The organism is Desertimonas flava (assembly GCF_003426815.1).
GTDB lineage: Bacteria > Actinomycetota > Acidimicrobiia > Acidimicrobiales > Ilumatobacteraceae > Desertimonas > Desertimonas flava.
Genome location: NZ_QKYK01000014.1, coordinates 56,593 through 114,263, shown reverse-complemented (window position 1 = coordinate 114,263; position 57,671 = coordinate 56,593). Strand labels below are relative to the sequence as shown.

The 57,671-nt window shown below is 70.5% G+C and carries 50 protein-coding genes (1 of these 50 running past the window's edge); 14 read left to right on the top strand and 36 right to left on the bottom strand.

Annotated elements, in window-relative coordinates; translation table 11 throughout:
* Nucleotides 1-325: 325 nt before the first annotated feature.
* The 8 genes from DN771_RS16850 to DN771_RS16815 form a co-directional block, all read right to left on the bottom strand.
* Entirely contained in the window at nt 326-1,969 is a 1,644-nt protein-coding gene (locus DN771_RS16850; protein ID WP_116998703.1) for a dipeptide ABC transporter ATP-binding protein, read from the bottom strand.
* The gene (locus DN771_RS16845; protein ID WP_116998702.1) at nt 1,962-3,074 is read right to left on the bottom strand and encodes a serine hydrolase domain-containing protein; all 1,113 of its coding nucleotides are present in this window, start codon (nt 3,072-3,074) and stop codon (nt 1,962-1,964) included. The genes DN771_RS16850 and DN771_RS16845 overlap by 8 nt, the downstream gene beginning before the upstream one ends.
* Entirely contained in the window at nt 3,071-3,607 is a 537-nt protein-coding gene (locus DN771_RS16840) for a GNAT family N-acetyltransferase (RefSeq protein ID WP_116998701.1), read from the bottom strand. The genes DN771_RS16845 and DN771_RS16840 overlap by 4 nt, the downstream gene beginning before the upstream one ends.
* Nucleotides 3,608-3,614: 7 nt before the next feature.
* On the bottom strand, nt 3,615-4,835 hold the full coding sequence (locus DN771_RS16835) for an anhydro-N-acetylmuramic acid kinase (RefSeq protein WP_205528632.1): 1,221 nt from the start codon (nt 4,833-4,835) through the stop codon (nt 3,615-3,617).
* A complete protein-coding gene (gene murQ / locus DN771_RS16830; RefSeq protein WP_227462385.1) occupies nt 4,832-5,803 on the bottom strand; it encodes an N-acetylmuramic acid 6-phosphate etherase in 972 nt (323 codons plus the stop codon). The genes DN771_RS16835 and murQ overlap by 4 nt, the downstream gene beginning before the upstream one ends.
* Nucleotides 5,800-6,708, bottom strand: coding sequence for an ABC transporter permease (locus tag DN771_RS16825; RefSeq protein WP_205528631.1), 909 nt, complete (start codon nt 6,706-6,708; stop codon nt 5,800-5,802). The genes murQ and DN771_RS16825 overlap by 4 nt, the downstream gene beginning before the upstream one ends.
* A 42-nt stretch (nt 6,709-6,750) precedes the next feature.
* Nucleotides 6,751-7,719, bottom strand: coding sequence for an ABC transporter permease (locus DN771_RS16820; RefSeq protein WP_116998700.1), 969 nt, complete (start codon nt 7,717-7,719; stop codon nt 6,751-6,753).
* A gap of 74 nt (nt 7,720-7,793) precedes the next feature.
* Nucleotides 7,794-9,326, bottom strand: coding sequence for an ABC transporter substrate-binding protein (locus tag DN771_RS16815; protein ID WP_205528630.1), 1,533 nt, complete (start codon nt 9,324-9,326; stop codon nt 7,794-7,796).
* 119 nt (nt 9,327-9,445) lie between these two features.
* Between DN771_RS16815 and DN771_RS16810 the strand changes: the two genes are divergently transcribed.
* Together DN771_RS16810 and DN771_RS16805 are read left to right on the top strand one after the other, a co-directional pair.
* On the top strand, nt 9,446-10,342 hold the full coding sequence (locus DN771_RS16810; protein ID WP_205528629.1) for a MurR/RpiR family transcriptional regulator: 897 nt from the start codon (nt 9,446-9,448) through the stop codon (nt 10,340-10,342).
* 125 nt (nt 10,343-10,467) lie between these two features.
* Nucleotides 10,468-11,421 (top strand): DUF559 domain-containing protein, encoded by a 954-nt coding sequence (locus tag DN771_RS16805; protein ID WP_116998697.1) that lies wholly within the window; start codon nt 10,468-10,470, stop codon nt 11,419-11,421.
* 49 nt (nt 11,422-11,470) lie between these two features.
* On the opposite strand, the gene DN771_RS16800 is transcribed toward DN771_RS16805, so the two are convergent.
* A complete protein-coding gene (locus DN771_RS16800) occupies nt 11,471-12,823 on the bottom strand; it encodes a 6-phospho-beta-glucosidase (protein ID WP_116998696.1) in 1,353 nt (450 codons plus the stop codon).
* A 13-nt stretch (nt 12,824-12,836) separates the two neighbouring features.
* Nucleotides 12,837-13,598 carry a DeoR/GlpR family DNA-binding transcription regulator gene (locus tag DN771_RS16795; protein WP_116998695.1) on the bottom strand — a complete coding sequence of 254 codons (762 nt, stop codon included), beginning with the start codon at nt 13,596-13,598 and terminating at the stop codon, nt 12,837-12,839.
* Nucleotides 13,599-13,936: 338 nt separating this feature from the next.
* Between DN771_RS16795 and DN771_RS16790 the strand changes: the two genes are divergently transcribed.
* Nucleotides 13,937-15,034, top strand: coding sequence for a carbohydrate kinase family protein (locus DN771_RS16790; protein ID WP_116998694.1), 1,098 nt, complete (start codon nt 13,937-13,939; stop codon nt 15,032-15,034).
* A 238-nt stretch (nt 15,035-15,272) separates the two neighbouring features.
* Here DN771_RS16790 and DN771_RS16785 read toward each other — a convergent pair whose 3' ends face one another.
* Genes DN771_RS16785 through DN771_RS16775 form a run of 3 tightly spaced genes read right to left on the bottom strand, consistent with a single transcriptional unit; the run spans nt 15,273 to nt 18,519 of the window.
* Nucleotides 15,273-16,118, bottom strand: coding sequence for a carbohydrate ABC transporter permease (locus DN771_RS16785; protein ID WP_116998693.1), 846 nt, complete (start codon nt 16,116-16,118; stop codon nt 15,273-15,275).
* Nucleotides 16,119-16,120: 2 nt separating this feature from the next.
* Nucleotides 16,121-17,095, bottom strand: a complete 975-nt coding sequence (locus DN771_RS16780; protein WP_116998732.1) for a carbohydrate ABC transporter permease — start codon at nt 17,093-17,095, stop codon at nt 16,121-16,123.
* Nucleotides 17,096-17,136: 41 nt separating this feature from the next.
* Nucleotides 17,137-18,519 carry an ABC transporter substrate-binding protein gene (locus DN771_RS16775; RefSeq protein WP_193615378.1) on the bottom strand — a complete coding sequence of 461 codons (1,383 nt, stop codon included), beginning with the start codon at nt 18,517-18,519 and terminating at the stop codon, nt 17,137-17,139.
* A 161-nt stretch (nt 18,520-18,680) separates the two neighbouring features.
* On the opposite strand from DN771_RS16775, the gene cds1 reads away from it, so the two are divergent.
* On the top strand, nt 18,681-19,775 hold the full coding sequence (cds1, locus tag DN771_RS16770; RefSeq protein WP_116998730.1) for an L-cysteine desulfhydrase Cds1: 1,095 nt from the start codon (nt 18,681-18,683) through the stop codon (nt 19,773-19,775).
* A 100-nt stretch (nt 19,776-19,875) separates the two neighbouring features.
* Here the strand turns inward: cds1 and DN771_RS16765 are convergent, their stop codons facing one another.
* Both DN771_RS16765 and DN771_RS16760 read right to left on the bottom strand, forming a co-directional pair.
* Nucleotides 19,876-20,922, bottom strand: a complete 1,047-nt coding sequence (locus DN771_RS16765) for an ABC transporter substrate-binding protein (RefSeq protein WP_116998692.1) — start codon at nt 20,920-20,922, stop codon at nt 19,876-19,878.
* A 77-nt stretch (nt 20,923-20,999) separates the two neighbouring features.
* Entirely contained in the window at nt 21,000-22,427 is a 1,428-nt protein-coding gene (locus DN771_RS16760; RefSeq protein ID WP_162942043.1) for an AAA family ATPase, read from the bottom strand.
* A gap of 72 nt (nt 22,428-22,499) precedes the next feature.
* Between DN771_RS16760 and DN771_RS16755 the strand changes: the two genes are divergently transcribed.
* Nucleotides 22,500-23,348, top strand: a complete 849-nt coding sequence (locus tag DN771_RS16755; protein ID WP_116998690.1) for a DUF72 domain-containing protein — start codon at nt 22,500-22,502, stop codon at nt 23,346-23,348.
* Between the two features lie 66 nt (nt 23,349-23,414).
* Nucleotides 23,415-24,314 (top strand): AAA family ATPase, encoded by a 900-nt coding sequence (locus tag DN771_RS16750; protein ID WP_116998689.1) that lies wholly within the window; start codon nt 23,415-23,417, stop codon nt 24,312-24,314.
* A gap of 24 nt (nt 24,315-24,338) precedes the next feature.
* Here the strand turns inward: DN771_RS16750 and DN771_RS16745 are convergent, their stop codons facing one another.
* Together DN771_RS16745 and DN771_RS16740 are read right to left on the bottom strand one after the other, a co-directional pair.
* Nucleotides 24,339-25,196, bottom strand: a complete 858-nt coding sequence (locus DN771_RS16745; protein ID WP_116998688.1) for an Ig-like domain-containing protein — start codon at nt 25,194-25,196, stop codon at nt 24,339-24,341.
* A gap of 120 nt (nt 25,197-25,316) precedes the next feature.
* On the bottom strand, nt 25,317-25,658 hold the full coding sequence (locus DN771_RS16740; protein ID WP_116998687.1) for a MerR family transcriptional regulator: 342 nt from the start codon (nt 25,656-25,658) through the stop codon (nt 25,317-25,319).
* Between the two features lie 70 nt (nt 25,659-25,728).
* Between DN771_RS16740 and DN771_RS16735 the strand changes: the two genes are divergently transcribed.
* The 5 genes from DN771_RS16735 (at nt 25,729) to DN771_RS16715 (ending at nt 31,121) form a co-directional block, all read left to right on the top strand.
* On the top strand, nt 25,729-26,841 hold the full coding sequence (locus DN771_RS16735; RefSeq protein WP_116998686.1) for an oxidoreductase: 1,113 nt from the start codon (nt 25,729-25,731) through the stop codon (nt 26,839-26,841).
* 20 nt (nt 26,842-26,861) lie between these two features.
* Nucleotides 26,862-27,236 carry a VOC family protein gene (locus tag DN771_RS16730; protein ID WP_162942042.1) on the top strand — a complete coding sequence of 125 codons (375 nt, stop codon included), beginning with the start codon at nt 26,862-26,864 and terminating at the stop codon, nt 27,234-27,236.
* Between the two features lie 252 nt (nt 27,237-27,488).
* On the top strand, nt 27,489-28,439 hold the full coding sequence (locus DN771_RS16725; RefSeq protein ID WP_116998684.1) for a hypothetical protein: 951 nt from the start codon (nt 27,489-27,491) through the stop codon (nt 28,437-28,439).
* A gap of 82 nt (nt 28,440-28,521) precedes the next feature.
* Nucleotides 28,522-30,531 carry an LPXTG cell wall anchor domain-containing protein gene (locus DN771_RS16720; protein ID WP_116998683.1) on the top strand — a complete coding sequence of 670 codons (2,010 nt, stop codon included), beginning with the start codon at nt 28,522-28,524 and terminating at the stop codon, nt 30,529-30,531.
* The gene (locus DN771_RS16715) at nt 30,528-31,121 is read left to right on the top strand and encodes a hypothetical protein (protein ID WP_116998682.1); all 594 of its coding nucleotides are present in this window, start codon (nt 30,528-30,530) and stop codon (nt 31,119-31,121) included. The genes DN771_RS16720 and DN771_RS16715 overlap by 4 nt, the downstream gene beginning before the upstream one ends.
* 58 nt (nt 31,122-31,179) lie before the next feature.
* Here DN771_RS16715 and DN771_RS16710 read toward each other — a convergent pair whose 3' ends face one another.
* The gene (locus DN771_RS16710) at nt 31,180-32,283 is read right to left on the bottom strand and encodes an erythromycin esterase family protein (protein ID WP_162942041.1); all 1,104 of its coding nucleotides are present in this window, start codon (nt 32,281-32,283) and stop codon (nt 31,180-31,182) included.
* A 1-nt stretch (nt 32,284) separates the two neighbouring features.
* Here DN771_RS16710 and DN771_RS16705 point away from each other — a divergent pair, with 1 nt between their 5' ends.
* A complete protein-coding gene (locus tag DN771_RS16705; RefSeq protein WP_227462384.1) occupies nt 32,285-33,757 on the top strand; it encodes a vWA domain-containing protein in 1,473 nt (490 codons plus the stop codon).
* Nucleotides 33,758-33,814: 57 nt separating this feature from the next.
* On the opposite strand, the gene hpnH is transcribed toward DN771_RS16705, so the two are convergent.
* The 16 genes from hpnH to DN771_RS16630 form a co-directional block, all read right to left on the bottom strand.
* Complete coding sequence (gene hpnH / locus DN771_RS16700) at nt 33,815-34,819, bottom strand: adenosyl-hopene transferase HpnH (RefSeq protein WP_116998679.1); 1,005 nt, start codon at nt 34,817-34,819, stop codon at nt 33,815-33,817.
* A gap of 51 nt (nt 34,820-34,870) precedes the next feature.
* Complete coding sequence (ispH, locus tag DN771_RS16695) at nt 34,871-36,397, bottom strand: 4-hydroxy-3-methylbut-2-enyl diphosphate reductase (RefSeq protein WP_116998678.1); 1,527 nt, start codon at nt 36,395-36,397, stop codon at nt 34,871-34,873.
* A complete protein-coding gene (gene shc, locus DN771_RS16690; RefSeq protein ID WP_116998677.1) occupies nt 36,390-38,474 on the bottom strand; it encodes a squalene--hopene cyclase in 2,085 nt (694 codons plus the stop codon). The genes ispH and shc overlap by 8 nt, the downstream gene beginning before the upstream one ends.
* A 10-nt stretch (nt 38,475-38,484) precedes the next feature.
* Nucleotides 38,485-39,507, bottom strand: a complete 1,023-nt coding sequence (locus DN771_RS16685; RefSeq protein WP_162942040.1) for a polyprenyl synthetase family protein — start codon at nt 39,505-39,507, stop codon at nt 38,485-38,487.
* Nucleotides 39,504-40,859, bottom strand: coding sequence for a hydroxysqualene dehydroxylase HpnE (gene hpnE, locus DN771_RS16680; protein ID WP_116998675.1), 1,356 nt, complete (start codon nt 40,857-40,859; stop codon nt 39,504-39,506). The genes DN771_RS16685 and hpnE overlap by 4 nt, the downstream gene beginning before the upstream one ends.
* A gap of 166 nt (nt 40,860-41,025) precedes the next feature.
* Entirely contained in the window at nt 41,026-41,892 is an 867-nt protein-coding gene (locus tag DN771_RS16675; protein WP_116998729.1) for a phytoene/squalene synthase family protein, read from the bottom strand.
* Nucleotides 41,889-42,758, bottom strand: coding sequence for a squalene synthase HpnC (gene hpnC / locus DN771_RS16670; protein WP_162942039.1), 870 nt, complete (start codon nt 42,756-42,758; stop codon nt 41,889-41,891). Before hpnC ends, DN771_RS16675 begins: the two co-directional genes overlap by 4 nt.
* A gap of 151 nt (nt 42,759-42,909) precedes the next feature.
* The gene (locus tag DN771_RS16665) at nt 42,910-43,779 is read right to left on the bottom strand and encodes a MerR family transcriptional regulator (protein WP_162942038.1); all 870 of its coding nucleotides are present in this window, start codon (nt 43,777-43,779) and stop codon (nt 42,910-42,912) included.
* Nucleotides 43,772-44,611: an SDR family NAD(P)-dependent oxidoreductase gene (locus DN771_RS16660; RefSeq protein ID WP_116998672.1), complete on the bottom strand. Its 840-nt coding sequence runs from the start codon at nt 44,609-44,611 to the stop codon at nt 43,772-43,774. The genes DN771_RS16665 and DN771_RS16660 overlap by 8 nt, the downstream gene beginning before the upstream one ends.
* A 64-nt stretch (nt 44,612-44,675) precedes the next feature.
* Entirely contained in the window at nt 44,676-46,478 is a 1,803-nt protein-coding gene (locus DN771_RS16655) for a vWA domain-containing protein (protein WP_116998671.1), read from the bottom strand.
* A gap of 135 nt (nt 46,479-46,613) precedes the next feature.
* Nucleotides 46,614-48,116: an IMP dehydrogenase gene (guaB, locus tag DN771_RS16650; RefSeq protein ID WP_116998670.1), complete on the bottom strand. Its 1,503-nt coding sequence runs from the start codon at nt 48,114-48,116 to the stop codon at nt 46,614-46,616.
* On the bottom strand, nt 48,113-48,745 hold the full coding sequence (purN, locus tag DN771_RS16645; RefSeq protein WP_116998669.1) for a phosphoribosylglycinamide formyltransferase: 633 nt from the start codon (nt 48,743-48,745) through the stop codon (nt 48,113-48,115). Before purN ends, guaB begins: the two co-directional genes overlap by 4 nt.
* Nucleotides 48,746-49,307: 562 nt before the next feature.
* Entirely contained in the window at nt 49,308-50,069 is a 762-nt protein-coding gene (locus DN771_RS16640; protein ID WP_116998668.1) for an ABC transporter permease, read from the bottom strand.
* Nucleotides 50,066-51,031 carry an ABC transporter ATP-binding protein gene (locus DN771_RS29605; RefSeq protein ID WP_162942037.1) on the bottom strand — a complete coding sequence of 322 codons (966 nt, stop codon included), beginning with the start codon at nt 51,029-51,031 and terminating at the stop codon, nt 50,066-50,068. The genes DN771_RS16640 and DN771_RS29605 overlap by 4 nt, the downstream gene beginning before the upstream one ends.
* Complete coding sequence (locus tag DN771_RS29600; protein WP_162942036.1) at nt 51,028-51,930, bottom strand: ABC transporter permease; 903 nt, start codon at nt 51,928-51,930, stop codon at nt 51,028-51,030. Before DN771_RS29600 ends, DN771_RS29605 begins: the two co-directional genes overlap by 4 nt.
* A complete protein-coding gene (locus tag DN771_RS16630) occupies nt 51,927-52,868 on the bottom strand; it encodes an ABC transporter ATP-binding protein (protein ID WP_205528628.1) in 942 nt (313 codons plus the stop codon). The genes DN771_RS29600 and DN771_RS16630 overlap by 4 nt, the downstream gene beginning before the upstream one ends.
* Before the next feature lie 213 nt (nt 52,869-53,081).
* Between DN771_RS16630 and DN771_RS16625 the strand changes: the two genes are divergently transcribed.
* The gene (locus tag DN771_RS16625; protein WP_116998667.1) at nt 53,082-53,831 is read left to right on the top strand and encodes a hypothetical protein; all 750 of its coding nucleotides are present in this window, start codon (nt 53,082-53,084) and stop codon (nt 53,829-53,831) included.
* A 76-nt stretch (nt 53,832-53,907) separates the two neighbouring features.
* Nucleotides 53,908-54,693, top strand: a complete 786-nt coding sequence (locus DN771_RS16620; RefSeq protein ID WP_116998666.1) for a hypothetical protein — start codon at nt 53,908-53,910, stop codon at nt 54,691-54,693.
* Between the two features lie 8 nt (nt 54,694-54,701).
* Here the strand turns inward: DN771_RS16620 and DN771_RS16615 are convergent, their stop codons facing one another.
* Nucleotides 54,702-56,171, bottom strand: a complete 1,470-nt coding sequence (locus DN771_RS16615; protein WP_116998665.1) for an alkaline phosphatase PhoX — start codon at nt 56,169-56,171, stop codon at nt 54,702-54,704.
* A gap of 103 nt (nt 56,172-56,274) precedes the next feature.
* A protein-coding gene (locus tag DN771_RS16610) for a hypothetical protein (RefSeq protein ID WP_116998664.1) crosses the window boundary here: on the bottom strand, nt 56,275-57,671 show its 3' portion. Its footprint extends 250 nt past the window's final position; 1,397 of the gene's 1,647 nt are visible here — the last part of the coding sequence; the start codon falls outside the window, past its right edge — the gene reads right to left on this strand; its stop codon occupies nt 56,275-56,277.

Here is a 57,671-nt window from a genome sequence, read left to right as displayed (position 1 = left end):
GCGGGCTGGATCGTGACGGTTTTCGTCACGATCCAGCCCCAGGTCACCGAATGGCACGATCGAGCCCCAGATTCTCGACGTTGTCCAGCTTCCACCCGGCCACCGACGTCGATCACCTCACCTTCGGAGCAGCAGCCGTCACCGGCGAACCTGCCCAACCTCCGGCCAGCAGAAGACGAGAGAGGCCCGACGGCCCTGCCGAAGTGCCGACCCAGCGCGCTCCCCGAGGCCCACCCCGTACGCACTTCCACCGTTCAGAACCCACCAGAGCGACTCGAGCGCCCGAAACGCGACGAACGACGCCTGAGAATCTGGGCCCCGGGGTTCAGCGGTGGGCGGGGGTGGGGATGGCGGCGAGCAGTTCGCGGGTGTAGTCGTGCTGAGGATCGTCGAAGATGGCCGCCGGCGTGCCGTGCTCGACGATGCGTCCGCGCTGCATCACGTACACGTGGTGCGAGATCATCCGCACGACGGCCAGGTCGTGGCTGATGAACAGATAGCTGAGCCGGCGCTCCTGCTGCAGCTCCGTGAGCAGGGCGAGGATCTGCGCCTGGACGAGGACGTCGAGCGCCGACACGGCCTCGTCGAGGACGATGAGCTCGGGCTCGAGGGCGAGCGCCCGGGCGATGGCGACCCGCTGGCGCTGCCCGCCCGACAGCTCGTGGGGGAACCGCCCGGCGAGGCCGGCCGGCAGGGCGACCTGCTCGAGCAGATCGGCCACGGCGGCGCGCCGGCCCGTCTTGGTCCCGATCTTGTGCACGCGCAACGGCTCGGCGATGCACCGCTCCACCGTGTAGCGGGGGTCGAGCGAGGCGAAGGGGTTCTGGAACACGGGCTGCACCCGCCGCCGCAGGGCGAACAGGCCCCGGCGGTCCATCGCCGTGACGTCGGCGCCGTCGAACGTGATCGACCCGGCGGTCGCGTGGTCGAGGGCGAGGACGAGGTTGGCCATCGTCGATTTGCCCGAGCCCGACTCACCGACGATCGACACGGTCGACCCACGTGGGATCGTGATCGCCACGTCGTCCACGGCCGTGAAGTCGGTGGGGGCGTCGAGGCCCCGGCCTCGGATGGGGAACGTCTTGACGAGACCGTCGACGGTGACCAGCGGCGCCTCATCATCCGGTGATCGGCCGTCGGGCGCCTCGCCGGGCGACGGATCCGGCAGCATCGAGGCCGACGACAGGCTCGGTGCGGCGGCGAGGAGGCGGCGGGTGTACTCGTGCTGGGGATCGCCGAGGATCGCTGCGGCCTCGCCGGCCTCGACGACGGCGCCCTCGTTCATCACCACCACGTGGTCGGCTCGTTCGGCCGCCAGCCCGAGGTCGTGGGTGATCAGGAACAGGGCGGTCCCCATCTTTTCGGTGAGCTCGGCCAGCTGGTCGAGGATCCGCCGCTGCACGGTCACGTCGAGCGCCGAGGTCGGTTCGTCGGCGATGAGGAGTTGGGGCCGGCACGCGAGGCCGATGGCGATGAGCACTCGCTGGCGCATGCCACCGGAGAACTCGTGGGGGTACTGGTTGGCTCGCTGGGCGGCGTCGGGGATGCCGACGAGATCGAGCAGCTCGACGACCCGGGCGTGGGCTGCCGTGCCGGCGGCGATGCCGTGCACCTCGAGGGCTTCGGCCACCTGGTTGCCGACCCGCATCATCGGGTTGAGATTCGACATCGGATCCTGCGGCACGAGACCGATCTGCGCGCCGCGGATGCGCTGCATCTGGCGGGCCGGCACGGTGGCCAGATCGGTGCCGTTGAACCACACCGACCCCGAGGTGATGCGGGCGTTCGGTGGCAGGAGCCGGTTGACGGCCGCCGCGGTCGTGGACTTTCCGGAGCCGGACGCCCCGACGACGGCGACGGTCTGGCTCGCAGCGATGTCGATCGACACGTCGCGCACGGCGTCGATCGGCCCCGACGGGGTGCTGAACGTGACCGACAGGTTGCGGATGCTGAGCACGGGGTCAGCCATCGCCGTCTCCGTGCAGCGTCTGGTTCAGTACGGCGTGCCACAGGTCGACCGAGGAGACCGGGGTGCCGGACGTGACCAACCGGTTGCTCGCCAGCACCGCCGCGATGCCCGCGTCGGGCACGAACCCGATGCCCGTGCCGACGAAGCCGGTGTGGCCGAGGACATCGGTGTCGACGTCGGGAACGGAGTACCGACGGAAGCCGAGCGACTGGCCGGTGTCCGGGCCGGGCCGGTAGAACTCGGCAACCACGGGCGGCGCCCAGAGGTCGTCGTGCTCGCCGGCTGCGGCGAGGGCGGCGCCCAGCGTGGCAAGGTCGTCGACGGTGGCGAAGAGACCGGCGTGTCCCGACACGCCGCCGAGGGCATGGAAGGCGTTGCCGTCGTTGACGGAGCCCGTCACCGGCGCGGTGCGCCAGCCGGCGAAGTCGGAGCTGCGGAACGGCACCGCGTACGGCTCGCCGGTGTCGAGCATCGTCATCTCGACACGATCGTCGAGGGCGCTGGTCGCCACGTCGTCGGCGTCGTCCGGGCTGCCGTACCGCAACGACCGGAGACCGAGCGGGAAGGCGATCAGCTCGGCGACGGCGTCGGGCAGCGACGAGCCGGCCGCCGCGGCGACGATGCGGCCGAGCTGGATGAACCCGAGGTCCGAGTAGTGGCGGGCCTGGCCGCGCGGGTACCGGCCCGGCAGGGCATCGACGAAGGCATGGACCGCATCGACGTCCGTCGGGTCGTCGACGGCCGCGTACAACGGGTACCACTCCCACAGCCCGCCCCGATGGAGCAGGAGGTCGCGAACGGTGATGCCGCTGTGGGCGGCGGGCAGGAAGTGCTGCACCTCGTCGTCGAGATCGACGGCGCGGGCAGAGACCAGTGTCATCAGGCACGCCGTGGTGACCACCTTGGTCACCGACGCCAGATCGTGACGGGTGGTGTCGGTGAGCGGCAGGGAAGCGTCGGCGTCCCGCCAGCCGATCGTCGCCATGCGCAAGGGGCCGCCGTCTCTCGTGGCCACGCCGACAGCGACTCCGGCGGGCGGCGTCGATCCCGGCGGGGATGCGGCGACCACCTCGTCGACGAGCGCGGCAAGCGACTCGGCGTTCATCGCCCGGTCAACTCCTTGGCCATCCCGATCTCCGGCTCGCCGAACTCGGCCTCGACGCGCGTGGTGCCGTCGGCCGACCAACCGCGCGCCTCGTAGAACCGGCGCGAGGGCGCGTTGGCGGCGAACACCCACAGGCGGGCCGCGGAGGCGCCGGCGCCTGCGATGGCCTGCTCGGCGGCGCCAAGCAAGAGGCGCCCGACGCCGAGGCCCTGCGACGCCGGATCGACATACAACGAGTGCACCCAGCCCGGCGCCGCCGTGCCGGGCACCGCCCAGCGGGTGACCCCGACGATCGCCCGGTCTCGGACGGCGACGACGATCTCGCCCGGCGCCGCCTCGCGGAGCGCCCGGAACCACAGCGATCGTGCGCGTTCGGGCGTCATCGCGGCGACCAGTGCCGGGGGCATGACCGGCGCGTACGACGTCGACCAGCAGGACCGGAACACGGTGACCACGGCGTCGAGGTCGTCATGGCCGGCCGGCCGGAGACGGATCGTCTCGATCGCATCGGCACGCTCGGACGGGCTCGTCATCGAGACGTCAACCCCTGACCGTCAGCCGCAGCGCAGGCAGCGGTGTCTCGTGGGGCGGGGGAAGGACGAGCGGAGTGCGGCCCGGCGTGATCGTTCCGAGCACGCGCCGCTCGGCGGCACCGGTCGCGGTCGGCTCGTTGGCGGGGACGCCGTGGAGCGTGCACCATCCGATCATGGCGAAGGCGATCGCCTCCTTGGTGTCGGTCGGGGCGCCGAGCTCATCGGAGCGCACGAGCTCGACACCGTCCAGGGCGGAAGCGAGTCGTCTCATCAGGAAGCCGTTGGCGCAGCCTCCTCCGGACACCACGAGGGTGCCGATCCCGGCGGCCTTCACGTCGTGAGCGACCGTGACGGCCGTCAGCTCGGTGAGCGTGGCCAGGAGGTCGGGCAGCGCCGGCTCCCGGCCGGACCGAGCGAGCGCAGCCTGGACGTACTCGAGGTGGAACAATTCCTTGCCCGTGGTCTTCGGGACCGGCAGGGCGTAGTACGGCTCCTCGAGCAGGACGCTCAGCAGCGCGTCGTCCACCGCGCCACTCGCCGCGATCCGCCCGTCCTCGTCATACCCGGGGGAGTCGGACGTTCCGTTCCGGAGTGGGCGGTCGGCGATGACGGCGTCGAGCAGGGCGTTGGCCGGCCCGATGTCGTAGGCGTACGGATCGCGTCCGGGCAGCAGCACCGTCATGTTGGAGATGCCGCCGAGGTTGAGCGCGGCGATGCCGGCGCCGCTGGCACGGCCGCGCAGCAGCAGGGTGTCGAGGAAGGCCACCAGCGGAGCCCCCTGGCCGCCGACGGTCATGTCCCGGATGCGCACATCGGACACCACGGGCACCCCCGTGCGCTCGGCGATCCACGCCGGCTGACCGATCTGCAGGGTGCCGAGCGGGGTGGTGCCGTCGACCCAGTGGAACACGGTCTGGCCGTGCGATGCGATCGCGTCGAGCGGCCGCCCGGCGGCCCGTGTGGCCCGCTCGGCACCCGCGGCGACCTCGGCGAAGGCCTGGCCGATGAGCGTGTCGAGCTGGCAGATCTCCGAGAGCGTGGTGGGCGTGGGCGGCAGGGCGCTACGCAGGCGGGAACGTAGGCCCGGGTCGTAGGGGGTGACGCTGCGGTGTCCGACGATTCCCTCGAGGACCCCGTCATCGGCGAACGAGAAGTCGACGACCGCGGCGTCGATGCCGTCGTGCGACGTGCCTGAGATCATCCCCAGCACCGTCATGGTCGTGCTCATCGCCGTTCCTCCATCGCGCGGCGCAGATGGCCGCCGTTCCTGTCCAGCCGGGTTGTGGCGTCCTGGGGCGACAGGCCGAGCGCCGCCACCAGCACCGCGGCCTTGATGTCGAAGGCCGTCGCGTCGAGCGCTGCTCGTGACTCGGAGGCAGAGACCTCGGCGATCTCGCCGACGATCCTGATCGCTCGCCGGCGCAGCTTCTCGTTCGTCGGGACGAGGTCCACCATCAAGTTGCCGTAGGTCTTGCCGAGGCGCACCATCACGATCGTCGAGATCATGTTGAGGACGAGCTTCTGTGCCGTCCCCGCCTTGAGCCGCGTCGAGCCGGCCACGATCTCCGGACCGACCGGCACCTCGATGGACATCTCGGCTGCTGCACCGAGCGGGGCGCCGGCGTTGCACGACAGGCCGACGGTGAGGGCGCCCAGCTCGGCGGCCCGCCGGATGGCGCCGATCACGTACGGCGTCCGACCGCTCGAGGCGATGCCGACGACGGCGTCGGCGGCGGTGACCACGGCGTCGTCGATGGCTGCGGCGCCGGCGACCGGGTCGTCCTCGGCGCCCTCGACGGGCGTGATGATCGCCGGCGGGCCTCCGGCGATGATCCCGCGCACGAGGGACGGCGCGGTGCCGAACGTCGGCGGGCACTCCGAGGCGTCGAGCACCCCCAGGCGGCCGGAGGTTCCGGCGCCGACATAGAGCAGCCCTCCGCCCCCCTTCATGCGTGCGGCGATCGCGTCGATCGCGGGAACGATCGACGGCAGGGCCCGCCGCACGGCGGCGGGCACGGTGGCGTCGGCATCGTTCATCAGGTCGGCGAGCGCCGCGGTCGGCAGCTCGTCGATGTGGGCGTAGCGGGGATCGCCGGCCTCGGTGGTGAGCGACGTCATGAGCCCAGCTCCGGTGTCGGTGTCGCTGTCATCGTTGGGGGCGTGGTCCGCAACGTCGGTGCGGTCGATGCGATTCATGCAGTTCCGTTCCGGGTGGTCGCACGGGGATCGAGCGTGTCGCGCAGGCCGTCGCCGAGCAGATTGAGACTCACGACGATGAGCACCACGACGACGCCCGGGAAGACCATCGTCGCCGGCGAGCGATACATGAGGGTGCGGGCCTCGTAGATCATCGAGCCGAGCGATGCCGACGGCAACGGGATGCCGAGGCCGAGGAAGCTGAGCGCCGCCTCGGTGAGCACGGCCCACGACAGCGACAGGGTGATCTGCACGACGAGGATCGGCGTGACGTTGGGCAGGACGTGCCGCAGCATCACCGACAGGCGGCTCTGGCCGGTCGCCGTCGCCGCCCTCACGAACTCGACCTCGCGCAGGCTCAGCACCGGGCCGCGCACGACACGGGTGAAGATCGGCACGTACACGATGGCGATCGACAACGCCACCGTGACGCGGTTGCGGTCGACGACCGACGCCACGCAGAGGGCGAGCAGGAGCGGCGGGAAGGCGAAGATCACGTTGGACACGGCGCCGATCACGCTGTCGGCCGCCCCGCGGTAGAACCCGGCGACGAGGCCGGCGAGCGTGCCGACGACCGCGGCGACGGCGACGGCGAGGAACGCCACGAGCAGCGAGTTGGCGACGCCGCCGGCCACGCGGGCGAGCAGGTCGCGACCGAACTGGTCGGTGCCGAAGAGATGGTCGCCCGACGGACCCTGCAGGCGGTCGGGCGCGTTCTGCTCGGTCGGGGTGTAGGGGAGCACGCCGAGCCGGTCGATGACGGCCAGGATGAGCGGGATCGCCAGCAGCGCCAGGCCGATCACGCCGCTCGGATTGCGCAGCAGGGCCCGGACGCGGCCGTGACGGGCCCCACCGGCGACGACCGCAGTGGCGTCCGCCGGCACAGCGGTCTGCAGCTCAGTCACTGCGCCTCCCGGGGCGGCGCGGGCGGCAGTCGCTCGCTTCGCTCACGACGCACGCACCCGGGGGTCGATCACCCGGTAGAGCACATCGGTCGCCATGTTGACGAGCACGAAGGCGACGGCGATCACCAGCACGGTGCTCTGCACGACGGCGTACTCCTTCTGCTGGATGCCGAGCAACACCTGGCGCCCGATGCCGGGAACGGAGAAGATCTGCTCCACGACGACGGCGCCACCGAGCAGGTAGCCGAACTGCAGGCCCGCCATCGTGACGATGGGAACGAGGGCGTTGCGCAGCACGTGTCGCACCTGGAGCCGGCGGGGCGGCACGCCCTTGGCCACGGCGGTGCGGATGAAGTCCTGCGATCGCACCTCGAGCACCGCCGTGCGGGTGGTGCGCATGATCGGCGCGGCGATCCCGAACCCCAACACCAGTGCCGGCAACAGCATCTGCTGCAGGTTGAGCCAGGGGTCGTCGACGAGCGTGGCGAACGCCTTGCCGTTGGGGTTGAAGTGGTAGGTCGAGGCGAGCACGGTGAGCAGCACGGTCGCCAGCAGGAACGAGGGGATCGACAGCCCGGCGAGGCCGACGACCTGACCGGCCGCGTCACGCACCGAGTTGGGCTTCGACGCCGACAGCAACCCGAGCGGGATGCCGATCAGCAGCGAGAGGACGATGGCGAGGATCGCCAGCTCGAGCGTGACGGGGAGGGCATCGAGGGTGAGATCGACGACGCTCGTCTGCGCACGAGAGGAGTAGCCGAGGTTGCCGGTGAAGACGTTGCCGAGCCACGAGAAGAACTGCACCGGGAGCGGCCGATCGAGTCCGTAGTAGTCGGTCAGGGCGGCCCGCTGCGCCGGGGTCAGGGCGGCGGCCTCGGTGCCGAGGCCGGCGGTGATCTGGTCACCGGGGATGGCGCGCAGCATCACGAACACGGCGACGGCGACGCCGAACAGTGTGGCGACGACGTCCCGGAGGCGGCGCGCGAGGGGGTGACGGAGGAAGTGAAGCATCGGGGCGCGTCGAGCGGCGGCGCGACCGGTTGTCGGGACGGGCGGGTGCGGCCGCCCGTCCCGAACCGGGGGGATCAGCCGACGGTGGTCGTCCGCAGGTACTGGAGCGAGCCGTTGGTCATCGGCACGAACCCGCTCACGTCGGGCGTCGTCGCCGTGTAGGTGTAGCTGGTGAACAGCCAGATCCACGCCGCGTTGTTCTCCAGCTCGGCCGAGATCTGGTTGTAGATCTCCACGCGGGCGGCCTCGTCGGTCTCGGCCTTGCCGGCGGCGAACAGCTCGTCGAGCGTGTCCGAGCTGTAGCCGGCCACCTGGTTGAGGTTGCCGGTGCTCGTGAAGTAGCGCCCGTACATGCTGTCGGGGTCGGGCCGACCGCCGTTGAGGGCGACGGCGGCCTCGAAGTCGGCGGCGACCCAGCGATCGACGTACGCGCCCGACTCGAGCGTCTCGATGTCCATCGTGATGTTGGCGTCGGCGAGCTGGGCCTGGATGCTCTGGGCCTCGGCCACCGACGTGGCGTACTCGCCCTGCGACACGATGGCCGTGAACGTCACGCCGTCGGGCAGGCCGGCGGCCTCGAGGTACTCGGCGGCCTTGTCGAGGTCACGCTCGGGGCAGGGGCGGGCGGCGGGATCGGAGCGGAAGGCCGGCGACGTGATCGGGCCGGTGATCTCACCCTCGCCGAAGGCCGCCGTGTCGAGCACCTCCTGGCGGTCGATGGCGCACTGGATGGCCAGGCGGACGTTGACGTCGGCGAGGTCGCCACGGGTGGCGTTGAGCTGCAGCACGTGGTAGCTCAGCTGCGGCGTGGCCTCGACCGTGACGTCGCCGCCGAGCGTCTCGGCCACGAGCGGATCGTCGAAGACGGCGAACTGCACGTTGCCCGACTGCATCGCCGAGGCGATCGAGGTCTCGTCGGGGATGACCCGGAACTCGATCGAGCCCAGCGTCGGGGCATCGCCCCAGAACTCGTCGTTGGCGACGAGCGTGAGCGACTGCGACGGGACGCGGGAGTCGAAGGAGTAGGGCCCTGTGCCGTTGGGCTCGGTGTTGAGCGCCTCCTCCGTGTCATCCGACGAGAGCATCGCCATGTTGACCGTGGCGAGGCCCGCCGGCAGGGCGGCGTCGGGGGCGCTCAGCGTGAGCACGACCGTCTGGGCGTCGGGCGCCTCGATGGCGCTGACCGACGCGAGTGTGGTGCGGGCGACGGCGGCGTTCTCCTCGAGCTGGATGCCCTCGAGCGACGCGACCACGTCGGCCGAGTCGAACTCGCTGCCGTCGGCGAACGTGACGCCTTCTCGGAGGTGGAAGGTCACCGTGAGGCCGTCTTCGGACACCTCCCACGACTCGGCGAGGCCGGGGACGACGTTGAGGTCCTGATCGAACTCGGTGAGTGTGCCGTAGATGTTCTGCAGCACGTTGACGGCCTGGAACTGCGTTGCCTTCCAGGGGAACAGCGTGTCGGGGTCGGAGGTCACGCCGATGACCAGATCGCCGCCACCCTCGCTGGCGGTGCTGGCCGATGCGGTGGTGACGAGTCCGCCCACGGCGAGCGCGGCGAGCGAGGCGACCCCCGCGCCCTTGCGGACGGTGGTTGATCGAGACAAGTGGGACACGGTGGCCCTCCCCGGATCGTGCGCCGGTCGGTGCCCGGCGTCGTTGGATGAACAGTACAGCAGATGCAGCATCTGTGTATCAAAAGTCCGGACTGCTAAGAATGGCGGCGATGAGCGACGCGCGATCGGTCGATCCCCGCACGGTGATGGTCCGCATCCGAGCGGCGATGCCGGGGCTGCGGCCGTCCGAGCGCCGCATCGCCGCGTTCCTGCTCGCCCAGCCGCAGGAGGTGGCCAACCTGTCGGTGGCCGAGCTCGCCGAGAAGGTGGGCACGTCGACCACGTCGGTGCTGCGCTGCACGCAGCAGATCGGCTACTCCAGGTTCCGCGACCTGCGGGTCGATCTCGCTCGCGCGGCGACGCGGGAGGATCTCGCCACCGCCGACCGGTTCACGGTGTCGGGCGACATCGACCGTGACGACTCGCTCGCCGACATCGTCGCCAAGGTGGCGATGACCGAGACGCTGTCGATCGCCGACACGGCCGCCGCCCTCGACACCGGCGCCCTCGCGCGGGCGGTGGCCGCCGTCGGCGCCGCCCATCGCGTCGACACGTTCGGCGTCGGGGCCAGTGCGATCGTGAGCGTCGACCTCCAGCACAAGCTGGCCCGCATCGGGCGGATGGCGGTGAACTGGCCCGATCCGCACTCGGCGTGGACGTCGGCCGCCACGCTCGGCGCCGGCTGTGTCGCCGTCGGCGTGTCCTACAGCGGCGGCACGGCGGACTCCGTCGAGTTCCTGCGCATCGCCCGGTCGGTCGGCGCGGTCACCGTGGGCATCACGAACCACGCAGCATCACCGCTCGGGGAGCAGTCCGACGTCGTGCTCACCACCGCCGGTCGTGAGACCCAGTTCCGCTCCGGTGCCCTGGGCAGCCGCATCGCTCAGCTGATGGTGGTCGACTGCCTGTTCATCGGCGTCGCCACCGCCTCCTTCGACGCATCTATGCACGCCCTCCGCGCCACCTACGACGTCACCCACTCCCGCTCCGTCCCCCCCAAAACCTGATTCTCAGCCGTCTCCGGTTGCATGTCTGCAACTAGAGAAGTACACGAGTTCTCGCGCTGGGGATTCTGGGACCGCGGCGAAGATTCCTCTTCCGATTCGGGCTTCGGGCGACGCACCGGAGAGGTGTGAAGACGAGTCCCGAGATCCACGCCCTCTTCCTCGCCCAACATGGCGTTGCGGCCGTCCGTCAACTCGGCGACGTCGGCTGCCACCGAGTGACGGTGTGGCGGTGGATGCAGCGGGGTGACGTGGACGAGATACTGCCCGGGGTCGTGCGTCTCGCGAGCGTTCCGGAGACTCCGCTCACCAGAGCGATGGCGGTGCAACTTCACGGTGCACCCGACACGTTCCTGTCGGCGTTCACGGCGATGTGGCTGCACGGCGTCACCGAGGTCGCCGGCCGGCGCATCCACGCGATGGTGCCGAGGCGCAACCTCGGCTTCCGCTCGCACAGCCACCAGCAATCGCGATTGCCGTCGTGGGTTCGGCGCAGCCAGTCGAACTGGCACGACGAGCCTGACGTGGTGGTGGTCGACGGTTTTCGGCTCGAGCGGCCCGAGCCCATGCTGTTCACCATTGCGTCGCTCACCGACGACCGGCGGTTCGAGCACCTCGCGGAGAAGGCCTGGAACCGAAAGTTGATCACGCCGGACGGCATGCGTGAATACGTCGAGACGTATCGCCGCAGCGGCCGTTCCGGGGTGGCCCGGACGCTGTGGTGGCTCGGCAAGGTCGGCGTACGTGCCCGGCCCATGCAGAGCGACTTCGAGGTCGATGTCGTCCAGGCCGCACGACTCGTCGGATTGCCGGAGCCGCAGAAACAGTTCCGCGTGATGCTCTCGTACGGACCCGTGCACATCGACGTTGCGTGGCCGGACGTCAAGCTGGCCGTCGAACCGGGCCACAGCGAGTACCACGAAGGCCATGCCCACTCAGCAGCCCGCGACGCGGCGCGGGACAAGGAGCTCGCCGAGCTCGGCTGGACGACGCTGCGGTTCAACGAGGAGGACCGCAAGGATCTCGCGGCTGTTGGCCGCGCGATCGCCCGTAAGTTTCGGGTTCTCGAGCAGGCGTCCTGAATTCGTGTGCTTCTCACGTTGCATTTCTGCAACCGGAGACGGCTGAGAATCAGGTTTTGGGCGATGCGGAGAAGATGGTGGCGAGGGAGGGGATGCGCTGGCGGTAGCCGGCGAGGAGTTGGCGGGCCACGGTGACCGAATCGACGAGCGGGTGCAGCGCGAGCGCCTCCACCGCCATGCGTTCGGACCCCTCGAGGGCGGCGGCAATCGTGAGGCGTTCGACGGCCTTCACCTGCTGCACGAGACCGAGACCGTGCATCGGGAGCGGGCTCACCGAACGCGGTCGGGGACCATGCGAATCGACGGCGCAGGGCACCTCGATCACGGCGTCGGCAGGCAACCCCGGGAGCGTCTCGCCGTTCGGGACGTTGAGAATGAGCTCGGCCGGCTCGTCGCGTGCGATCGCCGCCATCAGCGCCACGGCCACCCGCTCGTAGCCGCCGTCTTCGATGTCGGCGTCGTCGCGGGCGTGCTCGGCACCCCGGGTCTCCTGCATGTAGGTGGCGTTGCGCTCGACGCGCACCCGATTCCACGTGGCCAGGGCCGAGCCGGGGAGCTCGGCGACGGCGCGATAGAAGTCGGCCTGCTGGCGCAGGAGGAACTCGCCGCGGGTCTCGGCGGTGCCGACGATCGCCGCCAGCGCATCACGGGTGAAGTAGTAGTAGTACAGGTACTCGTTGGGCACGGCGCCGAGCGACGCGATCCAGTCGGCGCCGAACAGCTGACCCTCCTCGGTGCCGGCCAAGGCATCGGCGTCGGCCACGAGATCGGGCAGGCGGTCGGCGCCGTTCACTGTGAGCCCCTGCAGCCAGCCGAGATGGTTCAGCCCGGCGTAGTCGATGCCGGCGTCGACACCGTCGAGGTGCAGCGCCCGCTGCGCCCGCTGCGCCAACCCCATCGGCGAGTCGCAGATGCCGATCACCCGGTCGCCGAGGACGGCTCGCATCGCCTCGGTGATCATCCCCGCCGGGTTGGTGAAGTTGATCACCCAGGCGTCCGGGGCGAGCCGGGTGACGCGCCGGGCGATGTCGACGGCGACCGGGATCGTGCGCAGTCCGAACGCCACGCCACCGGGCCCGGTGGTCTCCTGGCCGAGCACACCGAGGTCGAGGGCGACACGCTCGTCGGCGACGCGGCCGTCCAAGCCGCCGACACGGACCGCCGAGAACACGAAATCGGCGCCCTCGAGCGCGGCGTCGAGATCGGTGGTGGTCTCGACGGCGGGGGCCGTGGGTGACCCTGCGGCGAGCTGGTCGAGCACGTGACCGATGGCGGCGAGCCGGCCGGCGTCGATGTCGTACAGCGTGACGCGGTCGATGCGACGGTCGGCGACATCGTCCAGCAGGGCCCGGTACACGAGTGGCGTGCGGAACCCGCCACCGCCGAGCATGGTGAGCTTCACCGCGCCCGCCTCGTCACGCCGTCCACACCTCGACCCCGGCGTCCCGAGCAGTGTCGAGTGTGGCGCGATCGGCGCCGGCGTTGGTGACCACACCGCCGAGATCGCCGATGCCGCACACCCGCAGCACGCCGGCTCCGGGGAACTTGTGCCGGTCGGCCAGCAGCACGGCCCGGTCGGCGGACCGCAGCAGGGAACGCTTGACCGGCACCTCGACCGCGGTCGTGTCGAGCACGGTCCCGTCGGGCCGGACGCCGCTGGCGCCGAGGAAGGCGATGTTCGCCCGCACGTCGCGAAGCGCGCCTTCGGTCAGCGCACCGACGAGGGAGTGGTAGGTCCTGCGGACGTGACCGCCGAGGATGATGAGGTCGACAGTCGGGTCGTCGCGCAGGACGTCGAGGACGGCGAGGCTGGCCGTGATCACGGTGATCGGGCGACCGCACAGTTGCCGGGCGAGCATCATCGTGGTGGTGCCGATGTCGAGCAGCACGACGTCGCCGTCGTCGACGAGGGACGCGGCGCGCCGGGCGACGGCGGCCTTGTCGTCGGCGTCGGCGGTGACCACCTGGGCGAAGGGTCGGGCCGTGTCGGCGTCGACAGCGCGGCGGATCACGGCACCGCCTCGCACCCGGTCGATGAGACCTTCGGAGGCGAGCGCATCGAGGTCGCGGCGCATCGTCGCCGGGCTCACGGCGGCGGCCGCACACAGTTGCTCGACCGACAGCGCCCCTTCGGCCTCGAGCCGGCGAATCACCTCCCGGTGTCGCACGTATCGCACGTCGGAACCCTAGTCAATCAACTCTGATCCGATCCAAGCAACGGCGCTCACGAACGAGCAGCCGGGCGAGCCGGATTGGGGAGGCGCGTTGGGATGCCGCTCGTGTTCAGGACGAGCCGCGCCGCGTCCGACCTGCGCAGCCTGCCGAGCACGTTCCGCCAGGCCTGGCGCGTCTCACCGAGGAGCCCGGGCCGTTCCAGGACGACCCCGACCGTCGTTTCGCCGTCCAGATGGCGCTCGCCATCCTCCGGCTCGACGCCGACGGGCTCGGCTGAGAGCCGGCCCGACGGACGTTGATTGCGGGTGGCCCGACCCGGCGAGGCATACTCGTCGTGCCCATGTCGTTCGATCCGCTCGCCCGCGCCCGCACGCCCTCATCGCCGGAGTTCGACGTCTTCCTGTGGGGGACGGTCTTCCTCGACATCATCTTCGCCGGGTTGCCGACGGCCCCGGCGCCCGGCACCGAGGTGTGGGCCGAGGGCATGGCGTCGTGCCCTGGTGGGATCGCCAACCTCGCCATCGCGTCGAGCCGGCTCGGTCTGCGCACGTCGCTGGCCGCCGCGTTCAGCGACGACGACTACGGCGACTTCTGCTGGCGGACGCTGAGTGAGCAGGAGCATGTCGACCTCAGTCGCTCGCGGCGGTTCTCCGACTGGCACAGCCCGGTCACGGTGTCGATCTCGTTCGACCGCGACCGCAGCATGATCAGCCACGGCCACCCACCGCCGGTCTCCGCCACCGAGATGATCGGGACGCCGCCCTCGACGCGAGCGGTGATGGTCGACCTCGGCGGTGTCGAGCCGGCCGACTCGACGTGGGTTCGTGCCGCCGCCGGCGCCGGCGCGTTGGTGTTCGCCGACATCGGCTGGGATCCCGACGAGGAATGGCCCGAGTCGATGCTCGAGCAGTTGGCACATTGTCACGCGTTCATGCCCAACGCCGTGGAGGCGATGTCGTACACGCGCACCGACTCGCCGCTCGCCGCGCTCTACGCGCTGGCCGACCGCGTGCCGCTCGCCGTCGTCACCAACGGTGCCGACGGTGCAATCGCCATCGACGCCACGACCGGCGAGGAGGCCCAGGTGCCGGCGTTGCAGGTGGACGCGCTCGACCCCACCGGGGCCGGCGACGTGTTCGGTGCGGCGATGGTGACGGGCACGTTGGCCGGCTGGCCGCTCGCCGACCGGCTCGCCTTCGCCGCCCTGTGCTCGGCGCTGTCCGTGCAGCAGTACGGCGGCTCGCTCGCCGCGCCCGGCTGGGGAGACGTCGTCGACTGGTGGCACGCCCTGCAGGCCAACTCGAGCTCGGGGAGCTATCACCAGTCCCTCGTGCGACGCTACGCCTTCCTCGGCGAGCTCGCACCGCACGTCCCTCCCCACGCCAACCGCCGCGCCTCCGCCACCATCGCCCGCCACGCGGATGTGAACGACGTGTGAGTTTCGTCCTCGGCGGCGTCGGTCGCTGCGCTCCCTCGCCGCCTGCGGCGAGTTCGATCGAGCTCGCTTCGCTCGCACGAAGGAGTTGAAAGAGGCGGCGGCGCAGCAAGCTGCGCTTTCCGCCGCATCGAAGGGGGAATCCCCCTTCGAGCATCCCCCGTCGGCGCCGGATCGTTGGTCGCCTCTCGACCGGTCTTCATCGTCGCGCGGGCCGACTTGGTCCGCGCGACAGCAGGAATCACCCGTTTATTCCAGTTCGTTCGACGCCTTCGACGATGTAGCGCTGGAGGAGGACGAAGGCGATCAGGAGGGGGAGGATGGCGATCGCCGACGCGGCGAAGAGCTGCGACATCCTCGGCGTCTGGGAGTTGAGAAACGACGACAGGGCAACCTGCACGGTGGGGCGGTTGCGGCCGACGACGAACGGCCACAGGAAGGCGTTCCAGCTGGCGATGAACGTGATCGATCCGACGGCGGCGAAGATCGACTTCGAGTTGGGCACGACGATGCGCCAGTAGGTGCCCCACGTCGACAGACCGTCGATGCGAGCCGCCTCCTCCAGCTCGATCGGGAAGCCGATGAAGTACTGGCGGAACAAGAAGGCGGCGAAGGCCTGGAACATGCCGGGGACGATCAGGCCCTGGTACGAGTTGATCCAGCCGATCTCGGTGACGAGGATGAAGCTCGGGACGAACGTGACGGCCGCCGGGATCATCAGTGTGGCCAGCATCATCACGAAGACGGCGTTGGCGTACCGGAACGGGATCCGGGCCAGCCCGTAGCCGGCCATCGACGCCAGTGTCACGGCGCCGAGCGTCTGGGTCACCGACACGACGACCGAGTTGCGGAGCCCTTCGGAGAAGCGGACGGAGCGGTTGTCGAAGAGATCGGTGACGTTGCTGAAGTGCAGGGTGCTGGGGAACAGCTTCCAGTCCGGCGCCGAGATCTCCAGGTCGGTCGACAGGCCGTTGCGGACGAGCAGGTAGAAGGGGATGAGGAAGAGGATCGCGGCGACCCCGGCGACGAGGTACAGCACCCCGGTGCCGACGGCGGCCCGCGGGCCGGTGGGACGGACCATCGCCATGGCTACCCGTAGCTCCCGCGTCGCCCGAAGCCCACGAGGCGTCCCTGGACGATGGTGAACAGGGCGATCATCGCGGTGAGGATCACCGCGCCCGCCGACCCGTGTCCGAAGTCCTGATTGCGGCCGAGTGCGACGTAGTACAGGTACACGAGCGGCGGCCGGGCGTACGGGGGATACGTGCCGGCGGCGAAGTTCGACATCAGGTTGAAGAACTCGTCGAACGCCTGGAACGCGTTGATCAGCAGCAGGACGACCACGGCGGCGGACGTGGCGCGCAGCTGCGGCAGGGTGATGTAGCGGAACGTCTGCCAAGCGGAGCGGGCGCCGTCGACGGCGGCCGCCTCGTAGAGGTTCTGGGGAATGCGCTGGAGCCCGGCGAGGAACAGCAGCATGTAGAAGCCGACCTGCAGCCACAGCCGCTCGCTGACGATGACGACCCAGTACTGCGGGGGATGGGGGCGGGACAGCCATTGCCTGCCCTCCATCCCGAACGCGCGGAGCACGGTGTTGGCCAGTCCGAAGCGCACGCCGTTGAAGATCGACAGCTTCCAGATCATCGAGGCGACCACGTAGCTGCACGCCACCGGCAGGAAGAAGACCGACCGGAAGAACGCCTTGGCGACGCCGAGTCGGTTCACGAGCAGTGCCAGCCCGAGCGAGCACAGGAACGTGAGGGGGACGATGAACGCGGCGAAGGCGAGGAACGTCGTGAGGCTCGACCGGAAGACGGGGTCCGAGAGCATGTCGCCGTAGTTGCGCAGCCCGACGAACTCGGTCGGCGACACGGTGTTGCGAGCCTCGAAGAGGCTGAGGTAGACGCTCCAGCCGATGGGGACGACGACGAACGCGATCAGGCCGAGCAGGAACGGCCCGACGAAGACCCAGAACCAGAGGTTGTTGTTCTGCGGACCGGCCAGCCGGAGCCACCATGAGCGACGTGGCCCGGGCGTCGCCGTGGACGCCCGGGCCACCGGCATCGCTTCTGCCTGAGCGATGTTCACTCGTCAGGCCGGCGCAGTCACGCCGACGTCGAGGCGGTCACCTCGGTGGGGGCCGCCGAGCCGGCGCTCCCCGAACCGGCGCCGATGCGCTCCAGCTCCTCTTCGGCGATCTCCTTCACGCCGGCGATCTCGCTCGCCGGGTCGGCACCTTCGGTGATGATGCGCGACAGCGCGTCGGAGAACGCCGTTGCCGCGGCCGGCGCCCACAGGAGCATCGACTGGGCATGGCCGTAGTCCTGGCTCAGCTTCACGGCGTTGGCCGCAGCCCCGGACTGCAGCGGCTCGGCGGCGTCGGCGAGCGAGTTGCGGCTCGGGATGTGGAAGCCGTAGCCGAGGGCGAAGTCGCTCTGATAGTCCGTCTGGTCGACCCACAGCCACTTGATGAACGCCTTGGCAGCCTCGGGGTCGGCCGTCTTGGCGCTGACGGCCGACGCATACGCGCCGATGGGTGCGGACGGCGCTCCGGTCGACGCGTCGAGCGCCGGCCAGCCGACCACGTCGATGTCGTCGCCGAAGGCCTCCATCAGCGCCGGAAGCGTCCAGAGCCCCGTCCACTGCATCGCCGTCAGCTCGTTGATCAGGGCGCCGGGATCGCTCCAGTCGGTCGGCGCGCCGAGCAGGAGCGAATCGCTCGCGTACAGCTCGGCGACCTTGGCGAGCGACGCGTAGACGGCGTCGTTGTCGAAGCCGAACTGGTTGTCGGCGGTGAGGTAGTCGGCCCCGGCCGCCCACAGCGACGGCCCGCCGAGCACGCCGACGCCGCCGTCGTTGCCGACGAACAAGCCCTTGCGGTCGCCCGTGGTGAGCGCGGCTGCGGCGGCGATCAGCTCGTCGAGCGTGGTCGGGGGAGCAACGCCCGCCTCCTCGAGCAGCGACGGTCGGAACGCCAGGAACTGCATGTCGATCACCTGCGGCACGGCCCAGAGCTGGCCGTCGTAGCTGAGGCGCGAGATCATCGGTGCGTTGAAGTCGTCGGCGGCGTCGCCGAGGATGTCGCCGAGCGGGATGACCTGGCCGGACTGGATCATGTCGATGTTGGGGCCGTTGCCCACCTCGAACACGTCGGGGCCGTCGTCGGTGAGCAGCGCGGCGGGCAGCAGGCTGTTGTCGTAGTCGCCGGGAACCCACTCCACCGAGACCTCGGCGTCGGGGTAGGCGGCGGCGTACCCTTCGACGGCCTCACGCACCCCTTCCTCGCCGTACTCGTGGTACCACTGGCTGAGCTTGGGCAGGTCGCCGCTGCGGGGGCGGCGGGTGGCGGGACGCCCGGCGGCGCCGGCTCGGCCGAAACCGCCGAGTCCGCCGAACGCCCCCGCGGCGATGGCGCCGCCGCCCATGGCGAGCAGCTTGCGCCGCCCGATCGAGGCCGAGGAGAACGGGTCCCGAGGTGTGATCGTCATGGCGGTCCCTTTCGTTGGGTTCGTCGCCGCGTAGCGCGGCGGTGCAGCGTCGTCGACGACGGATGATCGATTCTGAGCGTAGTGAGGCACAACTGAGCGCTCAAGCGTCGGCGGTAGTGTCGGCCACTGATGCGATCGACCACGTGGATGCCGGGATCACGATGACCGTGACCCGACGGCCCTGCGGCGCCGATCGCGCATGGGTGGACGCCGCCATCGACAAGGTCGAGGCCGACGCCAACCGCAGCGCCGACACCCACCTGCACGTCTTCCCGCTGCCACCGGAGTGGGGCGTCGACCTCTATCTCAAGGACGAGTCGGTGCACCCGACGGGCAGTCTGAAGCACCGCCTCGCTCGTTCGCTGTTCCTCTACTCGCTGTGCAACGGCTGGATCCGTGAGGGCACCACGATCGTCGAGGCCTCGTCGGGGTCGACGGCGGTGTCCGAGGCATACTTCGCCAGCCTGCTGGGCCTGCCCTTCGTCGCCGTGATGCCGCGCAGCACGAGCCCCGAGAAGGTGGCACTCATCGAACGCACCGGCGGGTCGTGCCACTTCGTCGACGAGCCGGGGGCGATCTACGAGGAGGCAGCCCGCCTGGCGACGTCGGTGGGTGGCCACTACATGGACCAGTTCACCTACTCGGAGCGGGCCACCGACTGGCGGGGAAACAACAACATCGCCGAGTCGATCTTCGGTCAGATGACTCGCGAGCGTCACCCGATCCCGTGCTGGGTCGTCGTCGGTGCCGGCACGGGAGGGACGAGCGCGACGATCGGGCGCTACGTCCGCTACCGGCGACTCGGCACGCAGTTGCTCGTCGCCGATCCTGAGGGGTCGGCGTTCTACGACGGCTGGACCGACGAGAACCCGGCGGCCACCGCCTGCGGTTCGCGGATCGAGGGCATCGGCCGGCCCCGCGTCGAGCCGTCGTTCGTGCCGTCGGTGATCGACCGCATGGCGAGGGTCACCGACGCCGCCTCGATCGCCGCGATGCGACATCTCCACCGAGTCACCGGCCGCCGGGCCGGAGGATCGACCGGCACGAACCTGTGGGCGTCGCTCGGTCTTGCCGCCGAACTGCGCGACGCCGGCGTCGAGGGCAGCATCGTCACGCTCATCTGCGACGGTGGCGACCGCTACGCGACCACCTACTACGACGACGGCTGGCTGTTCGATCAGGGGATCGACATCGCCCCGGAGATGGCCGTCCTGGACGCGTTCGCCGAGACCGCCCGCCTCCCCGGCTGGAACTGACGGCCCGCTCGGCGACCCCGCCGGCCGCGTCCGCAGACGGGCGTTACGGTTGGTGCCTGGCACCAACCGTAACGCTCACATCGGTGTGCGACGCGGTGTGTCAGGCGAGGGCGTCGGCCAGGAGTGGGGTGATCGCGTCGATGGCGTAGAGGATGCCGGGCACGGATCCGCTGGAGAAGGCGTTGAGCAGGTCGAGGTCCTCGATGACGACGGCGCGGCCGTCGGCGACCGACGGCACGGCCTGCCACACCGGGTTCTCGGTGAACTCCGACGCCTCGACGAAGATGGGGAACACCACCGTGACGTCGGCGTCGAACAGCTCGAGGTTCTCGTCGCCCACCGGGACGTAGAAGTTGCCCGTGCCGAGCTCGTCGATGCCCGGCTTCTGGACGAAGCCGAGCTGGCTGAGGAACTCCACGCGGGCGTCGCCGGTGACGTAGATGCCGAACCCGTCGGCCGAGAAGGCACCGACGACCGCCTCGGCGCCGTCGAACTCCGGGTGCTCGGCGGCCGCTGCGGCGAAGGCGTCGTCGACGCTCGCCGCGAGCTCGGCCCCGTACGCTGGACGGCCGAGGGCCGCGGCCACCATCTCGAGCTGCTGCTGCCACGTGGTGCCATACGCGACGACGTCGGCCGGCGGGCTCAGGGTGGGGGCGATCTCGCTCAACGCGTCGTGGCGCTCGGGGGTCCCGTCGGACCGCGTGTCGAGGATCAGGTCGGGCTCGAGCGCGGCGAGCAGCTCGAGGTTGAGATCCATCGTGCCGAGCTGCTCCGGTTCCTCTTCGTAGAGGTCGGCGGCCCACGGGCCCAGCCCGTCGCCACCCAGGCCGAGCCAGTCGCTCACCCCGACGGGCTGGACGCCGAGGGCGAGGGCCGTCTCGGCGTCGGACCAACCGACGGCGACGACACGCTGTGGCTCTTCGTCCAGCGTCACGTCGCCGAAGGCCGTCGGGATCGTCACCGGGAACGCACCGTCCTCGGCGCTCGTGGGCGCCCCGGCGACCGCGTCGCTGCCGGCGGTCTCGGTGCCGGGAGGCGTGGGCTCGGGCGCGGTCGACGCCCCCGCCGTGCCGGCGCCGGCTGTCGCGGCGCTGGCCAGTGCGGTGGCGATGAGGTAGGGGGCGAGGCGTCTGGGCGTGCGGGTCACGGGGGCTCCGATCTCGAGGAACGACGCCGAGACGTTAGGTGTGCCAGATAGCAGCCGGCAAGACTGCTGGAAGGCGTTCAGTCCGGCGATTCGGCCCCGAGAAGATCGTTTGCGGTGAGCGTCGTCAGCTCGTCCTCGGTGGGATGCTCCACCGCGGCGAGCCGTTCGGCTTGGCGGCCGACCGCCTCCTCGAAGAGGTTGCGCACGAAGCGAGCGTTGCCGAAGCCGCGCCCGCGCGGTTCGGCGTCGATCACCGTGCGCAGCGCCTCGCGGCCGGCGTCGTCGAGGTGGTAGCGGGTGGCGTCGCTCATCCCCTCGAAGATGGCGACCAACTCGTCGGTGGTGTAGTCGGGGAACTCGATCGTGCGCGTGAAGCGGCTCTTGAGGCCGGGATTGGCGTCGATCAGCGCGGCCATCTCGGCCGGATAGCCGGCGGCGATCACGGCGAGGTCGTCGCGATGGTCCTCCATGAACTTGACGATCGTGTCGATCGCCTCGCGCCCGAAGTCGTTCTCGCCGCCGCGGGCGAGGGCGTAGGCCTCGTCCACGAGGAGCGTGCCGCCCAACGCCGACTCCATCACGCCACGTGTCCTGGCGGCAGTCTGACCCACGTAGCCGGCGACTAGGTGAGAGCGGTCGGTCTCCACGAGATGTCCGTGCGACACCAGGCCGAGCGTGCGGAGGATCTGGCTGAGCAGGCGGGCGACGGTCGTCTTCCCGGTGCCGGGGTTGCCGGTGAACACCAGGTGGTGGCTCGTCTCGAGCGTCGGCAGCCCCCGCTCGACGCGCAGGGCCTGGATGCGGAGCAACGACGTCAACCGCCGCACCTGCGTCTTGACCGTCGCCAGGCCGACGAGGGCATCGAGCTCGGCGAGGAGGTCCTCGATCGGGCGTGCCGGCGGCAGCTCGACCGGTTGCGCGGCGGGTGCTCCGTCCGTGGCGGTGGCGACGACTGGATCTCCGGGTTGCTGCGGTCGGACTCCGGAGGGCGGCCGGGGCGGCTCGCCCCCGCGGTTCGACACGCCGGGCCGGGGCAGGCCGGCGCGGTCGAACGCGCCGAGCAGGACGCCGCGGTACCGGTCGATCGCCGCCACCTCGTCGGGTGAGGGCACGAGGTCGACCGACGCCGCGGCGTGGCAGAGGCGGATCCCCAGCTCGTAGTAGCGCACGGCGCGTCGGCCGGCGTCCCTGGCGTCGGCGTCGAGCAGGAGTCCGAACAGCGTGCTCGGACGCTCGAGCCAGCGAGCCTTGCCGACCAGCAGCTGCGACTCCCTGAGCTGCACGGACGACACCAGCACCGCCGGCTGGAGGCGGGGGCCGATGTCGTCGAGCCAGGCCTCGAGCTCGGCGCCCGAGTGGCGACCGTCGCTGTCGATGACGGCGCCCACCAGATCGCTCGCCTCGACGACCACGTCGGCTCGGTGGTCCCTGCCCGACAGTTCCGACAGGTCGGCGCTCACCCCGTCGACGAAGGCGTCGACGTACTTCGCCAGTGCTCCAGCCACGGCGGGAGCGTAGTTGCACCGCGTCATGCCCACCCCGGCACCGCCCGAGCGCACACATAGTCTCGTCGGGCGATGCGGTTGTACGTGGGGTGCGCGCTGTGGGCGCACAAGGCCTGGATCGGACGGCACCTGCCGGCCGGCCGGAGTGCCCAGCTGCCCGTGTACGCGACGTGGTGCAACGCCGTCGAGGGCAACGCCACGTTCTACGCCGAGCCGGCGGCGTCCACGATCGCCGCCTGGGCCGACCAGACCCCGCCCGACTTCCGGTTCTTCTTCAAGCTCCCCAAGACGTTCACGCACGACCGGCGCCTGCGGGTGCCGGCCGACGACGTCGGCGCCTTTCTCCAACTGCTCGCGCCACTTGGCGAGCGGGCCGGCACGATCGCCGTGCAGCTCCCCGCCAGCTTTGGGCCAGCCGATCTGCCGGCTCTGGCGGCGTTCGCACGCGCGGCGCCGCGGACGCACCGCTTCGCGGTCGAGCTGCGGCATCCGGCGTTCTTCGACGGGAGCCCGGCCTCGCGATCGGCCGCTTCCCTCCTCGAGTCGGTCGGTTTCGAGTGGACGATCTTCGACACCACCGTGCTGTTCTCGCGGCCGCCGGTCACCGACATGGAGCGCGAGGGCTGGTCCAACAAGCCGCGCGTGCCCCGCCGCGTCGAGGCCCTCACCGATCGGCCCGTGGTTCGCTACATCGGCCGCGACGACATCAACGTGACCGTCGCCGGTTGGCAGGAGTGGCTGCCCGTCGTCGCCGCGTGGCTCGCCGAGGGGCGCACGCCCACGGTGTTCATCCACACGCCCGACAACGACCACGCCCTCGTGCTGGCACGACGGTTCCACGATGAGGTTCGTCAACTCGTGCCGGCGCTGGAGGCGCTCCCGGTGCCCGACGATCCCGTCGATCAGGCGACATTGTTCTGACGATCTTCACCCCCCGCCGCGGTTCCGACAGCGTCGTCGCAGCTAGCGATCGGTAACGTCGCAGCCGTGACCGCTGAAACGACTGCCCGCTTCGAGAGCGTCCCCCAGGTTCGCGACGGGCTGAAGGACGTCAATTACCTCGCTGACGACGGCATCGCCGGCGTGGTGTTCCTTGCCGACCGCCTCGGCAAGCCGATCCTGGTGGAGGGACCGGCCGGTACGGGCAAGACCCAGCTCGCCAAGTCGGTGGCCGAGATGCTCGGCGCTCGCCTGATCCGGCTGCAGTGCTACGAGGGCCTCGACGAGTCCAAGGCGCTGTACGAGTGGAACTACAAGAAGCAGCTGCTGCGCATCCAGTCCGACAACAAGGCCGGCGCTGGTGAGGCCGACACCAGCTGGGCCGAGGTGTCCGACGACATCTTCTCCGACGAGTTCCTGCTCACCCGCCCGTTGCTCGAGGCGATCTCGGCGCCCGACCCGGTCGTGCTGCTGATCGACGAGGTCGACCGCGTCGAGGTCGAGACCGAGGCGCTGTTGCTCGAGATCCTGTCCGACTACCAGGTGTCGATCCCTGAGCTGGGCACGATCACCGCCAAGCAGATCCCTCTCGTGTTCCTCACCTCCAACAACACGCGGGAGCTGTCCGAGGCGCTCAAGCGGCGTTGCCTCTACCTGCACGTCGACTACCCGACACTCGAGCGCGAGCGCGAGATCGTGCTGGCCAAGGTTCCCGGTGTCACCGAGAACCTCGCCGATCAGATCGCCCGCGTCGTGCGGTCGATCCGCCAGATGGATCTCAAGAAGTCGCCGAGCGTCTCCGAGACCCTCGACTGGGCCCGCACACTGCTGCTGCTCAACCTCGACGCCATCGACGCCCAGGTGGCCAAGGACACGCTCCACATCCTGCTCAAGTACCAGAGCGACATCGCCAAGGCGACCAAGGACCTCTCCGTCGACGACGCTTGAGGCCTCGCCTCGGGCCGCCGGCGCTCACCGAGTGGCCGGCAACGTCGGTGGCGTGGGAGCGGCCGGTCGGTCGACCTGCTGACGGAGGGCGAAGCTGCTCGGCGCCGCCGTGGCCGTGCCGCTGAAGTCGGCCGTGATGGTGTGCACGCCGGCCGACAGCGCCGACGTGGTGAACACCGCCCGGCCGGAGACGACCGGGACGGTGGCCAGGACCGCGCCGGCATCGGCGATCGTCACCGTGCCGCCATCGACTGAGGGCTGTGCGGCGGCGTGGTGGCCCCGGAGACCGGCCGGCGCGGCGTCCGCTCCGGCGACGGTGACGACGAAGGTGACGGGCTGCCCCAGCACCGACGGATTCGGCGACGACGTCATGCCCGTCGCCGTGGGAGCCGGGCTGGGTGGGTGGGTCGTGGTCGGCAGCATGGTGGTGGACGTCGTGGTCGATGTCGTGCTCGGGACCGGGCGGGCGATCACGACCTGCTCCAGAGGTGCGCTGGAGAGCATGAAGTTGCTCGGTGAGAGCGACCAGTTCGTCGTGATCTGGTGGGTGCCCGGCGGAAGTGCGCTGGTGGTGAACGAGTTCACGTCGCCGCTCATCGCGACCGTCCCGAGCAACACGCCGTCGGCGAGGAACGGCAGCCAGCCCTGTTCCTGGATCTCGCCGTTCCACGTGACGACCGCCGTGAACGTGATCGCATCCCCCTCGTTCGCCGGATTGAGCGACGACGTCACGACGATGCTGTCCGGCTCCGCGACCGCTGGGGTGCCAGCGGACGTCGGCGCGGCGATCGGCGCCACAGCCGCCAGCGCCATGAGCACGCCCGCTCCGCTCCGCCCGTTGAACAGGCGAGCACGAGCGCTCGCCCAGCCGATGGCCGTCATCCTCACCCCGTTCCGCAACGTCGACGGCCCCGTCGGTCGCCGATGGTCGGTGCCGAGAGTACACGCGACGGTGAGCGCCTCGGTTCGTTCGAGCGAGCAGCCGTCGACACCTGACAGCCGTCAGACCCGGTAGCGGGCGACCACCTCCGACAGCAGGCGTCGGGTCCGCTTCAGTGACGCCAGTTGCTCATCGACGCGCTGCAGCTCCTCGCCGAGTCGCTGTTCCAGCCACGGCGTTCGGATCGTGTCGTCGGCGATGCACGGCAGGACGTCGGCGATCGTCGCGCTCGACAGCCCGGCATCGAGCAGGCACCTGATCAACTCGACCCGCTCGACGGCGGAGTGGGGGTAGTGCCGCTGACCGCTCGGGCTGCGCTCGCTGGCCAGCAGGCTCTGCTCCTCGTAGTACCGCAGGGCGCAGGCGCTCGCTCCCGTCGCCGCCGCCAGTTCACCGATCCTCATCGAGCGTCCTCCATGCCGTCCGTCACAGACCCTTGACCTTGACGTCAATGTAAGGGTTTAGCGTACCTCTATGACCGCACTCGCAACCGACGCGACGGCGACCGACCCGTCGGCCGCCCGCCTGTTCGCCCCGATCTCCGTGGCCGGGCTGACCCTCCGCAACGCCTTCGTGATGGCGCCGATGACTCGCAGCCACTCGCCGGATGGGATCCCGACGGCCAAAAACTCGGCGTACTACCGCCGCCGCGCGGCCGGAGGCGTGGGGCTGATCGTGACCGAAGGGATCCTCGTCGATCACCCGAGCGCCGGTCACGACCCGGACGTCCCGCGCCTGACCGACGAGGCGGCAGCGGGCTGGCACCATGTGGTCGACGCCGTCCACGCCGAGGGGTCGTCGATCGTGGCGCAGCTGTGGCACATGGGAAGCCAGCGGGACTCGCCGGACGGGCATCCTGCGTGGACCCCGTCGGGCATCGACGAGCACGGACGTCCCAACTCACACGCGGTGACCACCGCCGAGGTCGACGTGCTGATCGGGGCGTACGCCGACGCCGCCCGCGCCGCTCACCGCGTCGGGTTCGACGGCGTCGAGGTCCACGCGGCCCACGGCTACCTGCTCGACGAGTTCCTGTGGGCTGCGACGAACCGGCGCACCGACCGCTACGGCGGCAGCCGGCGCAACCGCGCACGGATCGTCGCCGACATCGTCGCCGCGGTGCGGGCGGCGACGGGCCCGACATTCCCCGTCGTCGTCCGCTTCTCGCAGTTCAAAGAGCGCGCCTTCGAGGCTCGCCTGGCCGACACGCCCGACGAGTTGGCCGAGGTGTTGGGGCCACTGGTCGATGCCGGCGCCGACATGTTCCACGCGTCGCAACGCCGCTTCTGGGATCCCGCCTTCGACGGCTCGCCACTCAACCTCGCCGGCTGGGCCAAGCGCATCACCGGCCGTCCCTCCATCACCGTCGGCTCTGTCGGTCTCAGCCAGTCGGCGAGCCGCATGGTCTCCCCCCAGGAGGCACACTCGATCGCCGCGCTGGCAGCCCGTCACGCCGACGGTGAGTTCGATCTGGCCGCCGTCGGCCGAGCCCTGCTCGGCAACCCCGAGTGGGTCCGCCTCGTCGCGACGGGGCGCACCGCCGACGTCGTCGACTACCGCAAGGAGCACGAGCACCACTACTGGTGACCGCCACGTACATTGCGGGAATGAGTGAACCAGCCGACGCCTCGCCGTCGCCGCCCGACCTCCTCTTCGTCATCGACGCGGTCGACACGGACCTGCTCGCCGACTTCTGGGCCGCGGCGCTCGGGTACCGCCGCGCCGACTCGGTCGAGCAGTACGAGATCCTGCTCCCGGCTGACGGTCGCCCCGGGCCGATGTTCCTCGTGCAGGGCGTGTCCGAACCCAAGGTCGCCAAGAACCGCATGCACGTCGACCTGCACGTCGACGACCCCGACGCCGAGGCCGCGCGGCTGGTCGGACTGGGCGCCGAGCGGCGCGGCAGCGGGAGCCTCGGGGAGATCTCGTGGATCGTGATGGCCGATCCCGAGGGCAACGAGTTCGACATCGGTCGCCGCTGACTCTCCGGCCCGGCGGGTGCTCACCGGGCGCGTGAAATCCGGTTCAAGAAATCGCTGGACCGCTTGACAAGTGGTGGGTACGATCGGCCGCGTGTCATAGAACCGTCACCGGGTGCGGGTGACGGTGCGGCGGACACACCGTGGAAGGGTCACGTGGAAGGGGTGCGTGACGCCGACCGGGAGCGATTGTCTCCAGCGTCGTCGTCACCGGAGGAATCCACAGGCGGAGACGCCCTCATCCAGGAGACAGCAATGCAACGAGAGCACCGGCGGCGACTCATTGTCGCGGCCATTGCGACGGTCGGCATCACGGCACTCACCGCTGGCGGCGTGTCCGCCAACGATGACCCTGCCGATCCGACCTCGGCCGACGCGCACGACAACGTCAGCCAGAGCGCTTCGGCGAACGTCGACCTGCGCCAGAAGGCGTGGTCCAACACCGGCGGGAACCTCGCCTTCAACGAGACCTGGCAGGGCAACGACGCCGACCAGGACGCCGATGCCAACGCCAACGGAGGTGACGCCGACGCGGATGCCTGCGGCTGCAAGCCGTCGTGGCCGGTCAAGATCTTCGATCTCGGCGGTGGCGGCACGGCGACGGCCGCCGGCGGCGCCGGCGGCGAGGCCAACGCGACGAACGACAACAGCGGCTCGAACGACGCCACGTCGTCCAACTCCATCGACACGGGCAACGCCACGGCGGGCAACGACGCGACCGGGGACATCTCCCAGACGCACACCAACACGTCCAGCAACACGGCAACGGCGACCGCGGGAGCGGCCACGGCCTCGTCGTCGGCAGGCGATGCCACGGCGTCGTCGAGCACGCCGACACCGGCGAACGCGTCGGCGAGCTCCAGCGTCAGCCAGTCGCAGTCGGTCGGCGTGAGTGTCGACCAGAGCGCAGGCGCGAACAGCGGTCACAACGTCGCCGGCAACGGCACCGAGCAGGGCAACTCGGCCTACCAGGAGTCCGACGCCGACGCCAACGGTGGTGACGGCGACGCCGACGGCGGCACCGCGACGGCCGGAGGCGGTGGCGGCGGGACGGCGACCAGTGGCAACACCAACGCCGGCAGCAACACCTCCAGCTCCAGCAACACCATCAGCACCGGCGATGCCACGGCGACCAACTCGGCGTCGCTGACGGTGTCGCAGACCGCCACCAACACCTCGACGAACACCGCCGAGGCGAACGGCTAACAGATCCCTTCCACGGGGAAAACAAGACGAGGGTGGGGCGACCGCGTGCCGCCCCACCCTCCGACATCACAGAGGCGGACAGATGAAACTCAAGGCGGTGGCGGCCGCCGCGTTCTCGGCGGTCCTTGCCGCGGGGACGGCGACGGTGGGCGCCAGTACTCCACCGGGGACGGATCCGGTCGGTGACGACGGAGCCCCCGGAACCGACGGCTCCGAAACGAGTTCGCCGACCACCGAGGTGACCACGCCGGTCACCATCGTGGTCGAGCCCGAGCCGACGACTGCCGACGGAACCTCGGCCGGACCCGACACGGTCGTCGACCTGACGACGGTCGTGAGCTCGGCCGACGTCGGCCCGACCGACGGGACCGACGGGACCGAGGTCGACCAGAACCAGACCGCGGTCATCACGGCGACGATCGTCGCCGACGCCAACACCGGCTCGAACGAGGTGATCACCGACGACACGGGCGGCGACGGGTCGTCGCCCCTGGCCGAGATCGACACCGGCGACGCCACCGCCGTCGGCTCGATCGACGTCAACGCGATCACGCAGGGCGCCGAGGTCGTCCTCACCGACTCGGCGACCGCCAACCTGCTTCAAGTCGCCCTCGTCATCAACATCGGCGCGGCGCTCGCCAACACCGGGCTCAACGCCGTGTCGGCACCGGACGGGCCCGGCGCGTCGGGTGTGATCGCCACGGGCGACGCCGACGCGACCGGACTCGACATCGAGCAGTACCTCACCCAGATCGCTCGGCAGAACGCCGATTCCGGCACCGATGCCGCCTCGTCGCAGGTCGCCGTCTCGTTGTGGATGGGGCTGGCGCTGGCCAACACCGGCACGAACGCGGTCGCCGGTACCGGCGTCGCCGCGAGTGGCGGGGATATCGCCAGCGGCGACGCGTCGGCGACCGGCAACGACTCGCTCACCGAGATCGAGCAGTACGCCGACATCCTCGGTGTCGATCAGTCGACGACGAACATCACCCAACGGGCGACCGTCCTCAACGTCGGGTTCGCCCTCGCCAACAGTGGGCTCAACGACGTGTCGAACGTGGCGACCGGCCTGCTGACCGCGAGCGAGGCCGACGACGACGCCGTCGCCCAACAGCTCTTCGCCATGCTCCTCCCGGCGATGTTGCAGAGCTATGGCTACGGTCCGGCCCAGGGCACGATCGCGTCCGGTGATGCCACCGCCGTGGGCAACGAGAGCGACACGTTCGTCCGTCAGGTGGCGTTGGCCGCGGCGTCCGGCGATGGCCAGATCGACATCGTGCAGGATGTGCTCGTGGCCAACATGGGGGCGGCGGCCGCCAACACGGGCGGCAACACGCTCGGGTCCGTGCGGCCGCTCGACCAGGAGACCGCTGACGCCGTGGTCACGATGGCCGCCTTCATGGCCGAGCTCCTCAGCCTCGTGCACCGCTCGGCCAACGAAGCGTCCCTCGACGCGCACAGCCAAGGCATCGAGATCCCGTTCCAGGGGCTCATCCTGCGCCTCGACGGAGCCTTCCAAGGCCTGGATGCACAGTTCGCCGAAGGCGGGGCCCGGGCCAACGTCCGACAGGTCTCGGTCATCGTCAGCCTCGGGATCGCCGAGGCGAACACCGGTGGCAACGTGTCTCAGGCGGACGTGCAGCAGGGGGCCGCGGTCAACGCGCTCCAGGCCGGCGACGCCGTGGCCGTGTTGGCGGTGGACGACGCCGGCAACGCGATCATGACGGGTGACGCGGCGGCGGCCAATCGCGAAGTCGTCGTCGTTTGCCAGCGGATCAACGCCGACGACCTCGACTGCCTCGCCCCGCCGACGACCACCCTGCCTCCCGGTCCGACGACCAGCGTCGCGCCGGCCACCACGGCACCTCCGGTCAGCACCGCCCCGCCGTCGGGAACAACCCTGCCCCCGGGTGTCACCGTGCCTCCGACGACGAGCCCACCCCGCCCGTTCGGCCCCCCGGTCACGGCTCCGCCCGGTGGCACTCTGCCGGCGACCGGCAGCACGAGTGACGAACTGGTCGCCGCGGCGATGACGGCGCTGCTGCTCGGTGGCTTCCTGGTCGTGATCACACGGAAGCGGACCCTCCCGTGATCGCCGTGCTCGCCACGATCGCGCTGTCGCTCGCCTCTGTGCTCTCCCCGGCGACGACGGAGCCACCGCCGATCCCCGACGGCTACGTGCCGTTGGTCGATTCCACCGGTCTGCTCGTGGTCGCCGTGCCCGAATCGTGGACCGACGTCGACCCACTGCCCGCCGTGCGCGACGGAGTCGCCCAGCCCTACCTCGCCGCGTCTCCGGATCTCGACGTCTTCCTGACGTCGTTCGACGCGCCGGGCGTGTTGTACGCAGCGTTCCCGTTCGCTGCCGACCCCACCGAGCTTCTCCGCGCCCACGGTCTCACCGGCGGTTGCGCCACACTCGAGGTGAGGTCGTACGACGACCCCATCTTCACCGGCATCGTGCAGGTCGGCACGGACTGCGGCGCGACGCACATGACGTGGAACATGGTGGTGGCGAGCCCAGCCGACCAGTCGTTCAGCGCTGTGGTACAGGTGCAGTCGGCGCCAGGCGACGAGGCGACGAGGATCGTGATGCTCACCTTCAACGTCGCACCCGGCGCGGTGGCGACGTTCGACACCGTGCCGGCATCCTCGACGACGCCGCCGAGCGCCCCACCGTGACGACCCGAGCGGTCGGGCTCGGGTGCCGGCCGCTCACGCCGACAGCGCCGGGCGGCGTTCAGCGACCCAGAAGACGGCTGGCGCTCGACTCGTCGATGTAGACGACGGCGTCGAACGCCTCGGCCAACGACGGAACCGTCATCGTGTGAGCGGCTGGATCCTCGTCGCCGGCCAGCGACGGCACGATCATCAGCGTTGTCGCCGCCCCCGCCCGCCACCTGGCGACATCGCCCGGCACGTCGGTATCGAGCGGAAGCAGGTAGGTGTCCGCCTCGGCGCGGCCCAGCGTCGCTTCGAGGAACTCTGCGGGCGGGGGCCCGAACGGGTGCGGGTGCGGGTCGCTGTAATCCGGGCTGATCTCGCCCTGACCGACCCAGCTCCCGACCGACACGTAGCCATCGCCGAGGCGCGCCGCGATGTGGCCGCCGGCCATCACCCCGGTCTGCTCACCGTCGCCTGGATTGGAGTAGGAGAGTGCCGGCGCCGCAGCCGTGTGCACGTTGGCGGCCCAGTATGCGACCCGGCTGCCGGTGAGGCCCTGCCACCACGCGATCGAGTCGGCGATGAACCGTTCGCGCCCGGCCCGGAACTCCGTGTCGTGCGAATAGTTCTCGTACCACCCGGCGATCGCCCTGGCGTGCTGGTCGATGTTCGCCTTGAGGACGGGGTCGCTTCCGACGGGCAATGTCGCGACGAGGCGGACCAGGTCGTCGGCCCTCTCGACGACCGCCTGCCGCTCGTCCGCGGCCAGTCCGAAGAACCACGCGAACTGCTCGTATGGCTCGCCGCGCAGGGCCACCTCCGCCAGGGTCGCATCGACATCGGCGGCCCGCTCGGGGGCGACGTCTGCGGCGTACGTGGAGATCTCGTCGAAGCTCAGCTGGCGAAGCTGCAAGACGTCGGTGCCGAGGAATCGAACCGGGTCGTCTGGATGCTCCTCGTTGTACGCCCGCATCCACTCCACGAGGCCGAGGATCTCCTCGGTCGCCCACATCGGCGACGACAGCTGGGAGACCAGCTCACGCGCATGGCCGTCTCCAGACACGACGTACCGGTCGATGAGCACGCCGCTGGCGAAGTCGTTCTCGAAGCCGACCGTGCGGAAGCCGAGCCCGGTTCCGGGTGCTGTTGATCGCTCGCCGGCAGCTACCGTTCTGGGCACCGTGACTGACACCGCCGCCGCCCCCTCGTCGAAGATGCTCGAGCTCCTCAACGGCTTCGTCGTCGAGCTGCGCAACGCCGGCCTTCCCGTCAGCCTCACCGAGAACCTCGACGCCATGGAGGCGGTGCAGTACATCCCGGTCGACGACCGCGAGGCGTTCAAGTACGCCCTCGGCGCGACGCTCGTGAAGAACAACGCCCACTGGCGCAGTTTCGAGACCGTGTTCGAGGTGTACTTCAGCCTCCGCGGCCCCGAGTACAAGCTGGCCGAGGGCGACGAGGACAGCCTCGACGAGCTCTGGCGCGAGATGCAGGACCAGATGGCGGCGGGCGAGGGCAACGCCGGCGCCGGCGGCGGCCTCGACTCGCTCACCGCCGAAGAGATCGCCCAGCTGCTCATGCAGGCGCTGCTCAACGGCGACCAGGCGATGCTGCGGGCGATGGCCCGGCAGGCGGTGCAGCGGTTCGCCGGCATGGAGCCGGGACGGCCCGTCGGCGGCACGTACTACCTCTACCGCACGCTGCGGAACCTCGACCTCGACGGCATGCTCGAGAAGCTCATGCAGGCCTCGCGGGAGCAAGGCAACCAGGAGCTCACATCGCTCGAGGAACGTCTCGAGCACGAGGAGTTCCAGGACCGCATCGACAAGTTCAAGGCCGAGATCGAAGCCGAGATCCGGCGCCGTCTCGTCGCCGACCGAGGCGCCGAGGCGATGGCCAAGACGCTGCGCAAGCCGCTGCCCGAGGACGTCGAGTTCATGCACGCCAGTCGCGACGAGATGCAGCTGCTGCGCAAGGCCCTGTATCCGCTCACCCGCAAGCTCGCCGCACGGCTGGCGCGCAAGCGCCGCCACGGCCGCAAGGGGCCCCTCGACTTCCGCAACACCGTGCGTCACTCGCTCTCCTACGGTGGTGTCCCGGCCGAGCCGAAGTTCAAGTATCCGCGGCCGGCCAAGCCGGAGCTGATCGTCATCGCCGACATCTCCGGATCGGTGGCCGCCTTCGCCCGCTTCACGCTGATGCTGGTGTACGCCATCCAGAACCAGTTCTCCAAGGTCCGCTCGTTCGTCTTCATCGACGGCATCGACGAGGTCACCGAGTACTTCCGCACGACCGAGGACATCCAAGAGGCGATCCATCGCGTCAACACCGAGGCCGACGTGGTGTGGGTGGACGGCCACTCCGACTACGGCCACGCCTTCGAGGTGTTCTGGCAGAAGTGGGGCAAGGAGGTCGGCCCCAAGTCGACGGTGTTGCTCCTCGGTGACGCCCGCAACAACTACCACGCCAGCCAGAGCTGGGTCGTCAAGCAGATGGCCGCCAAGGCCCGGCACGTCTACTGGCTCAACCCCGAGCCGCGTTCCTACTGGAACACCGGGGACTCCATTGTCGGCGAGTACGGCACCCACACCGACGGCGTGTACGAGTGCCGCAACCTGCGTCAGCTCGAGTCGTTCGTCGAGAAGCTCGCCTGAGCCGACCCGGCGTGGAGCAGCGGCTCAGCGGCTGACCGCTGACCAGGCGAGCTCGTTCTACCGGTTGAGCGCGGCGCGGATCGACTGCTTCAGCGACGCCGTGGTCGCCAGCACGGCCGTGGGCTCGTAGCCACAGTGCGCCATGCAGTTGGCGCACCGCGGGTCCTTGCCCCGCCCGTACTTGCTCCAGTCGGTCGTGTCGAGCAGCTCTTGATACGTCTCGGTGTACCCGTCGCTCATCAGGTAGCACGGCCGCTGCCAGCCGAACACCGAGTAGCTCGGGATGCCCCACGGCGTGCACTCGAAGTCCTCCTTGCCCTCGAGGAAGTCGAGGAAGAGGGGGGAGTGGTTGAGTCGCCACTTGCGGCGGCGGCCGTCGGCGAACGCCTCGCGGAACATCTCGTGGGTCTGCTCGATCGGAAGGAAGTGGTCCTGATCGGGCGCCTTCTCGTATGCGTAGCCGGGCGACACCATCATCGCGTCCACCTGGAGGTCGTCGTTCAGGTAGTCGAGCACTTCGCGCACGTTCTTCGCCGAGTCGGTGTTGAAGAAGGTGCTGTTGGTGGTGACGCGGAACCCGCGCGCCCGCGCCTCTTTGATCGCCTTGATGCATGTGTCCCACACACCGTCACGGTCGACGGCGCGATCGTGACGGTCCCCGAGACCGTCGATGTGGATGACGAACGAGAAGTACGGCGACGGCGTGAACAGGTCGAGCTTGCGCTCGAGCAGGATGCCGTTGGTGCAGAGGTACACGTACTTCTTGCGCTTCACCAGCTCGGCCACCATGCGGTCGATGTCGGGGTGGAGCAGCGGCTCGCCACCGGCGATCGACACCATCGGCGCCCCGCATTCCTCCATCGCGGCCACGGCGTCCTCGACGCTGACCCGCTTGCGCAGCACCTCCGTGGGATGCTGGATCTTGCCGCAGCCGGGGCACGCCAGGTTGCAGGCGAACAACGGCTCGAGCTCGACGATGAGCGGGAACTTCTTGCGGCCCTTGAGCTTGTTCTTGGCCAGGTAGGCGCCGACACGCACGGACTGCTTGAACGGGATGCCCATGTTGCGGACTCCTCTGCTACTACTTCTACTACTCGGAGACGGATCGGCCTGCTACTTGACCAGGCTCGGAAGGGGGAACGAGACGTCTTCGACCACCACGGTGCGCTCGGTGACCGTGACCGGACCGAGCGACGCGATCGCCGCGACGACCTCTTGAACTTTCGATTCGGGGGCCGACGCCCCGGCGCTGATGCCGACACTCACGGCCTTCTCCAGCCAGGCGACGTCGAGACCGTCGGGCCCGTCGACGAGGTGAGCGCGCACGCCGCGCCGCTCGGCGACCTCGACGAGCCGTCGGGAGTTGGACGAGTTGGCCGAGCCGACGACGAACAGCACGTCGCTCTCGGCGGCGATGGCCGTGACCGCTTCCTGCCGGTTCTGAGTGGCGTAGCAGATGTCCTCGCGGCGGGGACCGGCGAGATTCGGGAAGCGCTCGCGAAGCCGCTGCACGATGCCGTCGGCCTCGTCGACGGCGAGTGTCGTCTGCGTCAGGTAGGCGACTCGGTCCGGGTCGCGCACGGCCAAGCGGTCGACGTCCTCGGCCGACGCCACGACGCTGATCCGTCCCGGCGCCTCGCCGATCGTGCCGATGACCTCCTCGTGGTCGTCGTGACCGATCAGCACGATGTCGAAGTCGCGATCGGCGAATCGCCGGGCCTCGCTGTGGACCTTGCTGACCAGGGGACACGTCGCGTCGATCACCTGGAGGCCGCGGGCGTCCGCCTCGCTGCGGACCATCGGGGACACCCCGTGAGCGGCGAGGACGACCGTGGCGCCGGGCGGTACTTCGTCGAGCTCCTCGACGAAGACCGCGCCGCGCCGCTCGAGGTCGGCCACGACGTGGGAGTTGTGGACGATCTGACGCCGCACGTACACGGGTGCGCCGAACCGGTCGATCGCCCGCTCGACGATCTCGATCGCCCGCTCGACCCCCGCACAGAACGACCGTGGCCCGGCGAGAAGGATGTCACGGTCACCGCACGCCTCGGCCCACCGCTCCAACGGGGCCACGACGGATGCCAACTTGCCGAGGACCATGCGGAAGTTGCGAATGGTGTGCCGTGAGAACAACTCGTGGCTCGGCGTGTCGATGATCACGCGCACGACGGCGAAGGGGCGGCCTCCCTCCGTGGCACCCAGGCCGTCGGCCAGCCACGCCGACTCCATCTCGACGGCGATCGCCCCCGAGGCGGCGAGCTTGTCGCGCGCGTCGCCCTTGATGATGACGTGGGCGCACGACAGCGGCCCGATGCGCGACGTGATGCCCGCCGCGGCGAGGGCCGAGGCGACCAGGGGCGCCCCCGGGAGGTCGACGGAGATCTTGCCGTCGGTGGACACCAACGAGTCGGCGACGATGATGTCACCAGGTTTCAGGTCGTCGCTGAGGGCGCCGGCCACCCCGACGACGGCGATCGGGCCTGCCGGATCGATCCGGCGCCTGCCCTCCCCAGCGGCGAACGCCGACGCCTTCGCCGGCCCCATGCCCGTCCGCAGCACCGTCGCGCTCGTGGCGCCGCGCTTGATCGCGACGTGCTCGATGCGCATCGGCGCGAGGACGGTCAAGCGGCGATCACCCATCGTGTGCTCCCAACGCCTTGACGTACCGGCCGAGTGCCATCACCGGGAACACGAGCCGATAGAGGTGATAGTTGATGTAGAAGTCGCGAGGGAACCCGGTGCCGGTGAAGTACGGCTCGTCCCACGAGCCGTCGGCGCGCTGGTTCTCGACAAGCCATGTCACGCCGCGGCGGGTCGATTCGCCGAGGTCGCGTGCCGACGTGCGAGCGAGGAGTGCCCATGCGGTCTGCGAAGCCGTGGACTCGCCGCGGCCGCGCCACGAGTCGTCGGCGTAGGAGCGCAGGTCCTCGCCCCAGCCGCCGTCGGGGTTCTGCACCGAGTCGAGCCAGCGCATGGCGTGCTGCACGCGCTCGTCCTCGACCGAGACACCGGCCGAGACCAGTGCCGGCACGGCGGCGCCGGTGCCGTAGATGTGGTTGGCGCCCCAGCGGCCGAACCACGATCCATCACGCTCCTGCTCCTGCGACAGCCACTCGACCGCGCGGTCGAGGGCGGCCCGGTCGACCGCATGGTCCCGGCTGACCGAGCAGAGGTGGGAGAGCATCTCGACGGCGTGGGCCGTGACGTCGGAGCTCGGCGGGTCGGTGACCGCGCCGAAGTCGCAGAACGGCAGCTCGGCCGCGACCCGGCTGTCGTTGTCGACGTCGAAGGCACCCCACCCGCCGTCGCGGCACTGCATGCCGTTCGTCCACCGAACGGCGCGGTCGATGGCGGCCTGGACGCGCACCGGATCGACACGGCGGACACGATCGAGGGCCAAGACGACTTCTGCGGTGTCGTCGACGTCGGGATAGTTGTCGTTCTCGAACTCGAATGCCCAGCCGCCCGGGGCGAGGTCGGGGCGCTTGACGCTCCAGTCGCCCGTGACGGTGACCTCCTCGTCGAGCAGCCAGTGCGCTGCCTTGGCGAGTCGGGGATCGGTGGGGTCGACTCCGGCGTCGGTGAGGGCGACGACCGCCAGCGCGGTGTCCCACACCGGCGACTGGCACGCCTCTAATCTGCGTTCCCCGGCCACGCATCCCGCGTGAACGGCCGCTCGAACTCCGGGACGCTCGCTGGCGCTCGCTGAACCCCGACACGGACTGTCCCCAGCGCACTTCGTGTGGTCCCAGATGCTGAACGAGTCGAGGCCGGCGAGGCCGGCCTTCATCACGGGATGGTCGAGTGGGTAGCCCTGGAGGTGCAGGGCGAGGAGCGAGTACACCCAGGGCGGCTGGATGCCGCCCCAGCTGCCGTCGGCCTCCTGACGCTCGACGATCCAGCGCTCGGCCTTGCGCAGGGCCCGCCGGCGCAGCGGTCCGATCGGGCGGCGTTCGTGCAGGTGCAGCACGCGATCGAGGTGCTGGAACGCCCGGGCCAGCGTGCGCGGCGGCCGCGGCTCCGTCTCCTTGCGTGGGGCCCCCGTGCGCAGTTCGTCGAGCCCGAACGCTTCCCCGGCCGGCAGCCAGGCCGGGCGCAAAGGACGGACGGGCCGGTGCGAGCCGACCACGGTGAGCGGCACGATCGTCTGGCGGGCCCAGCAGGCGAAGTCGTAGATGTTGAGCGGGACGCGCCGGCCGAAGATCTGGTGGGGCAGGAGGATCACCTCGGGCGGCAGCGCCGGCAGCTCGTCCCACGACCACAGGCCGAACAGCGCCATCCAGATCCGCGTGAACACCCGGGTGCGCTCGACGCCGCCCTCGGCGACGATGTACGCCGCCGCCTTGTGCATGTGCGGTGCGTCGACCGGATCACCGCCGAGCTTCAGCGCCCAGTAGGCCTCGACCGTGGTGGACAGCTCGGGCGGGCCGCCGAAGAACGTCGCCCACGTCCCGTCGTCGCGTTGCTGGCTGCGGATCCAGTTGGCGGCACCCTCGGTGATCCGTGGGTCCGAGATGCCGAGGAACTCGCGCAGGAACAGATCCTCGGCGTCCATCGTGACGTTCGTCTCCAGCTCACCCTTCCACCACCCGGCCTCGGACTGGAGTGCGAAGAGCGCGTCGACGGCGCGCTCGAGCGCGGCCCGCGCCGCCTCCGGCCCGAGGAGGGACAGGGCGTCGGCGTCGTGTGACGTGGTGGAGTGGTGCAAGGCGGTCATTCCGGACTCCTCAGTACTCCCTCTCGACGACGAACCGGGCCAGGGTTTCCAGCTCGGTGGCGGCGCCGGGCTCGATGGGCTGGGTGGCGATCGTCGCCAGCGCGGCGTCGAGGTGCGTGTGCGCTCGTTCGATCGTGCGGTCACGGATGCCGGCGTCGGCGAGGACGTCCGACAGGGCCGCCACCGCGTTGGGGCCGGGTGACGTGGCGAACGCGTCGCGGACGGCGTCGGCGAGGCGCCCGCCGGATTCGAGGGCGAGCATCACCGGGACAGACTTCTTGCGTTCACGGAGGTCGTTGCCGACGGGCTTGCCGGTCGCGTCGGGGTCGCCCCAGATGCCGAGGACGTCATCGACCGCCTGGAACGCCAGACCGAGCTCGAAGCCGTACTGCTCGAGGGCGCCGACGACCTCGGGGCCGGCTCCGGCGAGCACCGCTCCCACGCCGATCGACCCGGCGAGCAGGGCACCGGTCTTGTTGCGCTCCATCTCGATGCACTCGGCGAGCGTGCCGTCGAGGCGTCCGTCGAGGTCGGCGTCCTGGGCCTGACCGGTGATCATCGCCGCCGTCGCCGCTGTGACTGAGCGCAGCGCCGCGGCCGCGTACGGTGACGACGAGGTGCCCGACTCGAGCACCTGGAAGGCGAGCGTGTGGACGGCGTCGCCGACGAGGATCGCCTCGGACACGCCGTACACGTCCCAGACCGTCGGTCGATGGTGCCGGGTCTTGTCGCCGTCCATGATGTCGTCGTGGATGAGTGAGAAGTTGTGGATCAGCTCCATCGCCACCGCGCCGGGCACGGCGACGGACGCGTCGCCGCCGGCGGCCTCGGCGCCGAGCACGGCGAGCGCCGGCCGCACGGCCTTGCCGGTCCGCGCCGTACCAGGCGGGATGGGTGTGCCGTCCGGTTCGACCCACCCGAAGTGGTACTCGGTGGGGAGCCGCAGGCGAGGGGTGAGCTGAGCGACGGCCTGGCGGAGCGCGGGCAGCACCAGCTCCCGGGCGCGGGCGAGAACGGGGGGAGTGACGGTCACGCGGCGGCTCCTGAACGGGACTCGGTCGTAGCGATCTGACGCAGGACGTCCCGGGCGGCGACGTTGCCGCTGCGCACCGCGCCTTCCATCGTGGCCGGCCATCCGGTGTCGGTCCATGCTCCGGCGAGGGCGACACCGGGGATCGACGTCGTCGGTCCCGGCCGCAGGTGGGCGCTGCCAGGAGTGCCACGGAACGTCGCGGCGACCTCGCGTGTGACCATCGACGAGACCACCGTGGCCGAGCGGGCCGCGGGGACGAGGCGGGCCATCTCGGCGGTGAAGCGTTCGACCAGCTGGTCGCGACTGAGCGGGAGGTACTCCTCGGCCGACGACAGCGAGATGGCGACCGCCTGATGGCCGGCCGGGGCGTCGCCGGCGAACGTCGAGTCGGTGCGGTCGAACACGAATTGCACGGGCGAGTCGACGCCGGCCAGGAACGGCTGGTCGATCACCTTGCGGTCGTAGTGCAGGTGGACGTTGACGATGGGCGAGCGCCCGAGCGTGGCCACGTCGTCCTGGCCGGGGAACGATCCGGAGGGGAGCAGGCCGGCGACGGCGTCGTGGGGTACAGCGACCACGACGGCGTCGGCGGCGATCGTGCCGTCGTCGAGCACGACGACCGGACCGTCGGGGCCCGACTCGATCGCCGCCACCTTGGCGCTGACGCGGACCTCGGCGCCGGCGTCCTCCAGCACGCGCCGTGCGGCGTCTCCGTGGAGCTGTTGGAGCGGGACGTTCGACCAGCCGATGTCGGCGCCGTCGTTGCGGTCGAGGAGTCCGGTCTTGAACACCTTGGTGGCGAGGAGCAGCGACGCCTCGCTCGAGGGGAGGTTGATGGTGGCCCGGATCACGATGTCCCAGAGGGCGGGTAGAGCGCTCGCGGCGACGCCATGGGTGGCGAGCCAGTCGCCGAACGCCTGCTCGTCGAGCGAGGGGTCGTCCAGGTCGAGGCGCTTGAGGGCGAGCGAGGCCCGCACGGCACCGAGCCGTTCGGTGAGCGACAGATGCCGGTACGTGGACAGCGACGGGGCGAGGTGGAGCGGCGAGGGCAGCCCGACGCGGCGCAGCGTGGCGTTGGGACCGCCGGGACGGTGCACCGGCACGGTCATGCGTTCCTGCAACGTCACGTGCTGCGACGACCCGATGCGATCGAGGAAGGCGAGATACTCGGTGCAGCACCGCATGAACACGTGCTGACCGTTGTCGTAGCTGCGGCCGTCGCGACGGAACGACCAGGTGGCTCCGCCGAGCCGTGGCGCCTTCTCCAGCAGGGTCACGTGCACACCGGCATCGCTCAACGCCACCGCCGCCGACAGCCCCGCCAGCCCGCCCCCCACCACGACGACTCTCATTGCGTCCCTACAAGCGATTCGCTGAAGCTCACTGGGCCACGCAGGCCGGCGCGCCGGCTTCCCGACAAGCCGGCTCGGCTGAAGCCTCGGCAGCTAGCGCTCCGGTCGCCTACCCGCTCGAACTCCGGGACGCTCGCTAGCGCTCGCTGAACTCCAACGGTTGTATTCACGGCGTCGCTCCGGAGAGGCTCTTGGCGGCGACCCACAGCTTCTGCGAGGTCGACACCGACACGCGCCGGTCGAGCACCGAGCCCGGCGCGGCGGCGATCTGCCGGAGCAGCTGGCGGTAGATGCCGCTCATCGCCGCGACGCACGCCCGGCTCCGCCGGTCGAGGAGGTCGAGGAGCGGCAGACCCCGCCGATAGAACCGCTCGCCGACCGTGGCGAAGTGGGCGACCAGGTCGGCCATCGCCGCCGGCGGTCCGGACAGGTCGGGCTCGCAGCCGCGACGCTTGATCTCGTCGGCCGGCAGGTAGACGCGGCCCATCCCGCGGTCCTCGGCGACGTCGCGCAGGATGTTGGTCACCTGGAGCGCGACGCCGAGGTCGTCGGCCAACCGCGCTGCCGTGGCTGGGTCGCCGGTGTGGCCGAACACTCCGAGCGACAGCCGGCCGACCGAGCCGGCGACGAGCCGGCAGTACGCCTCGGTGTCGGTGAACGTCGCATAGGCCGCCCCGGTGCTGTCCCGGCGGCAACCTTCGACGATCTCGGCGAAGGCGGCCACCGGCACGGCGAACCGTCGAGCGGCATCATGGACGCCGACCATCACGGCGTCGTCGTCACGGGGAAGCACGCCATCGGCCAGCTGTTGGATGTCGCGGTCGACGGCACCGAGGTCGACGAGCTTCTCGTCGGTCGGCCGGTCGCTGTCTGCGATGTCGTCGATCCGCCGGGCGAAGGCGTAGAGCGCCGACATCGCCCGGCGCTTGGGCGGCGGGAGCAGGGCGATCCCGTAGGCGAAGTTCTTCGCCTCCGTCTTGGTGATGCGGGCGCATTCGGCATAGGCCGCGTCGATGCTCAACCCAGCGGTCATCGGCGCCGCCACGTCATCGCGAGAGGGACGGCGTGACGGACGATGCGCGACGTGCTCGGGCGGCACGCGGTGCCGAGCACGTCGTAGCCGGCGGCGGCGATGGCGTCGAGGGCAGCCAGACCGCCAGCGGCGAAGCCGGCGATCGCCAGGCGGGCCCGCCACGGCAGCCCGGCAGCCAGGGGACGCGCCGAGGACAGCAAGGCACGGGCGCGGTCGGCCTCGAACGCGACGAGACGCCGAACGGCGTCGCTCGCCGTGGCCGCACCGAGGTCGGCGTCGGTGCAGCCGAAGCGGGCCAGGTCCTCCTGGGGGAGATAGACACGTCCGGCGGCATGGTCCTCGGCGACGTCCTGGAGGTGCTCGATGATCTGCAGGGCGCTGCAGACGTCGTCGGACTGCGCGCGCCGATCGTCGGTCGCCTGGTCGACGATCTCGAGCACGATGCGGCCCACGGGATCGGCCGACAGCCGGCAGTAGTCCCGGAGCTCGTCGAACGTGGCATAGCGCTGTTGCACCTGATCGCGCCGGTTGGCGTCGATCAGCTTGCGCAGCTCGCCGAGGACGGCGGGTCGCCTCCGGGCCAGATCGGCCGCGCCGGCGATCGCCGCATGGGCCGTTCGTCGGGTCGGGTCGGCGGTGGCGGCGAGGAGCTCGGCCTCGATGTGGTCGAGCACAGCGAGCCGGTCGCCGGTGTACTCGTCGCCGACGTCGTCGACGAGGCGGGCGTACACGTAGCTGGCATGGAGGTCGGCGCGCCACGCTGCGGGGAGCACGCGCAACGCCACCGGGAAGTTCTCGGCGCCGGCCTTGGCAGCGAGCGCGTCGAACTCGGGAAGCGTGCCAGGATGGTCGGACAGCGGATCCACCTGCTGAGCAAGAGTTGAACCAGACGTTCTAGTTCTTGTAGTTGCCCGGGGTGGGTATGTCAAGCATCGTCATGGGACGGTCACATAGTCGCGCGCGCCCTCGCGGCGCGGCGCCGGTGGCCGCGAGCCGCCGCTCGGCAGGGCCGAAGCGTCACAGTTCGAGGGGTGGCGGGGTGAAGCGGGCACCGGTGATCTCCGACGCGAGCAAATCCTCGAAGATGGCGACGAGAGACAGCATGATCAGCCAGCCGCCGCCGGCTTCGGCCTGGTCGTCGGCCGCCGACGGCTGGACGACCCGCCCGAGCCGCCGGGCCAGTCCGGCGAACAGCGTCACCGCCTCGCTGACCGACGGTCCGCTCTCCTGCGTGAGGCGTTTGGCCAGCTCGAACAGGACGGGCAGGCCGGGACGGAGGTGTGTGGCGAAGGCGGCCGGCCGCTCGGACTCGGGAAGGCTGCCTGCCACCTGGTCGAAACCGTCGATCGCCCGCTCGATGATCGCCCGGGCGGCGGCGAGGAACACGTCCTCCTTGCTGTCGAAACAGCGGTAGAACGTGCCCTTGGCCACGTCGGCCCGTTCGCACAGGGCGGCGATGCTCACCTCGTGGAAGCCGTGGACGGCGAACTCGGCGATCGCCGCGTCGATCAGCTTGGTCTCGGGGGTCCGGTCGCCCACCTGCTCGGTGAGCTCGAGCCCCTCCATCGCGCTGCAGCCGCCGTCTCGTCCGCGGAGGAACTCGCCCATGACGTCGCGGATCTCGTCCAGGGAGCAGCCGCGCCGTCGCAGTGACCGGACCATCGTCAACGCCGTGACGTGCCGATCGTCGTAGCGGTACTGGTTGGAGGGAGAGCGAGACGGTTCGGGGATCAACCCGAGGCGCCGGTAGTGGTGGATCGAGCTCGCCGGCACGGCGCTGAGCTGGACGAGATCGCGGATGGTGTAGTCGCCCTCCGCCGGGTCTCCCCAATCGATGGGCGGGCGCGCGACGAGGGGCGAACGGGCCACCGAACCGTGTTCACTCATCCGCCTTACCATGCTCCTTCGGGGTGCCGTTTGTCGAGATGCGGGCGCGCAGCTCACGCCGTTCGCCGGCGAACATACGCCGCGTCCCCACGCTCGACGCGATGGGAACGACGACCTTGGCGGCGTGGGCGAATCGCAGCCACCGAGGAAGGTACCGCTCGGCGGCGCCACCGTGGGCCGCCCGGACGATGAGCCGAGCCACGGCGCCCGGGTCCACGGGGCGGGGGCGCCGGTTGCCGTAGGCCCGCCCGCGCCGGGCGAAGAACTCGGTGTCGACCGGTCCCGGGTTGACGAGGGCGACCGAGACGCCGGTGCCGTGGAGCTCGACGGCGAGCGATTCGGTGTAACCGGCGAGGGCGAACTTGCTGGCCGAGTACGCCGCCTCGAACGGCGCACCGATCCGGCCGGCGATCGAGCCGACGTTGACGATTCGCCCCCGATGCCGCTCGAGCATGCCGGGGAGCACGGCTGCGGTGGCGTGCACGGCCCCGAGGTAGTTCACGTCGATCGTGCGGCGGAACACGTCGATGCCGGTCTCGGCGACCGCGCCCCACGCACCGATGCCGGCGTTGTTCACCAGCACGTCGGGCGGACCGAGCTCGCCGGCGATGCCGTCGATCGCCTTGCCGAGGGCGGCGGCGTCGGCGACGTCGGCGGCGGCAGCGACGGCTCGCTCACCGATCGACGCCGCAGCGTCCTCGACGTCGCCACGGTCCCTGGCGATGAGGCCGACGGCGTGTCCGTCGGCAGCGAAGCGGCGCGCCGCCTCCAGGCCGATGCCGCGCGATCCGCCGGTGATCACCACGACCGATGGCGGAAGGCGTCGATGCATCGCCGGCGAACCTACCCGTCCGGTGCGCACCGATCCGGGCACCAGACGGGTCGGTGCGGTCCGGTCAGTCCTCGACCGACACGGTGTCGATCGGCTGGGCGTGGATCGCCAGCGTGATCACCTCGGCCATGTCGGCGGCCCCCTCGACGCCATCGGCAGCGAGCGCCTCGGCCTCGACGAGCAGGTCCTCGAGCGACACGCCCCGCTCGGTCACGACCGAGCCTCCCTTCAGCACCTCGGCCGTGTTGGCGACGAGGGCGGCGAACCGCAGCGTCGTCGACGAGGCGTCCCCGTCGGCGAGGTCGATCGGCGTCTCCGTCTCGGTGACCTCGTCGGTGGCGGGGTCGGCCCAGCGGAGGCGCACGTTGCCGGCGACGCTGGTGTCGCGGCCGGCGGCCTCCTGGTCGACGAGCTCGAGCTCGTAGAGGGCGCTGACCGCGTGGCCGGCGCCGAGCTCGCCGGCATCGACGGTGTCGTCGGTGAAGTCGGCGTCGTCGAGCTGGCGGTTCTCGTAGCCGACGAGGCGATAGCGGGCGACCACCTCGGGATCGAACACCACCTGCACCTTGGCCTCGGCGGCCACGACCGTGAGCGTCGGCGTGAGCTCGTCGACGAACAGGCGGACGGCCTCACCGAACGTGTCCACGTACGAGTAGAAGCCGTCGCCCTGGTTGGACAGCTGCTCCATGAGATGGTCGTTGTAGTTGCCCATGCCGTAGCCGACCGTGACGAGGTGGATGCCGTCCTCGCTCGCCTGGGTGATGTCGGCCGTCAGCTCGTCGGCGTCGGTGACGCCGACGTTGGCCACGCCGTCGGACGCCAGCACGACCACGTTGAGGCCCTCGGGGTCGAGGTTCTCGCGGGCTTGCTCGTACCCGAGCCGGAGGCCGGCCTCCATGTTGGTGCTGCCCCCGGGGCCCAGAGCGTCGATTGCATCGACGATGTCGCGCCAGTCCGCGACCGCCGTCGGAGCCAGCACGGGCGTCGCGTCGTCTCCGTAGGTGACGATCGAGATCGTGTCGTCGGTGCGCAGGCTGCGCACGAGCAGGGCGAGCGAGGCCTTGACGAGACCGAGCCGCTCGCGGATGTCCATCGAGCCCGACGTGTCGATGACGAACGTGATGTTCGCCGGCGGACGATCCTCGTCGGCGAGCTCGGCCGTCGTGATCCCGATGCGGACGAGGGCCGGGTCGTCGCCGTCGGCGGGCCGGGATTCGACCGTGGCGGCGAGCGCGCCGTCGGTGGCCGGGGGGTCGCCGAAGTCGAACGAATTGATCCACTCCTCGGGCCGGATCGAGTCGGGCTCGGGGCGCAAGCCCTGGTCGAGGAACGTGCGGGCCACGCTCATCGATCCGGTGTCGACGTCGAGGGCGAACGTGGACTCGCGGTCGTCCTGCGCGGTGACCCACGTGGAGTCGCCGGCGTCGACGAACGTGTTGTCCTCGGTGATGCCGGGCTCGTCGGGCGGCAGCGGGATCATCGGCGGGCCGGGTTCGACGGCGGCGGCGTCGGCCTCGGCGACGGCGGGCATCGGAACCCCGCCGGTCGTCTGGGCTGGCCCCCCCGGCGGGGCGGCGTACACCACGGCGCCGTCGGCGTCCATCGGCGGGCTCGTGTAGCCGAGGTAGTACGACGCCGGGTCGATGTCGCAGCGGGAGTCGAGATCGTCGGCGTCGACCGGTTCGGCCATCGAGTCGTCGGGCGGGTCGGCCGCCGACTCGTCGGTGGCCGACGCGTCGTCCGCGGCGATCGGGGCGCAGCCGGCCGGATCGCCGCCCGCCGCGTGTGCGGACGAGGCGGTCGTTCCGGCGAGGATCCCGCACGAGACGGCGAGGGAGAGGGCGAGGGGCACGAGTCGGTAACGCATGGCCCTCAGACGTCAACGGCCCGCCCCCCGGTTCCCGAACCGCCCGAACTCGTCCCCGCCCCACCCATCCGAGTGTTGAACCGCGCCAGAGTGTGGGATGCCCAGGGGTCGGGCATTCCACACTCGGATGGGTCGTCAGCTGCGCTGGTAGTTGGGCGCTTCGTTGGTGATCGTCACGTCGTGCGGGTGGCTCTCCTCGCGGCCCGCCGTGGTGACCCGCATGAACCGCGCCCGATGGCGTAGGGCGTCGAGGCTCGGCGTGCCGGCGTAGCCCATGCCGCTACGCAACCCACCGACGAGCTGGTAGACGACGTCGCCGAGCGCCCCGGCGTAGGCGACACGCCCCTCGATGCCCTCGGGGACGAGCTTGCGACTCGCCGCGCCCACCGCGCTCTGCGCGGTGGCGTAGCGGTCGGCGCCGAGGCCTTGCATGGCCCCCATCGAGCCCATGCCGCGGTAGCTCTTGTAGCGACGGCCCTCGAACAGCTCGATCTCGCCCGGGCTCTCCTCGGTGCCGGCAAGCAGCGAGCCGAGCATCACGCATTCCGCGCCGGCGGCGATCGCCTTGACGATGTCGCCCGAGTAGGTGATGCCGCCGTCGCCGATGATCGGGATGCCGCGCTGCATCGCTCGCCGGGACGCCTCCCAGATCGCCGACAGCTGTGGCATGCCGGCACCGCTGATGACGCGAGTGGTGCAGATCGATCCGGCGCCGACACCCACCTTGATCGCGTCGGCCCCTGCGTCGGCGAGGGCATCGACGCCCTCGTGCGTGACGACGTTGCCGGCGGCGACCGGCAGGTCGGGCCAACCCCCCTTGATGCGTTCGATGGCCTTGAGCACGCCGGCCGAATGGCCGTGCGCGGTGTCGATGGTGACGGCGTCGACGCCGCGGGCGACGAGGGCCTCGACACGCTCCTCGAGGTCGGCGCCCACGCCCACGGCGGCGGCGCAGCGCAACCGGCCCTTGTCGTCGCGGCTGGCGTTCGGGAACTCCTGGCGCTTCTGGATGTCCTTCACCGTGATGAGCCCGGCGAGTCGGCCGGCGTCGTCGACGAGCGGCAGCTTCTCGATGCGGTACTTCTGGAGGATCGCCTTGGCCTCGTCGAGTGACGTGCCGACGGCCGCGGTGACGAGCCCGTCGGCGGTCATGAAGTCGGAGAGCGGGCGCTCGTAGTCGGAGCTCTCGCAGAAGCGGATGTCGCGGTTGGTGAGGATGCCGACGAGATGGCCGTCGTGATCGGTGACGGGGACCCCGGAGAACTTGAACCGGTTCATCAGCGACTCGGCTTCGTGCAGCCGGGCATCGGCCGGCAACGTGACCGGATCGGTGATCATGCCGCTCTGGCTGCGCTTGACCTTCTGCACCTCGGATGCTTGATCGGCGACCGACATGTTGCGGTGGATGACGCCGATCCCGCCGTGACGGGCCATGGCGATGGCCATGCGGGCCTCGGTGACCTTGTCCATCGCCGCCGACACCAGCGGGATGGCGAGGGTGATGTCCGCCGCGAACGTGGCGGAGGTGTCGACCTCGTCGGGCAGCGCCTCCGAGTAGCCGGGGACGACAACGACGTCGTCGAACGTCAGCGCCTCGAAGCGGTCGAACAGCGCGTCGTTGGGATGTCCGTTGCTCATGGTTGCTCCTGGGGTGAGGGGGGTCGGGCGTGAGGAGATCGGGCGACGAGGGCGATCAGTGTGGTGACGAGCAGCTCGTGCTCGGTGGCGTGGACTCGGGTGGCCAGGTCGTCGAGCGTGTCGCCGGCGTGGATCGGCACGTCCGCCGTGGCGAGCACCGGGCCGTCGTCGACTCCTTCGTCGGGGACGAGGTGAATCATCACGCCCGTGCGCTCACGCTCGCCGCGCAGGAACTGCTCGTAGGCGCGCTCGATGGCGTGCGTCCCCGGTAGCTCGCCGGGGAGGGCCGGGTGGAGGTTGACGACGCGATTGGGGAAGGCGCCGAGGAACTTCATCGTGAGGATGCGCATCCAGCCGGCGAGCACGATCCAGTCGGGCTCCGCCGCGGCGACCACATCGGTGAGGCGCGTGTCGTAGTCGGCGCGGGCTTCGCCGGGCTGTCGTTGCAGCAGCGTTCCCGGCACCCCGGCAGCCCGCGCCCGCTCGAGTGCATAGGCGTCGGGCTGGTCGGAGACGACGCCGGCGACCTCGGCACGAAGGCGACCGTCGGCGCAGGCGGCGAGGATCGCCTGCAGATTGGAACCCGAGCCGGACGCCAGCACCACCAGCCGCGTCAACGGAACCTCCATGAAGAGACCCTACGCGCCAGCCCCCGGCGACCGGACGACCCTTGACGTTTTGTTTGCGTTCCCTACAAGCGCTTCGCTGAAGCTCAGTGGCCACGCAGGCCGCGCGCGCCGGCTCCCTCCGCTGGCGCTCCGGTCGCCTACGTGCTCGGACTTCGGGACGCTCGCTGAACCGTGCTGCTGCGTTCCCCGGCCACGCAGGCCGCGTGAACGGCGTGCTCCGCTAGCGCTCCGCTCGCCTTGACCGCGCGGACTTCGGGACGCTCGCTGCGCTCGCTGAACTCCGGAGCTCGTCGTCGACGGCGACGACCAACGCGTCGATGGAGACCGGTGGCGAGACGATCAACGCGCGGACTCCGAAGGGGGATGCTCGAAGGGGGACTTCCCCCTTCGATGCGGCGATCAGCGGAGCTTGCTCCGCCGCCGCTTCTTTCAATTTTCGTGCGAGCGAAGCGAGCTCAAACAACTCGCCGCAGCGAGCGAGGAGCGAAGCGACGACGCTCGCCGAGGACGATCAAACTCGCCGCAGGCGAGCGAGCGAAGCGATGCGAGCCGAGGACGATCGTCAGTCGCTGGCGCCGGAGAGCTTGAGGTGCTTCATGCGCCAGTTGGCGATGGCGAGGGCGACGAGCGTGACGATGGCGAGGCGGACGATGGCGCCGGCGCCATCGGGGATGCCCTTGCGGACGAGGCGCCGCGGCGCGTCGTCGAGGAGACCGACGAAGATCGCCCGTGACTCCCACGTCGGCGACAGCTGGGCGATTCCGGTGAGGGCGGCGCCGAGCAGCCGTTCGATGAGGAAGACGATGGCGAGCGACCACACGGCGGTGCGGCGCGTGATGCTGCCGACGGCCACGAACAGGGCGATGTACGACACGCTGCCCACGACCGCGGCCAGCAGCATCGGACCGACCGACGACGGCGAGCCGGCGACGACGGCCGCGAGGCCACACGCCGGCGTGATGGTGACGAGGGCGACGAGGGCACCGCCGAGCCATCGGCCCACGACGATCTGCCACGTCGGCGCCGGTGTCAGCCACGTGAAGTGGAACGTGCCCGAGCGCATCTCGGCCCCGAGGACGGAGTCGCCGATCACCAGCGCGGCGATGGGCATGGCCAGGCTCAAGATCCCCTCGGCAGCGACGTTGGCGAAGGCCCGGTCGGCGGTGTCGTCGACGGCGTGGGCGAGCAGCCCGAACAGCACGGCGCCGGTACTGGCCAGCACGATGGCCGCCCACCGCCGTGGCGGCACGCACGAGCGAAGCGTGTACCCGACGATCGCGGCGAACCGCGACGGCGGCCGAGCCGTGTGGCTGTCGGTGCTCACCGGATCAGCTCCCGGAAGAGGCTCTCGAGGGAATCGTCGAGCGGACGGACCTCGTGGATGCGGATCGCCGAGTCCCGGGCGAGGCGGGGGAGCGCCGTGGCGAGCTCGCGTCCACGTGCCGTCTCGACGACGAGCGTGGGCGACCCGTCACTGCCGGCGCGGAACGTGACGCCGCCGACGGCGGGCAGCGTGACGAGACCGGTGGCCAGGAGGCGGTCGTCGGTCGAGCGGATCAGCACATGCCGCGGTCGGTCGTCCATGGCGTCACGGATCGCCCGATGTCCGCCGGCTGCGGCGAGCCGCCCGTTGATGATCACGATCACGCGCTCGGCCATTCGTTCCACCTCGTTGAGCACGTGCGAGCTGACGATCACCGTGCGGCCCGATGTGCCGTCGGGCCCGGGCGTGCCGAGCCGCTTGAACAAGGCGATGAGGTTGGCGCGCTGCACGGGGTCGGCGCCGTTGAGCGGCTCGTCGAGCACGAGCACTCGCGGCGAGGTGACCAGCGCGGCGGCGATCTTGGCCCGTTGGCGCATCCCCTTGCTGAACGTGTCGACGTGGCGATCGGCCACGTCGAGGAGACCGACGGTGGCGAGGGCGGCGTCGGGTGCGTCGCGGTCGGCGATGCCGTGGAGGTCGGCGACGTAGCGGGCGAGCCGGCGGGCCGACAGCCCGGGCGGCACCGCTTCGTCCTCGGGAACCAGCGCCAGATCGCGGTGCACGCTGCGGTCGTGGCGGGGAGAGCGGCCGCCGACGGTGATCGCGCCCTGGTTCACGCCCACCATGCCGGTGATCGCTCGCATGAGGGTGGTCTTGCCGGCGCCGTTGGGGCCGAGCAGCCCGGTGACCCCCGGTCCGAACGAGCAGCTCAGGTCGGACAGGGCCACCTTGGGGCCGAACCACACCGACACGTCGGCCACGTCGACCGTCGGGTCGGCCACGAATGCCGGATCGCCGTTCACCGTTCCACCCACCGGTAGCGGCGCAACAGCACGATCGTGCCGAGGACGACGATGACCACGTACTCGATGATCGCCAGCAGACCGCCGTACTCGACCCCGTTGAGCTGCGAGCCGCGGTCGATGTGGCCCAGGAACACGAGGTCGCGCAGGAACAGCGGCAGTGTCAGCACGTTCAGCAGGGCGGCGATCGATCCGCCATCGAAGCGGGGGTCCTCGCCGACGATCACGCCGGCGGCGATCGAGGTGACGAGGAACAGCCCGATCATCACGGCGCCGGCGACGATGCGACGATCGGTGAGCGACGAGATCGCCACGCCGACGACGGCGTAATAGACGGCGAGCATCACGACGGCGAGGGGGATCTGCCACAACACGTCGAGGTGCCCGGTGAGGTAGTCGAGGGCGTTGTCGCTGACGAGCATGTTGCCGACGTAGAGGATGACCTGGGGGATGAACGAGAAGGCGAAGAGGATCGTCGCCATCGCCCCGACCTTGGCGGCGACGTAGTCCGATCCGTTGAGCGGGCGGGCGAACATCAGGGGCAGGACGTGCTGGCGACGGTCGGGACAGATGATGTCGGGCGCGACGAGGGCGACGAACAACAGCAGGGCCGACGACACGCCGACGTAGTCGCGGTAGGTGATGATCTCGAACCGCTCGGAGATGATGGCGCGGTCGCGTGTGACGTAGCCGATGCCGATGTTGACGATGGCCGGCACGGTGACGACGGCGAGCAGCACGAACGGGGGGACCTTCTGGCGCCACGAGCGGCGGATGCCGAGGGCGCGGCGGATGGTCGACTTGTACAGCGCCCACGTCGCCGCTCCGCGCCGGCCCCGCGGGCCGTCGTACGGTCGGTAGCCGCGGTCGTAGACGGCGCCGGACGTCACGCTGCTCATGGCGCGCTCCGATCTCGCAGGAACACATCGTCGAGCGACGTGAGGCGGTTGGAGAGTCGGTACAGCGGCAGGCCGAGGTCGGCGACGACGTCGCGGACCGTGTCGAGGTCGGCGTCGCCCTCGACGCTGACCTCGGCGTGGCCGTCGACCGTGCGGGCGCCGAGACCACTCCGCTCGAGCGCGGCGGCGAGTGTGGCGGCGGCGTCGGCGCCACCGACGTCGAGCGTGACCGTGCCGGTGGTCTCGAGCAGCGACTCGGTGGCCCCGGACACCACCAGCCGGCCGGCGTCGATCATGACGACGTGGTCGCACACTTGCTGCACGTCGTCGAGCAGGTGGGTGGCCATCAGGACGGAGATCCCGAAGTCGCCGAGGCGGGCGATCAGGCTGAGCATCTCCTCGCGGCCGATGGGATCGAGGCCCGCAGTGGGCTCGTCGAGGAGGATGAGTTGGGGGTCGCCGACGATCGCCTGAGCGAGCTTGGTCCGCTGGCGCATGCCGGTCGAGAAGCCGCCGATCGGCCGGAACCGGGCTTCGTCGAGGCCGACGAGATCGAGGATGTCGGACGCCCGTTGGCGGGCCACGCGTGCCGGCAACCCGCTCAGCTCACCGAACGTGGCGACGACGTCGGCGGCCGTCTGGTCGAGGGGCAGGCAGTCGTGCTCGGGCATGTAGCCGAGACGGGCGCGTACCGAGACCGGATCGGTCCCGACGTCGATGCCGCACACCTCGATTCGGCCGGAGGTGGGGTGAGCCAGGCCGAGCAGGAGCCGGAACGTGGTCGTCTTCCCCGCGCCGTTGGCCCCCACCAGCCCGGTGCGGCCGGCGGGGACGTCGACGGTGATGCCGTCGAGAGCGGTCACGGCCGGGTACTGCTTGGTGACCTGCTGCAGGCGCAGGACGGGCGACGGGCCGCCCACTGGATCACCGATGCTCACCGCCGCCACCGTACGGGAACGTGGGCCCGTTGCCCAGTCGGTGATGTCCCTGAATCGTCTCCGGGCCTTCTCCGATCACGCCCGTGGATGACGTCGCTGACCAGGGCCTGTGAGCCCGCCGGTGCGCGGGTGAGAGCGTCGGTGAGTTCGCCGGACCTCCGTGCGCTCGGGCCGGTGAGTCGGGCGGTGAGCGGGTTCCGTCACCGTCGCCGCATGACCAACTTGTCGGCCCGCCTCGACCTCGAGTGGACCCGGATGGGACGCCGTTCGGCGCTCCTCGACACGGTTCGCCGCTGGAACCTCGTCGATCCGGACGACCCACCGATCACCAGCCTCGACGACCTCCTGCGTCGCACCGGCCTCCGGTGCCAACCGACGCCGCAGTCGAACGCATTGCTCGGCCGGCTGGTCGAACGGGCGCGCACCGAGCCGCTCGCCGCACGGATGGTGTTGCAGCGGCTGCTGCCCGGCTTGCTCGTGATCGTGCGTGACGAGCAGCGGCGGTCGCCCGGCGTCGACGCGTTCGACGTGCTGCTCGCGGAGGCGTGGATGTCGATCGTGCGGTATCCGGTGGCGGCGCGGGATCGGGACATCGCCGCCCGCCTGCTCACCGACGCCCGCCACCGGGCGTTCACCAATCCGCGGCGACGGCGGCGGGTCAGCGAGTCGCCCTGCCCGCCGCACCGGCTGCACGAGCCCGAGGCGCGGACCGACCGCTCGCCGTTCGAGGAGCTCACCGGACTGCTGGCCGACGCTCGCGACCACGGGCTGCCGCAGCGCGACGTCGAGGTGGTCGCCGGCATCGTCAACCACGGTAGCGCCGCCCAGCTGGCGGTCGTCGTGCGGATGGACGCCCGCTCGGTCCGGTACCGGCGCGACCAGGCGATCAAGCGCCTCCGGAGTTACCTCCGCGAACCCCGCCTCCTGCCGGTCGGGCCCCGCCCGTCGACCCTCACGGCGTGACTGACGGGATGTGCCAGGCACGTCCCGTCAGTCGGGCATCCCCGATCGTCGGGGCCCACGGTGATTGACTGCGCGTGTGCGTCGATGGCGTCGGAGGCTGCTGGTCGGCGGGCTCGTCCTCGCCGTGGTGCTCGCCGCAGGCGCCTTTGCTCTGTTCCGCTACAAGACGGACAGCGAGGTCACACCGGTCGGCGTGGACCACGCATTGGCCGACTTCAACGCCGAGGTGTCCGGCGGCTCGGTCGCTTCGATCCTCGCCGCCGCCCTGCCCGAGCCGGGGGTGTACACCTACGCGACCTCGGGTGGCGACGGCGTCGATGCTCTCGGTGGCGGCGAGCACGTGTACCCGGACGTCACGACACTCACCGTCACCGCTGCGTCCTGCGGTGTGTCGCAGCTGTGGGTCGCCGCCGTCGAGCGGAGCGACGAGGTGCTGACGTGCGCGGTCGGCGGGGGAGTGGAGACGGTGGCGTTCACCGCATTCCACCGGTTCTTCGGGGTCGACGACCGCGAGTCCCACCTCTGCACCGGCGAGCCACGACCGCTCCGAGCGCCCGCGGGTACGACGTGGACGACCACGTGCGTACGCGAGGGCGAGACCGCGGTGTGGACCGGCGAGGTCCTCGAGCCGGGCCGACTCGTCGTCGGTGACGAGCCCGTCGACGTCGAGCACGTCGTCGTCACCATCGACAACGGCGATCCCGACGACAGCCAGCGCACCGAGACGTGGTACCGCGCCGGGACCGACCTCGTCGTGCGCCGGGTCGTCGACAACGCCACCGTCGAGGGCTCACCCATCGGGGTCGTCCACTACACCGAGCACTACGAGATCGCCCTGACCGGCCTCACGCCGGCGCGTTGACCGCGCGCTCAGGCCGTGGTGGCGGGGCTGCCGTCGGCAGCCATGGTCGACGCCGGGGTGCCGCCGTCCCACGGGCCGGTGATGGCGAACGTGACGCCGGGCGACTGCAGGCTGGCGTACAGCGTCTGGCCGTCGGCCGAGAACACGGCGCCGGCGAACTCGCCGTCGTCGCGTGCGTTGCGGGCGAACATCTGGTTCGACCCGTCGGCGGCGACGGTCCAGAGGTGTTGCACACCCTCGCCGTCGGCGCACAGGATCAGCCCGCCCCACGGGGCGACGGTGATGTTGTCGGGCGAGTCGAAGTTGTCGCTGTCGGGATCGGCGTTGACCGTGAAGTGCACGACCAACTCGAGCGTCTCGGCGACCGGGTCGAGCTTCCACACCTGGCCGTCGTGCTCGCCGGCGGAGCCGTCGTCGAGGCGTGCGTACGACGCGACGATGTAGGCCGCGTCGTTGCCCCACCACGTGCCCTCGAGCTTGCGGGAGCGGGTGACCTCTTCGACCTGCATGCGGGTCGACTGCTCGGTGGCGAGCGGATCGGGGATCGCCACCCACCCGAGGTTGAGCACCGTGCCGACCTCGCTGTAGGCCGAGAGGTCAGGCACGAACTCGCCGGCCTCGTCGGTGGCGGCGAGGGCCTCGAGCGTGGCCCCGGCGCGCAGCGAGCCGTAGGTGCCGGACGTGTCGTTGGGCGTCGCGCGATAGAGCAACCCGTTGGGCTCGGAGGCGTCCTCGGTGAGGTAGACGATGCCCGTCGCCGGGTCGATCGACACGGCCTCGTGAGCGAAGCGGCCGAGACCTTCGAGGGGCGTCGGGTTCTGGTTGTTCTCGACGTTCACCGGGTCGACCTCGAACACGAACCCGTGGTCCTTCTCGAACCCGTCGGCGATGCGGTCCTCGGTCTCCTCGCACGTCAGCCACGTGCCCCACGGTGTCACGCCGCCGGCGCAGTTCTCGCTCGTGCCGGCCAGGCTGACGTACTCGTTGACGACGGAGCCGTCCGGGCCGATCTCGGTGGTGGTCGTGCCTCCGCCGCAGGTGGCGTCGTAGACGTACTCGGCAGCTGCGGTGGCCGGGAACTCGAGCACGTACGGTTCGCCGTCGTCCACGCCCTCGATCGCTCCCTGCTCGCTGTTGCGCACGAGGTACGAGTTGCCGTTGGCGCCGACGAAGAGGCCCGTGCCGTCGAAGTTGTCGGGGATCACGCCGCCGTCGGTCGTGGCGGTGCCCGCCTCGGAGACGATCGTGTAGCTGAAGCCCTCGGGCAAGTCGAGGAGCTGGTCCGGGTCGGCGACCAGCGGGCCGTACCCGCCGCGTCGTTCCCGGAGGGTTCCGAGCACGGCGCCGCCGAGGGCGCTGCCGCCGGGCGTGCCGGCGGTCGCGCCGGCCCGGGGGAACGTGACGCCGAGGTTGCCGGCGACGAGGAGGCCGGCGCCGGCGGCGCCGCGATTGAGGAGCTGTCGTCTGTTGAGAGGCATGCCGCGACCTTCCCAGTGCCGGCTGGCTGGTCGCTTGCCGCCGGCCACCGGTCGGGCGACGCGGTGGTGAACTTCCGATGAACCGGTCGGAGACGATCGATCGTCAGCCGGACGGGATCTCCCAGAGCCGCCAGTTCTCGTCCTCCCACACCACGACCCAACCCCTGGCCAGCAGGTCGTTCTCGGTCGCTTTGGGCTGGGAGTACTCGCGCTGGAGGTTCTGCATGAAGTAGTCGCCGAGGCGGGCGGCCTTGTCGAGGTTGGTGGTCTGCACGCCCCGCCGTCCCGTGTACAGCGTCATCGTGCGGACGCGGTAGTAGACGATCACGTCGTCGGCATCGGTGTACCGCTCGATCGCGGTGAACGCCGGCGCCGAGATCTCGGTCACGCCACCCGACTGAACCTGTCCCGAGTCGTTGTAGCGGTCGGCGGCGCGCAGGCGGGCGGGGAGGTCATGCACGTGGAGGGCGGCGATCCACAGCGCCGGTACCGACAGGCAGGCGAGGAGGGCACGGCGTGTCGTCACGCCGAGCCGCCGGTGCCCGAGGAGGAGCTCGGCGTACGAGATCGGCAGCATCAGCGCGAAGTAGGCGATGAAGGGCGTGATCTGGAAGTAGTAGCGAGCGACCATTCGCATGTGGGTGCCGACCACGAGCATCGTGCACGCGGTGAGGACGGCGATCGGGATGTTGAGCCGGGGCCGGCGGATGCACGCGACGATCACTCCGGCCGCGGCAATCGCCATGAGGATCAGTCCGAGCAGCGGATGGGGCCCGATGCCGAGCTGGAGCGTCAGCTGGAACGGGTAGTCCTTCGTCTTGGTGTCGGTGCTGAAGAGTCGTTCGGTGATGAACCGCTTGGAGTTGCCGTTGTCGGGGATCAACGTCGACGGCAACAGCAGCTGGAAGAGGAACGCCCCGGCGGCGAAGGCCAGGAACGGTGTGCCGATCCGGCGCCACGGGATGGCGTGGACGAGCGCCTTGAGGCGCGACACGACCGAGCCACCGGGGAAGCGCCACGTCGAGAGCGAGCCGACGGTGTCGACCACCATCGCCGCAGCGAGGACCGCCAGCAGCACGATGCTCTCGCGGCGGATGTTGTAGGCGGCGACCATGAGCAGGCCGAGCGTGACGAGCTGGCCCGTCGAAGCCGTCAGCAGCCCGACCCGTCTCTCCACCCACTGAGCCGTTGTCGCGGCCTGCGTGGCCGGAGAACGCTGCAGCCGGTCGAGCCACCAGATCACGGTGGCCGTGGCCGCCATGTGGGGGAACTCGGTCAGCAGCTGGTCGGTGTGCACGAGATACAGCGGCGCGCTGGCGAAGGCGACGGTGAGCGCCAGAGCGATCACCCGGCCGGTGCGGCGCCGGACGATGCCATGGAAGAGGACCAGCCACACGCAGAAGGCGGCGACCTCGACGACCTTCAACTTGTCATAGGCCTCGATGCCCCAGAGGTGGACGAACGGCGACAGCAGGATCGGGAAACCCCACGGGTAGATCG

Coding starts and splice junctions, on each gene's coding strand:
- DN771_RS16850 (WP_116998703.1), bottom strand. CDS start 1,969: ATGGCTGACCCCGTGCTCAGCATCCGCAACCTGTCGGTCACGTTCAGC.
- DN771_RS16845 (WP_116998702.1), bottom strand. CDS start 3,074: ATGAACGCCGAGTCGCTTGCCGCGCTCGTCGACGAGGTGGTCGCCGCA.
- DN771_RS16840 (WP_116998701.1), bottom strand. CDS start 3,607: ATGACGAGCCCGTCCGAGCGTGCCGATGCGATCGAGACGATCCGTCTC.
- DN771_RS16835 (WP_205528632.1), bottom strand. CDS start 4,835: ATGAGCACGACCATGACGGTGCTGGGGATGATCTCAGGCACGTCGCAC.
- murQ (WP_227462385.1), bottom strand. CDS start 5,803: ATGAATCGCATCGACCGCACCGACGTTGCGGACCACGCCCCCAACGAT.
- DN771_RS16820 (WP_116998700.1), bottom strand. CDS start 7,719: ATGCTTCACTTCCTCCGTCACCCCCTCGCGCGCCGCCTCCGGGACGTC.
- DN771_RS16810 (WP_205528629.1), top strand. CDS start 9,446: ATGAGCGACGCGCGATCGGTCGATCCCCGCACGGTGATGGTCCGCATC.
- DN771_RS16790 (WP_116998694.1), top strand. CDS start 13,937: ATGTCGTTCGATCCGCTCGCCCGCGCCCGCACGCCCTCATCGCCGGAG.
- DN771_RS16785 (WP_116998693.1), bottom strand. CDS start 16,118: ATGGCGATGGTCCGTCCCACCGGCCCGCGGGCCGCCGTCGGCACCGGG.
- DN771_RS16780 (WP_116998732.1), bottom strand. CDS start 17,095: ATGCCGGTGGCCCGGGCGTCCACGGCGACGCCCGGGCCACGTCGCTCA.
- DN771_RS16775 (WP_193615378.1), bottom strand. CDS start 18,519: ATGACGATCACACCTCGGGACCCGTTCTCCTCGGCCTCGATCGGGCGG.
- cds1 (WP_116998730.1), top strand. CDS start 18,681: ATGACCGTGACCCGACGGCCCTGCGGCGCCGATCGCGCATGGGTGGAC.
- DN771_RS16755 (WP_116998690.1), top strand. CDS start 22,500: ATGCGGTTGTACGTGGGGTGCGCGCTGTGGGCGCACAAGGCCTGGATC.
- DN771_RS16745 (WP_116998688.1), bottom strand. CDS start 25,196: ATGACGGCCATCGGCTGGGCGAGCGCTCGTGCTCGCCTGTTCAACGGG.
- DN771_RS16740 (WP_116998687.1), bottom strand. CDS start 25,658: ATGAGGATCGGTGAACTGGCGGCGGCGACGGGAGCGAGCGCCTGCGCC.
- DN771_RS16735 (WP_116998686.1), top strand. CDS start 25,729: ATGACCGCACTCGCAACCGACGCGACGGCGACCGACCCGTCGGCCGCC.
- DN771_RS16730 (WP_162942042.1), top strand. CDS start 26,862: ATGAGTGAACCAGCCGACGCCTCGCCGTCGCCGCCCGACCTCCTCTTC.
- DN771_RS16725 (WP_116998684.1), top strand. CDS start 27,489: ATGCAACGAGAGCACCGGCGGCGACTCATTGTCGCGGCCATTGCGACG.
- DN771_RS16720 (WP_116998683.1), top strand. CDS start 28,522: ATGAAACTCAAGGCGGTGGCGGCCGCCGCGTTCTCGGCGGTCCTTGCC.
- hpnH (WP_116998679.1), bottom strand. CDS start 34,819: ATGGGCATCCCGTTCAAGCAGTCCGTGCGTGTCGGCGCCTACCTGGCC.
- ispH (WP_116998678.1), bottom strand. CDS start 36,397: ATGGGTGATCGCCGCTTGACCGTCCTCGCGCCGATGCGCATCGAGCAC.
- shc (WP_116998677.1), bottom strand. CDS start 38,474: ATGACCGCCTTGCACCACTCCACCACGTCACACGACGCCGACGCCCTG.
- hpnE (WP_116998675.1), bottom strand. CDS start 40,859: ATGAGAGTCGTCGTGGTGGGGGGCGGGCTGGCGGGGCTGTCGGCGGCG.
- DN771_RS16675 (WP_116998729.1), bottom strand. CDS start 41,892: ATGACCGCTGGGTTGAGCATCGACGCGGCCTATGCCGAATGCGCCCGC.
- DN771_RS16665 (WP_162942038.1), bottom strand. CDS start 43,779: ATGAGTGAACACGGTTCGGTGGCCCGTTCGCCCCTCGTCGCGCGCCCG.
- DN771_RS16660 (WP_116998672.1), bottom strand. CDS start 44,611: ATGCATCGACGCCTTCCGCCATCGGTCGTGGTGATCACCGGCGGATCG.
- DN771_RS16655 (WP_116998671.1), bottom strand. CDS start 46,478: ATGCGTTACCGACTCGTGCCCCTCGCCCTCTCCCTCGCCGTCTCGTGC.
- guaB (WP_116998670.1), bottom strand. CDS start 48,116: ATGAGCAACGGACATCCCAACGACGCGCTGTTCGACCGCTTCGAGGCG.
- purN (WP_116998669.1), bottom strand. CDS start 48,745: ATGGAGGTTCCGTTGACGCGGCTGGTGGTGCTGGCGTCCGGCTCGGGT.
- DN771_RS29600 (WP_162942036.1), bottom strand. CDS start 51,930: ATGAGCAGCGTGACGTCCGGCGCCGTCTACGACCGCGGCTACCGACCG.
- DN771_RS16625 (WP_116998667.1), top strand. CDS start 53,082: ATGACCAACTTGTCGGCCCGCCTCGACCTCGAGTGGACCCGGATGGGA.
- DN771_RS16615 (WP_116998665.1), bottom strand. CDS start 56,171: ATGCCTCTCAACAGACGACAGCTCCTCAATCGCGGCGCCGCCGGCGCC.